Origin of the sequence: Bradyrhizobium macuxiense (genome assembly GCF_001542415.1) — a bacterium.
In the GTDB taxonomy this organism is placed as follows: Bacteria; Pseudomonadota; Alphaproteobacteria; order Rhizobiales; family Xanthobacteraceae; genus Bradyrhizobium; species Bradyrhizobium macuxiense.
The window spans coordinates 97,673-150,682 of record NZ_LNCU01000034.1; the positions used below are offsets into that span (position 1 = coordinate 97,673).

49 protein-coding genes are annotated in these 53,010 nt (G+C 64.7%); 25 read left to right on the forward strand and 24 right to left on the reverse strand.

From position 1 onward, the window contains the following. Both AS156_RS08460 and AS156_RS08465 read right to left on the reverse strand, forming a co-directional pair. Positions 1 to 901: FAD-binding protein (locus AS156_RS08460; RefSeq protein ID WP_245312614.1), on the reverse strand; the 901-nt coding region annotated here is incomplete at its 3' end. A 33-nt stretch (positions 902 to 934) separates the two neighbouring features. Further along, entirely contained in the window at positions 935 to 1,624 is a 690-nt protein-coding gene (locus AS156_RS08465; protein WP_066502558.1) for an ArsR/SmtB family transcription factor, read from the reverse strand. A gap of 177 nt (positions 1,625 to 1,801) precedes the next feature. Here AS156_RS08465 and AS156_RS08470 point away from each other — a divergent pair, with 177 nt between their 5' ends. Beyond that, positions 1,802 to 2,287: a putative quinol monooxygenase gene (locus AS156_RS08470; protein WP_245312616.1), complete on the forward strand. Its 486-nt coding sequence runs from the start codon at positions 1,802 to 1,804 to the stop codon at positions 2,285 to 2,287. A 108-nt stretch (positions 2,288 to 2,395) separates the two neighbouring features. After that, complete coding sequence (locus AS156_RS08475) at positions 2,396 to 3,415, forward strand: alpha/beta hydrolase (protein WP_066502559.1); 1,020 nt, start codon at positions 2,396 to 2,398, stop codon at positions 3,413 to 3,415. A 51-nt stretch (positions 3,416 to 3,466) separates the two neighbouring features. Here the strand turns inward: AS156_RS08475 and AS156_RS08480 are convergent, their stop codons facing one another. After that, positions 3,467 to 4,960, reverse strand: a complete 1,494-nt coding sequence (locus AS156_RS08480) for an FAD-linked oxidase C-terminal domain-containing protein (protein WP_066502562.1) — start codon at positions 4,958 to 4,960, stop codon at positions 3,467 to 3,469. Positions 4,961 to 5,191: 231 nt separating this feature from the next. Here AS156_RS08480 and cycA point away from each other — a divergent pair, with 231 nt between their 5' ends. Next, complete coding sequence (gene cycA, locus AS156_RS08485; RefSeq protein WP_066502564.1) at positions 5,192 to 5,587, forward strand: cytochrome c-550 CycA; 396 nt, start codon at positions 5,192 to 5,194, stop codon at positions 5,585 to 5,587. Between the two features lie 57 nt (positions 5,588 to 5,644). On the opposite strand, the gene poxB is transcribed toward cycA, so the two are convergent. Beyond that, positions 5,645 to 7,381: a ubiquinone-dependent pyruvate dehydrogenase gene (poxB, locus tag AS156_RS08490; RefSeq protein WP_066502572.1), complete on the reverse strand. Its 1,737-nt coding sequence runs from the start codon at positions 7,379 to 7,381 to the stop codon at positions 5,645 to 5,647. A gap of 113 nt (positions 7,382 to 7,494) precedes the next feature. Then, positions 7,495 to 8,460: an alpha/beta fold hydrolase gene (locus AS156_RS08495; protein WP_136626093.1), complete on the reverse strand. Its 966-nt coding sequence runs from the start codon at positions 8,458 to 8,460 to the stop codon at positions 7,495 to 7,497. A 334-nt stretch (positions 8,461 to 8,794) separates the two neighbouring features. On the opposite strand from AS156_RS08495, the gene AS156_RS43255 reads away from it, so the two are divergent. After that, positions 8,795 to 8,971, forward strand: a complete 177-nt coding sequence (locus AS156_RS43255) for a hypothetical protein (RefSeq protein ID WP_201456012.1) — start codon at positions 8,795 to 8,797, stop codon at positions 8,969 to 8,971. Between the two features lie 150 nt (positions 8,972 to 9,121). Here the strand turns inward: AS156_RS43255 and AS156_RS08505 are convergent, their stop codons facing one another. Beyond that, positions 9,122 to 9,781, reverse strand: a complete 660-nt coding sequence (locus AS156_RS08505) for a tetratricopeptide repeat protein (protein WP_066502577.1) — start codon at positions 9,779 to 9,781, stop codon at positions 9,122 to 9,124. 110 nt (positions 9,782 to 9,891) lie between these two features. Further along, a complete protein-coding gene (ykgO, locus tag AS156_RS08510; protein ID WP_002718645.1) occupies positions 9,892 to 10,017 on the reverse strand; it encodes a type B 50S ribosomal protein L36 in 126 nt (41 codons plus the stop codon). Between the two features lie 481 nt (positions 10,018 to 10,498). On the opposite strand from ykgO, the gene AS156_RS08515 reads away from it, so the two are divergent. Genes AS156_RS08515 through AS156_RS08530 form a run of 4 tightly spaced genes read left to right on the forward strand, consistent with a single transcriptional unit; the run spans position 10,499 to position 13,474 of the window. Next, positions 10,499 to 11,383, forward strand: a complete 885-nt coding sequence (locus tag AS156_RS08515) for an amidohydrolase family protein (protein WP_066502578.1) — start codon at positions 10,499 to 10,501, stop codon at positions 11,381 to 11,383. A gap of 35 nt (positions 11,384 to 11,418) precedes the next feature. Continuing rightward, entirely contained in the window at positions 11,419 to 12,261 is an 843-nt protein-coding gene (locus AS156_RS08520) for a dienelactone hydrolase family protein (RefSeq protein ID WP_066502582.1), read from the forward strand. Next, complete coding sequence (locus AS156_RS08525) at positions 12,258 to 13,001, forward strand: haloacid dehalogenase type II (protein WP_066502587.1); 744 nt, start codon at positions 12,258 to 12,260, stop codon at positions 12,999 to 13,001. Before AS156_RS08520 ends, AS156_RS08525 begins: the two co-directional genes overlap by 4 nt. A gap of 5 nt (positions 13,002 to 13,006) precedes the next feature. After that, positions 13,007 to 13,474, forward strand: coding sequence for a YbaK/EbsC family protein (locus AS156_RS08530; protein WP_066502589.1), 468 nt, complete (start codon positions 13,007 to 13,009; stop codon positions 13,472 to 13,474). Positions 13,475 to 13,477: 3 nt separating this feature from the next. Here AS156_RS08530 and AS156_RS08535 read toward each other — a convergent pair whose 3' ends face one another. Together AS156_RS08535 and AS156_RS08540 are read right to left on the reverse strand one after the other, a co-directional pair. Continuing rightward, positions 13,478 to 13,849: a single stranded DNA-binding domain-containing protein gene (locus tag AS156_RS08535; protein WP_136626094.1), complete on the reverse strand. Its 372-nt coding sequence runs from the start codon at positions 13,847 to 13,849 to the stop codon at positions 13,478 to 13,480. A 168-nt stretch (positions 13,850 to 14,017) separates the two neighbouring features. Then, positions 14,018 to 14,926: a LysR family transcriptional regulator gene (locus AS156_RS08540; RefSeq protein ID WP_066502593.1), complete on the reverse strand. Its 909-nt coding sequence runs from the start codon at positions 14,924 to 14,926 to the stop codon at positions 14,018 to 14,020. 117 nt (positions 14,927 to 15,043) lie between these two features. Here AS156_RS08540 and AS156_RS08545 point away from each other — a divergent pair, with 117 nt between their 5' ends. The 3 genes from AS156_RS08545 (at position 15,044) to wrbA (ending at position 17,323) form a co-directional block, all read left to right on the forward strand. Then, the gene (locus AS156_RS08545) at positions 15,044 to 15,796 is read left to right on the forward strand and encodes an SDR family oxidoreductase (protein ID WP_066502595.1); all 753 of its coding nucleotides are present in this window, start codon (positions 15,044 to 15,046) and stop codon (positions 15,794 to 15,796) included. A 69-nt stretch (positions 15,797 to 15,865) separates the two neighbouring features. Beyond that, complete coding sequence (locus tag AS156_RS08550; RefSeq protein ID WP_066502597.1) at positions 15,866 to 16,564, forward strand: pirin family protein; 699 nt, start codon at positions 15,866 to 15,868, stop codon at positions 16,562 to 16,564. A gap of 159 nt (positions 16,565 to 16,723) precedes the next feature. After that, on the forward strand, positions 16,724 to 17,323 hold the full coding sequence (wrbA, locus tag AS156_RS08555) for an NAD(P)H:quinone oxidoreductase (protein WP_066502600.1): 600 nt from the start codon (positions 16,724 to 16,726) through the stop codon (positions 17,321 to 17,323). Between the two features lie 143 nt (positions 17,324 to 17,466). Here wrbA and AS156_RS08560 read toward each other — a convergent pair whose 3' ends face one another. Beyond that, positions 17,467 to 18,648, reverse strand: a complete 1,182-nt coding sequence (locus AS156_RS08560) for an amino acid aminotransferase (RefSeq protein ID WP_066502603.1) — start codon at positions 18,646 to 18,648, stop codon at positions 17,467 to 17,469. Positions 18,649 to 18,773: 125 nt separating this feature from the next. On the opposite strand from AS156_RS08560, the gene AS156_RS08565 reads away from it, so the two are divergent. Further along, entirely contained in the window at positions 18,774 to 19,721 is a 948-nt protein-coding gene (locus AS156_RS08565; RefSeq protein WP_066502606.1) for a DUF5996 family protein, read from the forward strand. Between the two features lie 226 nt (positions 19,722 to 19,947). On the opposite strand, the gene AS156_RS08575 is transcribed toward AS156_RS08565, so the two are convergent. After that, positions 19,948 to 20,955, reverse strand: coding sequence for a cupin domain-containing protein (locus AS156_RS08575; RefSeq protein ID WP_245312618.1), 1,008 nt, complete (start codon positions 20,953 to 20,955; stop codon positions 19,948 to 19,950). A 12-nt stretch (positions 20,956 to 20,967) separates the two neighbouring features. Further along, complete coding sequence (locus AS156_RS08580) at positions 20,968 to 21,915, reverse strand: cupin domain-containing protein (protein ID WP_066502614.1); 948 nt, start codon at positions 21,913 to 21,915, stop codon at positions 20,968 to 20,970. Positions 21,916 to 22,197: 282 nt separating this feature from the next. On the opposite strand from AS156_RS08580, the gene AS156_RS08585 reads away from it, so the two are divergent. The 3 genes from AS156_RS08585 to AS156_RS08595 all read left to right on the forward strand — a co-directional run bounded on the left by AS156_RS08585 (position 22,198) and on the right by AS156_RS08595 (position 26,931). Continuing rightward, positions 22,198 to 24,222, forward strand: a complete 2,025-nt coding sequence (locus AS156_RS08585) for a GumC family protein (RefSeq protein WP_066502617.1) — start codon at positions 22,198 to 22,200, stop codon at positions 24,220 to 24,222. A gap of 6 nt (positions 24,223 to 24,228) precedes the next feature. Further along, positions 24,229 to 25,335, forward strand: coding sequence for a glycoside hydrolase family 5 protein (locus AS156_RS08590; protein WP_066502620.1), 1,107 nt, complete (start codon positions 24,229 to 24,231; stop codon positions 25,333 to 25,335). A 93-nt stretch (positions 25,336 to 25,428) separates the two neighbouring features. Beyond that, positions 25,429 to 26,931 carry a hypothetical protein gene (locus AS156_RS08595; RefSeq protein ID WP_245312620.1) on the forward strand — a complete coding sequence of 501 codons (1,503 nt, stop codon included), beginning with the start codon at positions 25,429 to 25,431 and terminating at the stop codon, positions 26,929 to 26,931. Between the two features lie 73 nt (positions 26,932 to 27,004). On the opposite strand, the gene AS156_RS08600 is transcribed toward AS156_RS08595, so the two are convergent. Then, the gene (locus tag AS156_RS08600; protein ID WP_066502632.1) at positions 27,005 to 27,604 is read right to left on the reverse strand and encodes a 3-keto-disaccharide hydrolase; all 600 of its coding nucleotides are present in this window, start codon (positions 27,602 to 27,604) and stop codon (positions 27,005 to 27,007) included. A gap of 168 nt (positions 27,605 to 27,772) precedes the next feature. Here AS156_RS08600 and AS156_RS08605 point away from each other — a divergent pair, with 168 nt between their 5' ends. Together AS156_RS08605 and AS156_RS08610 are read left to right on the forward strand one after the other, a co-directional pair. After that, positions 27,773 to 28,300 (forward strand): cupin domain-containing protein, encoded by a 528-nt coding sequence (locus AS156_RS08605; RefSeq protein WP_245312622.1) that lies wholly within the window; start codon positions 27,773 to 27,775, stop codon positions 28,298 to 28,300. Between the two features lie 70 nt (positions 28,301 to 28,370). Next, complete coding sequence (locus tag AS156_RS08610) at positions 28,371 to 28,712, forward strand: hypothetical protein (protein ID WP_066502928.1); 342 nt, start codon at positions 28,371 to 28,373, stop codon at positions 28,710 to 28,712. Here the strand turns inward: AS156_RS08610 and AS156_RS08615 are convergent. Next, positions 28,686 to 32,801 carry a GAF domain-containing protein gene (locus tag AS156_RS08615; RefSeq protein ID WP_066502633.1) on the reverse strand — a complete coding sequence of 1,372 codons (4,116 nt, stop codon included), beginning with the start codon at positions 32,799 to 32,801 and terminating at the stop codon, positions 28,686 to 28,688. The two genes, AS156_RS08610 and AS156_RS08615, sit on opposite strands and share 27 nt — an antisense overlap. Positions 32,802 to 33,200: 399 nt before the next feature. Between AS156_RS08615 and AS156_RS08620 the strand changes: the two genes are divergently transcribed. From AS156_RS08620 to AS156_RS08630, 3 genes are read left to right on the forward strand one after another with little or no spacing between them, the layout of a single operon-like run. Then, complete coding sequence (locus tag AS156_RS08620) at positions 33,201 to 34,253, forward strand: Ldh family oxidoreductase (protein WP_066502635.1); 1,053 nt, start codon at positions 33,201 to 33,203, stop codon at positions 34,251 to 34,253. A 23-nt stretch (positions 34,254 to 34,276) separates the two neighbouring features. Beyond that, on the forward strand, positions 34,277 to 35,644 hold the full coding sequence (locus tag AS156_RS08625) for an LLM class flavin-dependent oxidoreductase (RefSeq protein ID WP_066502637.1): 1,368 nt from the start codon (positions 34,277 to 34,279) through the stop codon (positions 35,642 to 35,644). 12 nt (positions 35,645 to 35,656) lie between these two features. Then, complete coding sequence (locus AS156_RS08630; protein WP_066502639.1) at positions 35,657 to 36,442, forward strand: fumarylacetoacetate hydrolase family protein; 786 nt, start codon at positions 35,657 to 35,659, stop codon at positions 36,440 to 36,442. A gap of 473 nt (positions 36,443 to 36,915) precedes the next feature. Here AS156_RS08630 and AS156_RS08635 read toward each other — a convergent pair whose 3' ends face one another. After that, the gene (locus tag AS156_RS08635; protein WP_066502641.1) at positions 36,916 to 37,836 is read right to left on the reverse strand and encodes a LysR family transcriptional regulator; all 921 of its coding nucleotides are present in this window, start codon (positions 37,834 to 37,836) and stop codon (positions 36,916 to 36,918) included. Between the two features lie 103 nt (positions 37,837 to 37,939). On the opposite strand from AS156_RS08635, the gene AS156_RS08640 reads away from it, so the two are divergent. Both AS156_RS08640 and AS156_RS08645 read left to right on the forward strand, forming a co-directional pair. Next, entirely contained in the window at positions 37,940 to 38,374 is a 435-nt protein-coding gene (locus AS156_RS08640) for a hypothetical protein (protein ID WP_245312623.1), read from the forward strand. A 76-nt stretch (positions 38,375 to 38,450) separates the two neighbouring features. Continuing rightward, positions 38,451 to 38,936 (forward strand): hypothetical protein, encoded by a 486-nt coding sequence (locus tag AS156_RS08645; protein WP_066502645.1) that lies wholly within the window; start codon positions 38,451 to 38,453, stop codon positions 38,934 to 38,936. Positions 38,937 to 39,093: 157 nt separating this feature from the next. On the opposite strand, the gene AS156_RS08650 is transcribed toward AS156_RS08645, so the two are convergent. Further along, the gene (locus AS156_RS08650) at positions 39,094 to 39,549 is read right to left on the reverse strand and encodes an Lrp/AsnC family transcriptional regulator (protein ID WP_066502648.1); all 456 of its coding nucleotides are present in this window, start codon (positions 39,547 to 39,549) and stop codon (positions 39,094 to 39,096) included. A gap of 157 nt (positions 39,550 to 39,706) precedes the next feature. Between AS156_RS08650 and AS156_RS08655 the strand changes: the two genes are divergently transcribed. After that, positions 39,707 to 43,189 carry an indolepyruvate ferredoxin oxidoreductase family protein gene (locus AS156_RS08655; RefSeq protein WP_066502651.1) on the forward strand — a complete coding sequence of 1,161 codons (3,483 nt, stop codon included), beginning with the start codon at positions 39,707 to 39,709 and terminating at the stop codon, positions 43,187 to 43,189. On the opposite strand, the gene mctP is transcribed toward AS156_RS08655, so the two are convergent. Both mctP and AS156_RS08665 read right to left on the reverse strand, forming a co-directional pair. Continuing rightward, entirely contained in the window at positions 43,154 to 44,650 is a 1,497-nt protein-coding gene (gene mctP / locus AS156_RS08660; RefSeq protein ID WP_066502655.1) for a monocarboxylate uptake permease MctP, read from the reverse strand. The genes AS156_RS08655 and mctP overlap by 36 nt on opposite strands. Before the next feature lie 9 nt (positions 44,651 to 44,659). Continuing rightward, positions 44,660 to 44,845, reverse strand: coding sequence for a DUF3311 domain-containing protein (locus tag AS156_RS08665; RefSeq protein WP_066502659.1), 186 nt, complete (start codon positions 44,843 to 44,845; stop codon positions 44,660 to 44,662). Between the two features lie 325 nt (positions 44,846 to 45,170). Between AS156_RS08665 and iaaH the strand changes: the two genes are divergently transcribed. Beyond that, a complete protein-coding gene (iaaH, locus tag AS156_RS08670) occupies positions 45,171 to 46,598 on the forward strand; it encodes an indoleacetamide hydrolase (protein ID WP_066502931.1) in 1,428 nt (475 codons plus the stop codon). Positions 46,599 to 46,653: 55 nt separating this feature from the next. On the opposite strand, the gene AS156_RS08675 is transcribed toward iaaH, so the two are convergent. Further along, positions 46,654 to 46,824 carry a response regulator transcription factor gene (locus AS156_RS08675; protein ID WP_160331067.1) on the reverse strand — a complete coding sequence of 57 codons (171 nt, stop codon included), beginning with the start codon at positions 46,822 to 46,824 and terminating at the stop codon, positions 46,654 to 46,656. A gap of 31 nt (positions 46,825 to 46,855) precedes the next feature. Beyond that, a complete protein-coding gene (locus AS156_RS08680) occupies positions 46,856 to 47,827 on the reverse strand; it encodes a Bug family tripartite tricarboxylate transporter substrate binding protein (protein WP_066502665.1) in 972 nt (323 codons plus the stop codon). Positions 47,828 to 47,988: 161 nt separating this feature from the next. Between AS156_RS08680 and AS156_RS08685 the strand changes: the two genes are divergently transcribed. Then, positions 47,989 to 49,074 (forward strand): peptidyl-alpha-hydroxyglycine alpha-amidating lyase family protein, encoded by a 1,086-nt coding sequence (locus AS156_RS08685; protein ID WP_066502668.1) that lies wholly within the window; start codon positions 47,989 to 47,991, stop codon positions 49,072 to 49,074. A gap of 68 nt (positions 49,075 to 49,142) precedes the next feature. On the opposite strand, the gene AS156_RS08690 is transcribed toward AS156_RS08685, so the two are convergent. The 4 genes from AS156_RS08690 to AS156_RS08705 form a co-directional block, all read right to left on the reverse strand. Then, positions 49,143 to 49,709, reverse strand: a complete 567-nt coding sequence (locus AS156_RS08690) for a DsrE family protein (protein WP_245312625.1) — start codon at positions 49,707 to 49,709, stop codon at positions 49,143 to 49,145. Between the two features lie 66 nt (positions 49,710 to 49,775). Continuing rightward, on the reverse strand, positions 49,776 to 50,411 hold the full coding sequence (locus tag AS156_RS08695; protein ID WP_066502678.1) for a hypothetical protein: 636 nt from the start codon (positions 50,409 to 50,411) through the stop codon (positions 49,776 to 49,778). After that, positions 50,408 to 51,475: a TAXI family TRAP transporter solute-binding subunit gene (locus tag AS156_RS08700; RefSeq protein ID WP_066502682.1), complete on the reverse strand. Its 1,068-nt coding sequence runs from the start codon at positions 51,473 to 51,475 to the stop codon at positions 50,408 to 50,410. The genes AS156_RS08695 and AS156_RS08700 overlap by 4 nt, the downstream gene beginning before the upstream one ends. Positions 51,476 to 51,540: 65 nt before the next feature. Beyond that, positions 51,541 to 53,010, reverse strand: a 1,470-nt coding sequence (locus tag AS156_RS08705) for a coiled-coil domain-containing protein (protein ID WP_488226042.1), incomplete at its 5' end; no start/stop codon positions are given.

The following is a 53,010-nucleotide window of genomic DNA, read 5'->3' on the forward strand; positions in this document are numbered from 1 at the left end:
CCGGCCACGCCCCGAGCGGACCATTCGCAGCAAAGGGTGCCACGTCGCGCAGGCCGGCCCAGATCGCGAGCGAGGCCTCGCCTTCGCGTTGATCGACCGTCCCATAGGAGGACAGCGATTGGCTCAGCGAGGCCGCCCGGTGCGCCACGGAGGCTACAATGCCCTCGAGCCGGATCAGCGTCACCGGCTGCCCGGAGGCGGCAAGCTCTGCGAGCGCGCCTGCCCCGCTCCGGAACGCTGACGTCGGCAGGTGTGCCGCACCAGAGACGTCGAAGGGCGAGCCGAGCGCCGCCGTCATTGCCTTGTTGGCGGTGACGTCGTCGAGCCCGCGCAGCACAAGGGTGCGCTCGCTCTCCGGCTTCGGCATCACCTTCAGCGTCACCTCGGTCATGACCGCCAGAGTGCCCCAGGAACCGGTGAGCAGCTTGCAAAGATCGTAGCCGGTGACGTTCTTCACCACCCGGCCGCCGGTCTTGAAGCTGTCGCCGAACCCGGACACCGCATGCGCGCCGAGCAGATGGTCCCGGGCGCCGCCGGCCCTGATGCGGCGCGGACCGGCCAGCCCGGCGCCGATCATGCCGCCGATGGTCCCGGCCGCCGGTGTTCCGAGCAGCAGTGACGTATCCACGGGCTCGAAGGCGAATTGCTGGTTCTTGGCGTCGATGAGCGATTGCACGTCGGCAAGCGGTGCGCCGACCTGCACCGTGATGATCAGTTCGTTCGGCTCGTAGGAGGTGACGGCGTTCAGCGCCGACAGGTCGAGCACGGCATTGGTCGCCATCGGATGGCCGATGGCGCGCTTCGAGCCATGACCGATGATCTCAAGCGGCTGCTCGCTGGCAATAGCCGCGCGCACCACTTCTTCGACGTCTTTGGCGTCTTTTACTTTGAGCGTGTCCACGGTGTTAGCCGGTAGCCAAATTTGGCTCCGAAATCAAATGCGCGCACCAAACAGAGTCCTGAATGCCGCAAGCCCGGCCTCGGTGATCTCGACCGAGCGGCCCTGCGGCCGGCGGCGGATCCAGTCCCGCTGAAACGCCAGCGCGGCGAGCGCGGCGCCTGCCCGCCCGGCGAGGTGCGGACGCCGCTCGCTCCAATCGAGACAGGGCCGGCACAGCACTCGCCGGTGCCGAGGCTGGGAACGCAAGTCGATGCCGAACTCGCCGAGAAACACTGTTCCTGCCGCGGTCAGCGCCCCGGCCTCCCGGTCCAGCTCGAGATAGCCGCGTTCCAGCATCGCCTCGGTGACGGCGACGCCGAGCTCGCCGGCCATGTGGTCGTAGCAGGTCCGGGCCCGCCGCATCTCTGCATCGATCCGCGGCTGCGGCCGGGACGGATGGGGATCGATCGCGGCAACCGTCATCATGCCTTCGAGCATCTGCGCGACCAGCGGAGTAGCCAGCCGATAGAGCCGGCGCGGACCGCGCCGCTCGACCTGGAGCAGCGCGCGCTCGACCAGTTTCGCCAGGTGCCAGCTCGCGGTCTGCGGCGTAATGCCGGCGACCCGTGCGAGCTCGCTCGCCGTCTGCGCGCGCCCGTCCATCAGCCGCGTCAGGATGCCGGCGCGGCCGGGATCGGCGATCAAGGCGGCGAGATCGGCAAGTTCTGGTGCGATGGTCTGCATGGCCGGCTCCGGCGGTTGGCAACCACGACGCTTGTCGCATGACTGCGCGCCATTACGCTTCGATCATGATCGAAATGTTCACGACATCGACAATTCGACCGCTGCCGAACTGAAATCGCAAGCCGGTCGGCTATCTCCGCGTTGCGGTTCGGCACCGCGCGACAGCTGGAGACGATCATGACGCGTTCGCACATCCCAACCACCACGGTGAGGTTCACCCGGCGATCGGCCATCGGCGCGTTCGCGGCGACCATGGCGATCGCCAACATCTCGCCGTGGGCCGTCTCGCAATCCCGATCGGAGCAAGGCAATGGAGGAAGACCAATGAAGCACTATGCGATGAGCACAAGGACGATCAGCGACGCCGTCAACACCGGCGGCCTGCTGGTGGTGGCGGAGTGGGAAGCAAAGGAAGGACAGGCCGACAAGGTCGCCGCGATCCTCGACAGCTTCCTGCCTGAGGCGCAGAAGGACCCCGGCGCCAAGCTGTTCCTGATCGGCCGCGGCAAGGACAACCCCGCGCAATTCCTGTTCTACGAATTGTTCCAGGATGAGGCGGCGCTGAAGGCACACCAGGACAGCGACTACTTCAAGACCTACATCGCGGGGCAAGCGCTGCCGCTGCTCGCGAAGCGCGAGCGCGCCCAATACGTCCTGATCTGAACGGCGCCGGCGTCGGTCGAAATCGCCGCCGGAAGCCACAGCCACACCGGTTGTCGGGATGTCCCGTCCCGACAATCCTCTCAGACAATCCAATCATTTGGTCTTTGCATGACAGATTATTCGGCCGCGACGAGGCTCGATCCTCGCGAACAGCATTTCCGCATCCCGGGACCACGCGACGGCCTGTCGCTCTTCCTGCGCTTCCTCGCCGGGAGCGGCAAGCACGATGCGCCGCGCCAGGCCGTTCTCTACGTCCACGGCGCGACCTTTCCGTCAGCCCTCTCGATCGCACATCGCTTCGACGGCAGGTCGTGGCGCGATGCCCTGAACGAAGCGGGGTTCGACGTCTGGGGATTGGACTTCTACGGCTTTGGTCACTCCGACCGTTATCCCGAGATGTCGCAACCCGCGGCCGACCATCCGCCGCTCTGTGTCGCAGCCGATGCCGCGGCACAACTCGAGGCCGCGGTCTGCTTCATTCTCGGTCACCAGAGCCTCGAAAAACTCTCGCTGATTTCGCACTCCTGGGGTTCGATGCCCGCGGCGAAATTTGCAGGCGCCAACCCTGCCCTGGTCGACCGGCTGGTGCTGTTCGGCCCGATCAGCCGCCGCGAACCGCAGGGCTCGGCGACCGCGCCCACGTTCCCCGCCTGGCGCATCGTCACCATCGAGGATCAATGGAAGCGCTTCATCGAGGACGTGCCGCCGAGCGAGCCGCCGGTCCTCTCCCGCGCGCATTTCGAGGAATGGAGCCGATTCTATCTCGACAGCGATCCGGAGAGCCGCTCGCGCGATCGCGCCGGGGTCAAGACGCCGCTCGGCCCGTTCAGCGAGATCATGCAGGCGTGGCACGGCAAGCTTGCCTACGACCCGGCATTGGTGCGCTGCCCGGTTGCGATCGTCCGGGGCGAATGGGACGGGCTGATGCTCGACGCTGACGCGAGATGGCTGTTCGACGCCTTCTCCAACGCGCCCGAGAAGCGCGACATCAAGATCTCGCGCGGCACTCACCTGATGCATCTGGAGACGATGCGCCACGCGCTCTGGCGCGAGAGCATCGGCTTTCTTCAAGGCGATCAGGTCGCGCCGGCAGCCGCGCGCAGGCGGACCCAGTACGGGCTGCGCTAGCTCTCGCACACAGGAAGGGCTCGCACCGCGAGCCCTTCCTGCCGCGGAAGCCTAGAACCGCGGGATGTCCGGAAACGCCAGCCTGCCCGCATGCACATGCACGCGGCCGAGCTCGGCGCAGCGATGCAGGGTGGGGAACACCTTGCCGGGATTGAGCAGGCCCTGGGCGTCGAAGGCGCATTTCAGGCGCTGCTGCTGGTTGAGGTCGATCTCGGTGAACATCTCCGGCATCAGGTCGCGCTTCTCGATACCGACGCCGTGCTCGCCGGTGAGCACGCCGCCGAGCTCGACGCAGCAGCGCAGGATGTCGGCGCCGAACGCTTCGGCACGCTCGATCTCGCCGGCCTTGTTGGCATCGTAGAGGATCAGCGGATGCAGATTGCCGTCGCCGGCGTGAAACACGTTGGCGACGCCGAGCTGGTATTTCTCGGAGAGCTCGCGGATCCGCGCCAGCGCCTTCGGCAGTGCGCCGCGCGGAATCGTGCCGTCCATGCAGAGGTAGTCCGGCGAGATGCGCCCGACCGCCGGGAAGGCCGCCTTGCGGCCGGCCCAGAACAGATTGCGTTCGGCCTCGGAGGTCGAGATCTGGCAAGACGTCGAGCCACAGCCCTGCGCGATCGCTTCCACCCGCTTGATCAACTCGTCGACCTCGACCGACGGACCGTCGAGCTCGATGATCAGCAGCGCCTCGACGTCAAGCGGATAGCCGGCATGGACGAAGGCTTCCGCCGCGTGGATCGCCGGCTTGTCCATCATCTCCATGCCGCCTGGGATGATGCCGGCGCCGATGATGGCGGCCACGCATTCGCCGGCGGCCTCGACCTCGGCGAAGCCGACCATCAGGGCGCGCGCCGTCTCCGGCTTCTGCAGGATGCGCACCGTGATCTCGGTGATGACGCCGAGCAGCCCCTCGGAGCCGGTGATGATGCCCATCAAATCGTAGCCGGAATTCTCCGCCGACTTGCCACCGATGCGCAGGATCTCGCCGTTCATGAGCACGATCTCGCAGCCCAGCACGTTGTTGGTGGTCATGCCGTATTTCAGGCAGTGCACGCCGCCGGAATTCTCCGCGACATTGCCGCCGATCGAGCAGGCGATCTGCGACGACGGATCGGGCGCGTAATAGAACCCGGCATGGGCCACCGCCTGGCTGATCGCCAGATTGGTGACGCCGGGCTCGGTGACGACGACGCGGTTGTCGAAATCGATCTCGCGGATGCGCTTGAACTTGCCGAGGCCCAACAACACACCGTCGGAGAGCGGCAGCGCGCCGCCGGACAGTGAGGTGCCGGAGCCGCGCGGTACCACCTTGATGTCCTGCGCGTGGCAATATTTGAGCACACGTGCGACCTGCTCGGTGGTATCGGGCAGCACCACGACCATCGGCGGCTGCCGATAGGCGGTAAGCCCGTCCGATTCATAGGCCAGCATTTCAGCGGCGCTGTCGATCACGCCTTCGCCAGGGACGATTGCGCGCAGGGCCGCCACGATTTCGCCGCGACGCTTGAGGACGGCCTCATCGGCCGCCGGCATCATGATGGACATCGATATTCCTCCGGGCCTCGCCCTTTCCCGATTTGTTACGACAAATCAAGCACGTCTGCACCTGTTTCAGCGACCCGGCCTAAGGTCGGATTGCCCTCACCCGCAATCGCGAGTTCTCTCTGAGACAAGCGGGCGGCCACGAAACCTGTCAAAGTTTCGTGGCTTGTCCGACGCAAGGCGGCCATGCCACAAACGATTCACTACCTCCCGGGACGAAACGAAGAGCACCCCATGAAGATACTGACCTTGAGCGCGCTGGCGGTCGTCACATCGCTGGCTTTCGCATCCTCCGCGTCGGCGCAGGATGCCGCTGCCGGCAAGACCTCGTTCAACAAGTGCCTAGCCTGCCATTCGATCGGCGAAGGCGCCAAGAACAAGGTCGGCCCCGAGCTCAACGGCCTGGACGGCCGCCATTCCGGCTCCGCGCCGGACTACAATTATTCGGACGCCAACAAGAATTCCGGCATCACCTGGAACAAGGAACAGTTCCTCGAATACATCAAGGATCCGAAAGCCAAGATCCCCGGCACCAAGATGGCCTTCGCAGGTATCAAGAACGAAACCGAAGCCCAGAACGTCTGGGCCTACATTTCGTCCTTCGACAAGGACGGCAAGCAGAAGAAGTAGCCGCACAACGGCTGCGTCCGCCCCGGCACAGGCGTCGGGGCGGACTTTGCTGCGTGCTCAACGCGGCAACAGGTTGGTCTTGGCCAGATCAACCACCTCGTCGCCACGGCCGCTCATCACAGCGCGCAACACCCACAGGCTGAAGCCCTTGACCTGCTCCAGCGTGATGGTCGGCGGCATCGACAATTCCTGCGTCGCGGTCACGACATCGAGCACGGCCGGGCCGTTATGTGCCAGCACATCGCGGACCGCACCCTCGAGCTCGCCGGGGTCTTCGACCCTAACGCCGTGAATGCCCATGGCGCGGGCCATTGCCGCGAAATCGGGGTTCTTGAGATCGACGCCGGTCTCGATGAATCCGGCGGCCTTCATCTCCAGCGCCACGAAGCCGAGCACGCTGTTGTTGAAGATCACGACCTTCACCGGCAGCTTCATCTGCGTCAGCGTGATGAGATCGCCCATCAGCATCGCGAAGCCGCCGTCGCCGGACATCGACACTACCTGCCGGCCGGGCTGTGCCGCCTGCACGCCGATCGCCTGCGCCATCGCATTGGCCATCGAGCCGTGCACCAGCGAGCCGATCAGGCGGCGCCGGCCGTTCATCTTGAGATAGCGCGCGGACCAGATCGTCGGGGTGCCGACATCGGCGGTGAACACGGCGTCCTCGGAGGCATGCTCGCTGAGCAGGCGCGCAAGGTATTGCGGATGGATCGGTTTCTGGCCCGGCCTGCCGCGGGCGAGATCGTCAAGGCCCGCGCGGACGTCCTTGTAATGCGCCATGGCGGCGTCGAGATGCTTGCGGTCAGTCTTGACGGTGAGCTTCGGCAATAGCGCGGCGATGGTTTCATTGACGTCGCCGACGATGCCGAGATCGAGCTTGCAGCGGCGGCCGAGATTTTCCGGGCGGATATCGACCTGCGCGATGCTGACGTCGGTCGGGAAGAATTGCTTGTAGGGAAAATCGGTCCCAAGCATCAGCAGCACGTCGCAGCCGTGCATGGCGGCATAGCCCGAAGAGAAGCCGATGAAGCCGGTCATGCCGACGTCGTAGGGATTGTCGTATTCGATATATTCCTTGCCGCCGAGCGCGTGCACGATCGGGCTCTTCAGCGCCTCCGCAAGCTTCATCAGATTGTCATGTGCGCCGGCGCAGCCGCGGCCACAGAACAGCGTGACCCGTCTCGCGCCATTGAGAAGATTGACCAGCGCCGTCAATTCGGACTCGGCGGGGCGCACGACCGGCGCCGGCGGCAAGAGGCCGCTGTTCGGCGAGATGTTGCGTTTCGGCGCGGACTTGAATGCAACATCACCCGGCAGCACCAGCACGGCGACGCCACGCTTGCCGACCGCGGCTCGGATCGCGTTCTCCAGCATGTAGGGCAGCTGCGACGGATCGGACACCAGTTCGCAATAATGGCTGCATTCGCGGAATAGATCCTGCGGATGGGTCTCCTGGAAATAGCCGCCGCCGATCTCGGCGGATGGAATCTGCGCGGCCAGCGCCAGCACCGGGGTGCGGCTGCGATGCGCGTCGAACAGGCCGTTGATGAGATGGAGATTGCCCGGGCCACACGAGCCTGCGCAAACCGCGAGCTCGCCGGTGATCTGCGACTCGCCGGCCGCGGCGAAGGCAGCGACCTCCTCATGCCGCACATGCAGCCAGTCGACCGTGCCGCGCTTGCGCAAGGCCTCGGTGAGCCCGTTGAGGCTGTCGCCGACGATGCCGTAAATGCGCTTCACGCCAGCCTGGGCAAGTGTCTCGGCGATGAGGTCGGCGACGTTGTCGATGCGCATGAGATAGGTCCTTTGATGAGATCGCGTCCACCATGATGTTCGGCGCCATGCGGCCGCGCAAGCCTTGCCGGATCACATTCGCGCGGCGCGAAGGTGTAGCCGGCCGCAGGCGGCTATTGTGCCGCCACCGCGTGCTGCGCCATCCGGTCGGCCATCGCCTCGATCTCGGACATCACGAGATCGGTTGCCGCGTGCTGCACCATGTGACCGACGCCCGGCAACACGATCAGCCTGGCGTCAGGCGCCGTGGCCGCGAGCGGGCGCGAGTGGATGTGGGTATAGACAGTCTTGTCGGCATCGCCGGAGATGATGGTGATCGGCGCCTTGATCTCGGCGTAGCGCGGCGCCTGTTCAACAACAGCCGCTTTCAATGTCACGAGGTCGCGCGCATTGGCGATGAACTCGCGCGGACGCAACAGCAACGGCGTCGCGCTGTCGCGGACGAAATGATCGGACATCGCCTGCGGCGCGAAGACGCCGCGCGCGCTGGCTGCAGTTACCACACACCCAAGCGGTAGCGTGATCGTGTGGGCGAGCAGCGGTCCGATCAGCGGCGTCGAGATCACCTCATTGTAGCGTCCGACGCCACCGCGCCACGGATAGGCAACGGGAGCGAGCAGCACGAGACCGGTGACCCGGTCCGGGTGATCCAGCGCCATGCGCAGGCCGAGCGCACCGGCCCAGGAATGCGCCACCACGATCGCGCGGTCGACGCCAAGCTTCGCCAGCGCGTCCATGACCATCCGGCCCTGGATCGCGGGCGTCGAATCCGCGACACGGTCGCGCGTGCTCCAGCCATGACCCGGCCGGTCGATCAGGATCACCCGACGGGTCCTGGCGAGCCTGTCGCCCAGCGGTTGCTGCATCGCGCGAAGATTGGAGCTTGCGCCGTGCAGCATCACCACCGGCGGCCCCGCAGCATCGCGCGGGCCGAGCTCGACGATATGCAGCGCAGCACCCGAAACCGCGATCATGCGGCCGCGAGGCGGAAAGGCGCGCTGGATCAACCGCACGCCAGCTTGCGTCGCCAGCGCCAGCCCGAGCCCTGCCACCGCCAGCACGGCGATCACTGTCAGCATGGAGACGATCCGGAAGCGCGGCCAGGATTTGCGGCGAAGCCACGACCAGACGTCGCAACGCGTCGGGTTCTAATCTTGTGCGCGTATGCTCTTGTTCGGACTGCCAATTGTCGCGTGTTCCGGACCATGCCCGCGCACGGTTGTCCACAATGCGCCCAGCCTGTGGATAGCGGGTTCATACCCGCGTCATTAGTCATTTCATACATTGCCGGTGGCAATTTCGCCACCAGATGCAAGGCTACATCCAAACCGGATCGCTTCCTGGCTTGTGCCCAACATTCACAGGAACCAGCGTCCACACGACGAGTTCAACGGGAATAATCGGAGGAGTATCATGATTTCCGACCCTAGCGATGCGGCCATCGAGCAGATTGTGGCGAGCTGCAATGGCGACCTGCGTGGAGCCCTGAAGGCGTTACTGCTCGTCAATGAGCATCTGGAAGCTGAGCTGCAGCAGTTCTATGCCGCCGCGGCCCAGGACAGTGCGCCCCGCGGCAAGTTCCTGCATTAGCGCCTCAAAGGCGCTTCACCGCGCCTCGCCATTCTCGACTTCCTTGTCGGATAGTTGGTCGTCCCGCGCGGGAATTTATTGCCGGCAAGCCTGCGGACGAACATCACGTTCCCCCGTGATCGGACCGCAAGCGTCATCCATCGCACGCCGTCAGATGTCGCGGCCTTCGACCTTCTCGGACAGCTGCTTGACCGTCTCTGGGATCTTCTCGAGATACGGGTCGATCGCCAGCGCCTTGCGGAAGGCGTCCAGCGCACGCTTGTCGTCGCCGATGTCCTGCATGATCGTGCCGAGGCCGACGAGCGCGCCGAAGTGGCGCGGCTCGCGGAGCAGCACCTGCTGGAAATCTTCCAGCGCATGGACGTAGTCGCTTTTCAGGTAGTAGATCGTCGCACGCCGGTTCCAAGCCTCGACATAGTCGGGCCTGATCTTGACCACCGCATCGAGCAGCTGCATTGCGACATCGACGTTCTGGGCATCGATCGCCGCCTTGGCGCGCACCATCAACAGCGCAGCGGTATCGCTCGGGGTCTGCAGCCACAGCGCCCAGATCCGCGCCTCGACATGACGTGCGCTGTCTTCGTCGGGCGCGGCCTTCAGCGCGCCGAACAGGAAATCCAGCCCGCGGGTGCGGTCGGCCGGAACCCGCGGCAGCTTGCTCGGAGCTTCAGGCAGCTTCTTCTGGGCCTTGGGCGGCGGGATGACCCGCGGATCGCCCTGCGCCGCAGCCCCAACCGGCGCAGCCAAGAGCAGTGTCGCGATCAGGATCGCCAGCCGACGGTTGTTGAGCCCAGATAGTCTTAATCCCATCGCGCAAGTCTAAACGCGCAAAGCCGCACTGCAAAGCAGCGCGGCGTCAAAGACCTGTGAAAGAGAGCGCTGTTCCGGGATTCGGAACCAACCGGCCAATCGGCCGTCAATCAACCCTGGCGCGCCTTGAAGCGGCGCTGGACCTTGTTGATCACGTAGACGCGGCCCTTGCGACGAACCAGACGGTTGTTGCGGTGACGGCCGCGCAGCGACTTCAGCGAGTTACGGACCTTCATGGGACAATCCTGTTACTTCGAAAGGCCCGTGTTGGAGGCCGTACCTGATCAATGCCGCGAAGTGGCAAAATGGGATTTATCCCGACAAACGGCCTGGCCGCCCGGGACGGAGCGGTTTCTAAGCCATCGGGCCGCCAAATGTCAACCGAGACGAGCCGGATTTTCGATCGCTCGGCCCCGCCGGACTCCGGCCCTAGCATTGAAATCGCTCATGAAACGGGCGTCAGCAAGCCGACCAATCGGTCGAGCTTCGCCCCCGCCCGGAGCCGCCTTCCAGGAGTGCAAGGACCCGGCGCCATATCATTGCGGCGGCTGCAACACGGCGAATCGAGCGGGCCTCGCGAGTGGGAGCTTGATCTGGCCGGACGCATACAAGGTCTTGGACCCTGCCCCCGCATCGAAGGGATGCCAGCTTGCGAAAATTATTATATAGTATAATCAATTTGCAGAACCGAACAATCAGACCGGCGGGGAAACCTTTATGCCCAAGCTCAAACTGCCCGACATCGAGAAGGTCGTCGCGATCGACATCCACACCCATGCCGAGGAGCCCTGCGGCATGCATGGCGACGACGGCTATGACGACTTCCAGGCGCAGATGGCTGATTACTTCAAGTCGCCGCACAAGCATCCGCCGACCGTGCCGGAGACCGCGGCCTACTATCGCGCCAAGAACATCGCCGCGGTGATCTTCCCGGTCGACGCCGAACGCGAGACCGGCTTCCGCCGCTACAACAATTACGAAATGCTCGAGGTGGCCTCCGACCATCTCGACGTCCTGATCCCGTTCGTCTCAATCGACCCGCACAAGGGCAAGCTCGGCGTGCGCGAGGCGAGGAAGCTGATCGAGGAGTACGGCGTCCGCGGCTTCAAATTCCATCCGACCATGCAGGGCTTCTACGCCAACGATCGCATGGCCTATCCGCTCTATGAAGCGATCAACGACGGCGGCGCGATCGCGCTGTTCCACACCGGCCAGACCGGCGTCGGCTCGGGCATGCCGGGCGGCATGGGGATGCGGCTGAAATATTCCAACCCGATGTATATGGACGACGTCGCGGCTGACTTTCCCGACCTCAAGATCATTCTCGCGCACCCGTCCTTCCCCTGGCAGGAAGAGGCGCTGTCGGTCGCGACCCACAAGCCGAACGTCTATATCGACCTGTCCGGCTGGTCGCCGAAATATTTCCCGCCGATCCTCGTGCGCTACATCAACTCGATCCTGCAGGACAAGATGCTGTTCGGTTCGGACTGGCCCGTGATCACGCCGGACCGCTGGCTCGCCGATTTTGCCAAGCTCGACATCCGCGAGGAGATCCGGCCAAAAGTGTTGAAGGCCAACGCGCGCAAGATTTTGGGCATCTAACGGAGTATCATCGGCGGCAAGCTTCGGAGGGGTTCATGACCAACTTCGCCGGACTTGCCGCCTTCGTCACCGCGCTCCTGATCGGAAGCGCGGGACTGGACTGTGCCGCGGCGGCCGAGCAGCCACCCGCATTCGTCGAGTTCGAGAGTCCGCTCGCGAGCGCGCAGCCGCTGCAAGGCTACCTGCGATTGCCCGACGGACGGGGCCCCTTCCCCGCCGTGGTGCTGCTGCACGGCTGCGCCGGCTATTTCAGGCAACTCGACGAGCGCTGGGGCAAGCGGCTGGCGGCCCTGGGCTATGTCACGCTCACCGTCGACCGGTTCGGGCCGCGTGGGATCACCAGCGCCTGCACGGGCGGCATACCGCCCGCCACGGTGCATGACGCTTATCGCGCATTGCATTTCCTCACGCAGCAATCGGCGGTCGATCCTGCCCGAGTCGCGGTGGTTGGCTTCTCGCAAGGCGCCTGGCTTGCGCTGTTTTCTGTCGAGCGCGGCGCGCTCGAACGCAACGCGACGGACAAATTTCGCGCCGCGGTCGCCTTCTATCCGCCCTGCCTCGGCATCCAGGGCAATATGACGGTGCCGACCCTGATCCTGGTTGGCGAGCTTGACGACTGGACCCCGGCCAGCGAATGCCGGAATCTCGCTGACGGCCGTGACGATTGGGGGATCTCGCGGACGAAAGGTAAAGGCGTTCGGATCGAACTGATCGTCTATCCCGGCGCCTATCACGATTTCGACGTGCCGAATTACAGCATGCCGGCGCGGCTGCTCGGCCATCGCCTCGAATTCAACGAGGCGGCCCGCGACCAATCCATCGACGCGCTGACGAAATTCCTGTATGCGACGATCGGCGGGCAAGAGAGACCACAATGACCATAAAAGCGATCGTCTTCGATGCCTATGGCACGCTCTACGATGTCCAGTCGGTGGCCGACGTCACCGAGGACGCCTTTCCGGGCTATGGCGATATCATCACCCAGGTCTGGCGCATCAAGCAGCTCGAATATTCCTGGCTGCGCACGCTGATGCGGCGCTATCAGGATTTCTCCGTCGCCACGCGCGACTCGCTTGCCTACACGCTGCGCAGCCTCGGCCTGCAATATGACGAGGCGACCTTCGCGCGCATCATCGATAAATATCAGCACCTCGCGCTCTATCCGGATGCCGTGCCCGCGCTCGAGGCGATGAAGGACAGGAAGCTCGCGATTCTCTCCAACGGCAGCCCCGACATGCTGAACGCACTGGTGCGCAACAGCGGACTCGACCGGCTGCTCGATGCGACCATCAGCGTCGACGGACACAAGGTGTTCAAGCCCGCGCCCGAGGCCTACACGCTGATCGAGGAGGTGCTGAAGGTAAAGCCCGCGGAGGTACTGTTCATCTCCTCCAATCCGTGGGATGCCTGCGGCGCCAAGGCGTTCGGGCTCAACGTCGCATGGATCGAGCGGGTGACGCCGGAAGCCATGGCGCTGGCCTGCGTCGAAAGCGAGACCGTCGCCCCATTGACGATGTTCAAGGCGCTGCGTACCCAGATGGACGAGCTCGGCGTCGTGCCCGATCACCGGATCCACGGTCTCTCCGAGCTTCCCGCACTGGTGTCTGCAAGGTCCTGAACATTATGAGTCTTGAGTCCGTCCGCGCCTTCTTCGCCGAGAAGGCGCCCGATATCTCCGTGATCGAATCCGCCGCGAGCTCCGCGACCGTCGTGCTGGCGGCGGAGGCCTATGGCGTCGAGCCGGCGCGCATTGCCAAGACGCTGAGCCTTCGCGTCGGCGACCGCGTGGTGCTGATCGTGACCAGCGGCACGTCGCGCATGGACAACAAGAAGGTGAAAGCCCAGTTCGGCGGCAAGCCGAAGATGCTCGGTGTCGAAGAGGTCGCCGACATCACGGGCCACGAGGTCGGCGGTGTCTGTCCATTCGGACTGAAGGCGCCGCTGCCGATCTATTGCGACGTGTCGCTGAAGGCGTTCAACATCGTCGTTCCGGCCGCGGGCTCGACCCATAGCGCGGTGCGCATCACGCCCGATCGCATGGCGGAATTGACATCGGCCGAATGGGTCGATGTCTGCGAGGTCAGAGCCTAGGGCCTAATCGTCATCGGCGTCGTATGACTGCCGCGGTGGCGGGGCCGGCTGCACGGGCTGCGTGGCGCGCGGCCGCTGCATCGTCTGCGGCGGCGGTGTCCGCGTCATCGGCTGCTGCCCGGGGTGGCGTTGCGCACTCGCATTCGACTCGAACACAGCGCGACAGGAACTGCCAAGCAACGCCGTGTTCTGCCTGAGACACGCGACGATGCGGGCGGTGTCGGGAATCTGATCGCTGCAGAGGCGCATCACGTCGGGCGTGCACGCCATCTGCTGCTCCCAGGTTCCGCGATACTCTTGTGAGAGCGCAGGCGTCGCGGCGGCCACGCCGCCGACCGCGATCGCAAGACTCAGGACAATCCGCTGCGTCTGCATACCGGATCCCCTCAATTCGATTTTTCGCAAAGCACGCGCGGAGGTTCCGCGCGACGGTTGCTTCGAAACTGGCAAATGAATGCGGCCAAGGATCGTTTCGAACGGACAACTAAATGTGAAGCCGATCGGCTGAGTTCCCAGCGCGAACCTCGCGAACGTACGCTTCTCCTAACGCTTCTTTGCTTTCGCAAAATGCCTGGCGAGGAAATCCGCGAGCACCTCGACGCGGGCGGGGCGCGGGCCGCCGGGCGGGGTCACGAGATGCACGGCGCCCTCGGGCTGCTTCCAGCCTTTCAGGATCACCTCCACCTCGCCGCTCGCGATCGCGTCGCCGACGATAAAGTCGGGAAGATCGGCGATGCCGAGGCCGGCGATCAGCGCCGGCATCACGGCCTCACCATTGTTGACGCGGAGCTGGCCGGCGGGACGAACACTCGCCTGTTCGCCTGCTGCATTGGTGTAGTGCCAGACCCCTTGCGTCGGGAGATAGGCGTAGCCGAAGCATTTGTGCTCGGCGAGGTGCATCGGATGTGTCGGCCGGCCGTAGCGCTTCAGATAGGACGGCGCCGCCACCGTGTAGCGCGGCATCCCGCAGAGCCGGCGCGCGATCAGCGATGAGTCCGGCAACCGCGCGATACGCAGACCCGCGTCGAAGCCCTCGCCGATCAAATCGACCGTCGCATCGCTCAAGTGGAGGTCGATCGAGACCTCCGGATAGGTCTCCAGGAATTCAGGCAGCAGCGGCCCCACCGTCTTGACGCCGAAGGTCATGGGCACCGCGAGCCGCACCAGCCCGCGCGGCGTAGTCGATTGCGCCAACGCCTCGTTCTCGGCAGCCTCGCCATCGGCGAGCAGCCGTGCCGCGCGCTCCGACAATTTCTGGCCGGCATCGGTCAGCGCCAGCCGTCGCGAGGTGCGGTTGAACAGACGGGCACCGAGCCGCTCCTCGAGACGGCTGACCGCCTTTGAGACCGTCGCCTTGGACAGCGAAAGCTCGACCGCGGCAGCCGCAAACGACCGTAATTCCACGACTTTTGCGAAAATCGCGAGCGCCTCGAAGTCCGGCAGTTTCGCCATCGGCCATCATCCCGCTTGCTCAGATTATGAAACAATAAGTTTCAATAGTTTCTATTTCTATACCACAGCCGCAGGCATATCCAAGAGGCATCAGAATTTCACCGATGGAGAAATCCAATGACCAAGAAGCTCTCCGGAAAGGTTGCCCTCGTCACCGGCGGTTCGCGCGGCATTGGAGCCGCCAGCGCCCGCGCTCTCGCCGCTGATGGCGCCAACGTAGCGATCAGCTACGTCGCGTCCCCCGACAAGGCGGAAGCCGTCGTCGACGAGTTGAAGGCCAAGGGCGTCAATGCCCGCGCCTACAAGGCCGACCAGGCGTCTTCGGCCGAGGTCGATCAGCTCGTCAAGACCGTCGCCAAGGATTTCGGCCGGCTCGACATCCTCGTCAACAACGCAGGCGTCGCGACTGGCGGCGCGGTCGATGATCCAAAGACCGACACCACCTCGCTCGCCCGCCAGGAAGCGATCAATATCGACGGCGTCATCACCGCGATCCGCGCCGCCGCGAAGCTGATGGGCGAAGGCGGGCGCATCGTCACGGTAGGCTCGATGCTTGCCGACCGCGCCTCGTTTCCGGGCCTCGCCGATTACGTCGCCAGCAAGGCCGCGGTGGTCGGCTACACAAAGGGCGCGGCGCGCGATCTCGGCCCGCGCGGCATCACCGTCAACGTGGTGCAGCCGGGCTCGATCGATACCGACATGAATCCGAAGGATGGCGGCGCGTTCGCGGAAACCCAGCGGCTCCAGCATGCGTTGCAGCGCTTTGGCAGGCCGGAGGAGGTTGCCGCCGGCGTCGCCTTCCTGGCGAGCCCGGAGGCCTCCTTCGTGACCGGCACGGTGCTTAACGTCGATGGCGGCTTCGGCGCCTGATCGCGATCCCGATAGAGGCCGGACGCCGGACGCCCGGCCCCATTTTTTCGAATTGAACGGAGTATGACAATGATCGAACTGAGACCATTCGCAAAGCTCGGCGGTGCCGACCACGGCTGGCTGAAGGCGAAGCACCACTTCTCCTTCGCGAGCTACTACGATCCCAACAATGTCAGCCACGGCGCGCTGCGGGTGTGGAACGACGACGAGATCGCACCGAACACCGGCTTTCCTGCCCATCCCCATGCCAACATGGAGATCATCACCTATGTCCGCGAAGGCGCGATCACGCACCAGGACTCGCTTGGCAACAAGGGACGCACCGAAGCGGGCGACGTCCAGGTGATGAGCGCAGGCAGCGGCATCCGCCACTCCGAGTACAATCTCGAGCCGACCAAGACCAAGATCTTCCAGATCTGGATCGAGCCGACCACGCGTGGCGGCCACCCGACCTGGGGCTCGAAGCCGTTCCCGAAGGCCGATCGCTCCGGCAAGCTCATCACCATCGCCTCGGGCATCGAGGGCGACAATGATGCGCTGCCGATCCGTGCCAACGCGCGGGTGCTCGCCACCACGCTGAAGGCCGGTGAAAGCGCGGAATACGCCGCCGACAAGGCCCGTCACCTCTATCTGGTGCCGGCGGCCGGCAGCATCGATGTCAACGGCGTGCGCATCAATGCGCGCGACGGTGCCGCAATCCGCGACGAGGCCAAGCTGAAGATCATCGCGCTCGAAGACTCCGAGCTGGTGCTCGTCGACGCGGCCTGACCAAGCCCACCCCTCGTCATGCACGGGCTCGACCCGGGCATCCATCGAACCAAGAAACTTCTCATGCCCGATGGATTGCCGGGGCAAGCCCGGCAATGACGGTTCAAAACCAACTCTCACACCCCCAAGTCAACTTCCACCACCCCAAAGGAGGCCATCATGGCCAAGGTTCTCGTGCTCTATTATTCCGCTTACGGTCACATCGAAGCGATGGCGAATGCCGTCGCACAGGGCGCCCGCGAAGCCGGCGCCACCGTCGACATCAAGCGCGTGCCCGAGCTGGTGCCGGCCGAGGTCGCCAAGGCGTCGCACTACAAGCTCGACCAGGCCGCGCCGGTCGCGAAGATCGACGACCTCACCAACTACGACGCCATCGTCGTCGGCACCGGCACCCGCTTCGGCCGCTTGTCCTCGCAGATGGCCAACTTCCTCGACCAGGCCGGCGGCCTGTGGGCCAAGGGCGCGCTGCACGGCAAGGTCGGCGGCGCATTCACCTCGACCGCGACCCAGCATGGCGGCCAGGAGACCACACTGTTCTCGATCATCACCAACTTGCTGCATTTCGGCATGACCGTCGTCGGCCTCAACTACGGCTTCGCCGGCCAGATGAAGCTCGATGAAGTCACCGGCGGCGCACCCTACGGCGCCACCACGATTACCGGCGGCGACGGCAGCCGCCAGCCCAGCGAGAACGAGCTCGCCGGCGCGCGCTATCAGGGACGCGTAATCGCAGAGACGGCCAGGAAGCTGCATGGCTAAACCCCGAGCCAGCTAGATGGCTTGTCCAACATAGGGGCAATTGCCGGAGCGCGATCACTGATCGCGCTCCTGTCACGAGAGGACACACGAGCGACAGAGCCGGTCGCTCCGCGAACCATGCAGACCCTTCGTCTGAGATCTACTCAAAGCACCGACACGATGGCCTTCGCCAGATCGTCGAGCCGGTCTTCCGGCAGGCCGGCCACATTGATGCGGCTGTCGCCGACCATATAGACGGCGTGCTCGTCGCGAAGACGGCTGATCTGCGCCTCGGTGAGGCCGAGACGCGAGAACATGCCGCGATGCTCGGCGATGAAATCGAAGCGATCGGAATTGGATTGGCGGCGCAACGCGTCGGCAAAGGCGACTCGCAACCGAAGCATGCGCTGACGCATGTCCTCGAGCTCGGCTTCCCACTCGGAACGCAAGGCCGGGTCGTCGAGCACGATGCGGACGGCTGCCGCGCCATGGTCCGGCGGCATCGAATAAAGCGCGCGAGCGGCGGCGAGCATATGGCTCATGGCGATGTCGGCCTGCGTCGCATTCCTGGCCACCACCATCGCGGTACCGACCCGGTCGCGATAGACCGCGAAATTCTTCGAGCAGCTCGACGCCACGACCATTTCCGGCGCGTTGGCTGCAACGATGCGCAGGCCTTCCGCGTCGGCGTCGAGCCCGTCACCGAATCCCTGATAGGCGATATCGATGAAAGGCAGCAAACCTCTTTCAACCAGCAGTGCCGCGACCCGTTGCCACTGCGCAATCGTCAGGTTCGCGCCGGTCGGATTGTGACAGCATCCGTGCAGCAGAACGATGTCGCCCGACTCGGCCTTCGCCAGATCGGCGAGCATACCCTCAAAATTCACCGTTCCGCTGGCCGCGTCGAAATACGCATACTCGGCAGTTTGCATCCCGGCACCGCGCATGGTCGGCACGTGATTGGGCCATGTCGGACGAGAGACCCAGATGGTAGCATCCGGCCTGGTCCGGCGGAGCAGCTCGGCGATCAGCCGCAAGGCACCGGACCCACCCGGCGCCTGCGCGACGCGCACACGCGACGTCTCGACACTGTTACCGAATACCAGCCTGAGCATTGCGGCGTTGAAACCCACGTCGCCGGCAAGACCCAGATACGTCTTGGTGTCCTGCTCGCGCAGCAGACGCTCTTCCGCCTTCCGCACGGCGCGCATCACCGGCGTCTTGCCGTCGCGGTCCTTGTAGACGCCGACGCCGAGATCAACTTTGTTGGCACGCGTATCCGCGCGGTAGAGGTCGATGAGGGCGAGGATCTTGTCGGGCGGAGCAAGGTCGAGCTGTTCGAACATCTCTTCAAATCCAGATTTCCGGGATACTGCAGTCATAGGCAAATGGCGCAGCCAACACCAGCGCTTTCAGCCTCCGCACGGCAATGCTAGGCTGAATCTCCTGTCCAGCGCCCAAGAGGTTTGGCATGAACCACGCTCCCAAGACCCGCTGGCCGGAACTGCCGACCGCTGCATGGCGCGACACCGCCGCCACGCTTCAGCTCTGGACCCAGATCGCCGGCAAGATCCGGCTGGCGAAATCGCCTTGGCTCAATCATTCCTGGCACGTCACGCTCTATGTCACCACGCGCGGACTGACGACCTCGCCGATCCCGGACGGCGACCGCACCTTCCAGATCGACTTCGACTTCATTGATCACGTTCTCCTGATGTCGACCAGCGACGGCACCGAGCGGCAATTCGCGCTGTCCGGGCAGTCGGTCGCGAGCTTCTACGCCGGGATCATGGCGGGGCTGAAGGAGCTCGGCATCGACGTCGCCATCGACGAGATGCCGAATGAAGTGCCCGACCCGATCCGCTTCTCGGAGGACACGCAGCACGCTTCCTACGATGCGGATGCCGTACGCCGCTTTCACCAGATCCTCGTCAACTGCGACCGGGTGTTCAAGCAGTTCCGCACCAGCTTTGTCGGCAAGGCGAGCCCGGTGCATTTCTTCTGGGGCAGCTTCGACCTTGCGGTCACGCGCTTCTCCGGCAGGACAGCGCCGCAGCATCCAGGCGGCGTGCCGCATTTGCCCGACGACGTCGCGCAGGAAGCCTATTCACACGAGGTGAGCAGCGCCGGCTTCTGGCCGGGCGGTGGTGCGATCGACTATCCTGCGTTCTATTCCTACGCCTATCCCGAGCCTGCGGGCTATCGCAGCGCGCAGGTCCGCCCCGACGCGGCGTTCCTCAGCGAGGCGCTCGGCGAGTTCATCCTGCCCTATGACGCCGTGCGCACGGCCGCCGATCCCGACCGGGCGCTGCTCGATTTCCTGCAATCGAGCTATGAGGCCGCGGCAGTCAACGCCAATTGGGACCGCGATGCGCTCGAATGCACACCGGGCCGGCCCGGCACGGTCAGGCCGATCTAGCGCCGGCGTGATGCGACGTCGCGCAGCTCAATCCTCGACGTCGGAAGCCGCAGCGAAAGCGCGATACCACGACGCATACCATCGCGGATGCTGGAACGCGGTCGGCGGATCGAACGGCCCCAGCGGGTCAAAGCCCGCGTCCAATCCGACATCAACTCGACGCGGAAGCCGATTGCGCGAGCGAATGTCCGCACGCCAAGCTTTCCAACCGTCGTTGTCAACATTGTCATTTCCAGAACCTGCTGTCCGACGCGACCTCCGAAGCCGCCTTTGACGTCGCCTTGAGCAGATCGGCGACCGTACCGGTATCGGCCTCGTCGAGACGGAATTCGATCGGACAACGCGCAGCGCGCTCGCGTTTCACCCATTTGCTGTCACGCAGCAGCCTCTGCGTGACGCGCTTTGCGAAGAACGCGGGCCCACGCAGCCTGTCGCTCTTCGGCGTGTAACCGAAGCGATGGCGCAACATCCCATTGGCGAGATGGAGAGCCTGGGCGCGCCTGACGGCATCATTCACGTAGGACACCGTCATCGAGACATTCAGGGTGCAGAGATTCTCGACGCGATGCGGCGCGTTGAGCGGCCAGCTCAGCATCTGGCCAGGCTCGAGATCGATCACCTTGGCATGCTCGTCGTACCAGTCGGCGTAGGGGATATCGACCTCGGACTGGAACAGCGCACAGTCCTCGAGATGCTCCGGGCGGATGAAGGGCGGCGTATTTGGATAGACGTATACACGCTTGCGTCCCGCGATCTGGATCAGCCCCTGCCCCGGCAGATCGACATGGTAGTAGACCTGCGCGTCCGGCGACGAGATCAGGATGCCGGCCTGGTGGGTCGGCGCCTCGAAGCCGGGGACCTTGGCCGCCACCTCGGCGAACATTTGATCGATCATGTCGTGGTAACGGCGATCGATCGAGGAGACCTCGCGCAGGTTCAGCCACAGACCTCCGCGCGAGATCGCCTCGATCACCTCGCGGCCGCTGAGCTTGCCGATGTCGCCGTCGCGCCAGATGCGGCTCGATCCCTGGGCGCCGGTCCTGACCAGGCTGTAATGCTCGCGCGGATAGGTTTCGATCAGCCTGGCGAGATCATCCAGCGAGAACGCCGGCTGCCGATGCAAGCTGTGCTCCAGCCGGATCGTCTGATGGCCCCAGAGCTCGGAATGGGTCTCATCCCAGCTCGTGAAAAGCCTGTCGGTCGTCATTGTCGCGCCCTGTTCACGTTGCGCCATTTCACTTCATTCCTATGCCGGCTCGAACGCCGCCTTGCACAGATCGACGATGCTGCCGAGATCGGACTCGTCGAGACGGAAGTCGATCGGGCTGCGCACCACGCGCTCGTGTTTCACCGACTTGCCGTCGCGCAACAGCTTCTGCATCGCCTGCTTGGCGAAGAAGATCGGACCACGGGTGCTGCGGCTTCGCGGCTTGTAGCCGAAGCGATGACGCAACATGCCGTTGGCGAGGTGCAGGACCTGGGAGCGGCGGATGTCGTCGTTCGCATAGGACACCGTCATCGCGACGTTGACGCTGTCGAGATTCTCGACGCGGTGCGGCGCATTCAGCGGCCAGTTCAGCATCTGGCCGGGCTCGAGATCGATCACCTGCGCGTGCCAGTCGTACCAGGCCTCATAAGGGATATCGATCTCGACATCGAACAGCGCGATGTTTTCCAGATGCTCGGGCCGCAGGAACGGCGCCGTGTTCGGATAGACATAGACACGCTTGCGGCCGGCGATCTGGATCAGGCCCTGCCCCGGCAGATCGGCGCGGTAACGGGCCTGCACGTCCGGCGATGAGATGAGAATGTCGGCAAGGTACGTCGGCACCTCGAACTTTGGAATCCGTGCCGCGATCTCGGCGAACATCCGATCGACCATCTCGCGGTAGCGGTGATCGATCGCGGTCACATTGCGCATGTTCAGCCACAGGCCGCCGCGCGCGATCGCCTCGATCACCTGGGCGCCGCTGAGCCTGCCGATCTCGCCCTCGCGGGAGACGCGGCGCGCCCCATTGGCGCCGGTCTTGACCAGGCTGTAATGCTCGCGCGGATAGGTTTCGATCAACCGGGCGAGGTCGTCGACCTCGAATGCCGGCAGCCTGTGCATGCTGTGCTCCAGCCGGATCGGCCGGTGGCTCCAAAGCTTGCAGTGGCTGTCGTCCCACTCCGTAAAGATACTGCCTGTCGTCATCGTCGCGCTCCTGCGGACTTGCGTCTTTTCGCTTCATCCGATGTCCCGTTCCGGGACGACCGGGCGGCGCTCAACAATGAGTGGCAAGAAAGGTACCGCTCCTACGCCAGATTGTATCGCGGCGGCGTAACCCCGGATTAACTATGAACATTTACGTTGCGGCGGGCCGACATGTGCTTGCCGGTCGGGTCAAGTTCAAAGCGTATGACGGATAGTAACCAGGTAACCCGGTCGGCGACGGATCACGTGGCGAACGCACCCTCATGGGAAGCGCCTGACCGCATGCCGGTCACGGATCGCGGCGGCGCGCGCCCTGAATTCCGCAAAGCCGCGCTCACGATTCCCGGCGCTGTCGCGTTCTTTCGCAACAACGGCCTGCGCGTCGCGCTGCTGTCGCTTGCCTTGTTCGCGGCAGGCGTCGGCCTCCTGATGATGCTGCCGTTGCATTACGCCGCGACCGCGCTGGTCGTCGTCGATCCGCGCGAGCAGCGCGTCACCAACGATCAGGATGTCTTGCCGGGCATCGGCCAGGATGCCGCCGCGTTGCAAAGCCTGATCGAGATCGCCAAGTCGGACGGCTTCCTGCGGTCGGTGGTCGAGCAGCTCAACATCCGGAACGATCCGGATATCGCGGGCTCGGAAACCGATCCGGCCCGCATCCTGGACCGGTTTCGCAAGCGCCTCGACATCTCCCGCCGCGGCCTGACCTACGTCATCGCCATGACGTTCGTCTCCAACTCGCCGGAGAAGTCCGCGCGCTATGCCAACGCGATCGCCCAGGCTTTCGTCGCAAGTCAGGCCAAGGATCGCACCATCGCGACCGACGACGCCGCCGACTGGCTCGGCGACCGCCTCAAGTCCCTGAGCAACAACCTGCGGGCGTCCGAGGATGCGGTGGCGCAGTTCAAGCACGACCACGCGATCGTGGATGCCGGCCGGGAGGGCACGACCCAGCAGCTGCGGATCGTCGAGCTGAACCGGCAGGTGGCAGCCGCGCGCCTGAAGACCGAGGAGGCCAAGACCCGCTACGAGCAGACGCAGCGCGATCTGAAGACCAATGTCGAAGCCCCGGTGAAGCAGGACCTGCTCACCGCGCTCCGCGCGCAGCGCGCCGCGCTCAACGACCAGATCGCGCAGCGGCGCGCGGTGCTGGGTGACCGGCATCCGGAGCTTGTCATTGCGCTCGGTCAGCTCGCCGAGTTGAACAAGCAAATCGAGGTCGAACGTCAACGCAACATCGCGACCGCGAAATCGGAATATGAGACGCTGCAGGACCAGCAGAAAACGCTTGAGGACCAACTCAAGGCAGCGGAAGCGAAGGCCCTGACCGACGCGCAATCCCAGGTCAAGCTGCAGGAACTGCAGCGGAGCGCCGATGCCAACAAGAACATCTACGAGCAGTTCCTGGCGCGATACAAGGCAACGGACGAACAGCGGCTGCTGCAGAGTTCGCAGACCAAGATTGTTTCCGCCGCAAGCGCGCCGACCCGCCCGACTCGCCCACCGCTCACCCTCCTGCTCGTCGCGATCGCCGTCGCCTCGACGCTGACGTCGACGGCCGCGGTTGCGACGCTGGAGGCGCGCAAGACAGTGCCGCCGGAGAAGACGCCGGAGCCGCCGCCCGCGAAGCCCGTCACGCCGCCGCGTGCGACGCTGCGGGACCTTCCGGTCTGGGCTCGCATCCCGGCCGCGACGCCGCGAGACGGCCGCATGACCGTCTGGCAGACGCCGATCGGCGGGCCCACTGACGCCGATATCCGACCCCACATGCAGCAGCTGCTCGAGCGAATCGCCGCGGTGCCCGGGCAGCGCGGCAAGATCGTCCTCGTGACATCGCGCCAACCGGGCGCCGGTGCTGACGCGATTGCACGTTCGCTCAACTTGTGCGCCGTCGACAAGGGAATGATGAGCGCCCTGATCCAGGTCCAGAATGACTCGGGTCTGGCGCGCAGCGCCGACGTGACGATCCAGAGCACCGCTCCGAGCGGCCCCCGTGCCTCGCGTGCAGCGCTGCACGCGGTCGGGCTGCTGCTTGGTGCCGGCCGCGATACGATGCCCGAGGACGAGGATATCCGTACCGAGTTCGCCCTGATCGTGGTCGATGCGCCGTCACTTGCGGAACAGCCTGAAGTCGCCTCGCTAACTCTCCATGCCGATCTGATCGTCCTGGTCGAGCCCGAGGGCGCCAGCGATACCGCGCTCCGTGGCACCATCGCGGCGCTCTCCGAGCGAACCTCGGTTACGATCGGCATCGTGATCAACCAGGCCGCTGCGCGTCCCGTTCCAGCAACAGCCGTCGCGAGTTGATCTCCGGTGGCCCGGCCATCGATCCTTGCCGTCGCCGCCACTGCAGCTCTTCTGCTGTCCGCCGCTGCACGGGCCTGTCCCACCCTGATCGACGGCGTACCCACCGACCGCATCAAGGCCCTGTCACGCGGCGTCAATGCCGATGGCTGGATTGCCGATCCGCGATCTGCACCGCCCCGCAGCCTCCTGCTCGAACTGCGCAAGGCGGGCATGACCCACATCCGGCTGCCGGTGCCCGCAGATGATGTCATGGCGCGTTTCGCGACCAGGCCGGATCGCGACCGGCGCCTGCATACGGTCGATGCCGCACTCAAGACCCTGCTCGCACTCGGCTATGCCGTATCGGTCGATCTGCATTCCGGCGAGCGCTTCAACGCGCTGCATAAGGACGATCCGCCCGCCGCGATGGCGGAAATGAAGGAAGCGTGGACCGGGCTCGCGCAGGTCATTCAGCACTATCCGGCCGATCGGGTGTTTGCCGAACTGCTGAACGAGCCGGAGGTCGGCGCGGCGCAGTGGCAGAGCGAAGTCGAACAGCTGGCCGCATTCGTTCGACGCCTGCTGCCGCAAACCACGCTGATCACGGGTCCGACCAACTGGCAGCGCGCGGATGCGTTGCCTGACTTCAAGCCACTCGGCGATCCGAACGTCGTCTATGCCATTCACTTCTATGATCCGATGGTCTTCACCCATCAGGCACATTGGGATCCGGCCGAGCCGCTCCACGATATCACCGGCTTGCCCTATCCGATGCGCGCCGACGATCCGCGGGTTCAGCGATTGCAGGAGCACCTGGCTGATCTGAACGATCGCAAGGCCCTGGCGATGCTGGACAAGGCCATTCCGGACCGCGGCATCGACAAGTGGCTTGAGCCCGCCGCCGCCTGGCAGCAGCAATTTTCGCGTCCGATCATCATCAATGAATTCGGTGTGCTCAAGGCCGGGGCCCCGCGCGACAGCAGGCTGCGCTGGCTCGCCGGCGTCACGGCCTATGCCCGGCAGCATTGCTGGGGCTGGACCCATTGGGAGATGATGCAGGGCTTTGGCCTCGCCGACGCGATCTCGGGCAAGGCCGACCCCGATGTACTCAGGACGTTGCTGGGAACACGCTAGGCGACATGGTTAACCAATTCTTACACATTGGGCGGCTAGATCGAACGCGCGGGTGTGGCGCGCCACGCCTCCGGTCATTTTAGGTCAAAGCTCGTGCGAGCAGCCATAGCCCAGCGGCCGCTGATGGCCGGCGACGTGATCCCGGCATTCGGCATCGCGGTGGCGTCGATCGCGTTCGTGCCGTTGCTGCAGGCGGCCAATCCCGGGCTCGCAATCGTCGTCGAAAGCCTGGTCGGCTGCGCGATCGTTCTCGCGGCGCCCGCCTATGCGCCCTCGATCGCCATCTTCATCATTCTCTTCCAGAACCTCTTCGTCTCGATTCTGTCGTCTTACATATCGACCGAATCGGAGATGGAATTCATCAAGGGCTACAACTTCCTCGTCTGCGCGGTCATGTGGCTGGTCACGCTCGCACTCTATGCGCTGCGCGAACGCAACCGTTCTCCCGATATCGACCGGATCATGAAATGGGGGTTGATCACGCTCGCGACCGTGACGGCGTATTTCCTGCTTGGCGCCACACAGGACTCGCGCGCGGCCCTCGTCTATCTGCGCAACATTGCGTTGCCGATATTCCTGTTTCAGCTCTCGCTGCTGACGGCTGCAACGTTCGAAATCCGCATCACGCCCTTCCTGGTGATCGTTGCGATGCTGTTGATCGTCTGCGGATACACGGAATTGCTGTTCCGCGACTTCTGGCTCCACATCACCAACGGCTACACGTTCTGGCACTTCGACGAGCTCAAGGCGTCCCGCTCCGGCGCCTGGGAAGCCGAGATGCGCGCAACCGGCAATGTCCCGGTCGATCTGATCGACCGCTTCCGCTTCAGCTTCCTCAACAGCCCGCTGTTCGAGGACCTCGGGCTGTCGAAGCTGCTGCGAATCTTCGGGCCGAACATGAGTCCGATCAGCTTCGCCTATGGCGTAGGCTTCTCCATCCTGTTTCTGTTCGCGGTCGGATATCGCTGGCTGGCCCTGGCCGCGATACCGCTCTTGATCTTCTGCAGCGTCAAGGGCGCGCTCATCCTGGTCGCCTTCGTAGCACTCGCCTGGACGTCGACCTGGCTGCTCGGTCCGGTCATCACCCTCGCCGGCGCGGTGGTTGCACTCATGCTGTACGCCATCGTGGCCATCCGCGTCGGACTGCAGATCGGCGACTTTCACGTCATCGGCTTCATGGGCGGCTGGAACGGCTTCTTGCAGAACCCGATCGGCCGCGGGCTGGGCGTCGGCGGCAATCTGTCGGAAGGCTATTTCTCGATCGACTGGAGCGCTGCGCAGCAGGCCGGCAGCATCGAGGGCGCGGTCGAGAGCGCCGTCGGCGTGTTGCTCTATCAGATGGGCATCGCGTCGCTGGTGCCGCTCGGCTTCTTCCTGGCCATGGCGCTGCGGGCTTGGCGCCTCTACGCCACCTCCGGAATCCTCACCCAAGGGCTCGCCGCCTTCGGCACGTTGGTCATCGTGGTCAACGGCATCTTTCAGGAGGAAGCCCTGTTCGCGCCGCCGGCGCTCGGACTGATGCTGTGCCTGACCGGGCTCGTGATCGGCCATCACTTGCGCACACAAGGCGACGGCCCGAAGACCTACGATCGATAGCGGAGGTTTGCGTCAACAGGCCGGCCCGGTCGCGATGTGCGGCCGGGCTCCCTTCTTTCCGCAAGCCGAAGCTTCAGAGCGCCTTGATCTGCACCTTGCGGAACTTGACCACGCCCGAGCCGTACTGGAGCGCGACATAGCCGCTTGCGTGCTTGGAGTCCTGCGCATCGACGGTCTTCTGGCCGTTGAGCGTCACCACGAAGTGTGGCCCCTGCGCCGTGATCTCATAGACGTTCCATTTGCCCGCCGCCTTCGGCATCGGATCGACCTTGGCCACATCGACGATGGCACCGGTGCCGTAGGTCGGATCCGGCCGCTTGTCGAAGATGTTGACCTCGTAGCAGCCCTTGCCGTCGATCGTCTTGTTGGTCTCGCAGCGGATGAAGATGCCGCTGTTGGCCGCCTCATCGACCCAGAACTCCGCCCTGATCTGGAAATCCTTGTAGGGTGTCTTGGTGACGAGATAGGCGAGATCCTTGCCGTCGAGCTTGTCGGCCACCAGCGCGCCATCCTTCATCGCCCAGTTGGCCTTGCCGACCTCGTCCCAGTCGCCTTTCTTGGAACTGTCGAGCAGCGTCACCCAGCCGTCGCCTTCGCCCAATGCGGTCGTGGAAAATTGTGTTGCGGCAGCAGCGACCAAGAGACCGGCCGCAAGTGCAGGCAAATACTTCATGAGGTGCGTCCTCCCGCTTGTTTTGGTTGGCGCGCAACCTAGCATCACCGCGCGCGGCGTAAATCCTGTTTTTCATGTTGCAGCTGCGTTGCGTGCGGGCCCGTTGTCGCATCCTGAGATCAGACATGCGTGAGCGCGTCTTGTCCGGTCCGAACGAGAGCGTCTAGCATGAGATATACGGCACGGCAGTTGCCGACCGATCTCATACGGCAGGAGGATACGATGACGGCGTCGAACCGATCCTGGCGATACCTGATGATGCTGCTGGTTTTCGCCGGGACGCTGAGCATCAGCTCCGCAGCCGAACTCAATCCCGCCGCCGTCACCTACAAGCTGCCGGACCAGATTCCCTGGGGCCCGGTCGACGCGCGCGGCGGGCAGAGTGCGGTCGTGGTCGGCGATCCCTCGAAGCCCGGGTTCTATATGGTCTACACCAAATGGAGCAAGGGCAATCACTTCAGCCGTCCGCACTTCCATCCGAACGACCGCTACATCGTCGTGCTGCAAGGCACCTGGTGGGTAGGCTCGGGTCCGAAATTCGACCCCGAGCACGGCACCGTGCCGATGCCGGCCGGCAGCTTCGTCACCCATTACGGCAAGCAGGTGCATTGGGACGGCGCCAAGGACGAAGACGCCGTGCTGCTGATCATGGGCGAAGGCCCGGCGACCGCGACCGAGGTGGAGCAGCAGAAGTAGCGTGCCGGCAGGGTCGGCGGATATTGCGTGGATCGAGGAAACCGATATCATCGCGGGCCGAGAGGCTGTGATGCATCCTGCTGCGAAGCTGCAATTTGCCCGGATCGTCGACGAGTTCGCTCGCTGGCGTACGATTCCCGAACTGGAGCGGCCTCCGGCGCCGGCGTGGTGGTGGGGACCGGCGCTCGACCTGCACGAGACCGCGGAGACGCTGCCGTCCAGTTGGTGCCGCCAGCTCCGACTGCCTGACGGCGCGAGCTTTGCGGAAGGCGCCCACGTGCTGCGCCGAACGCTGGCCGGCCAGACCACGCTGCCCTGGCCATATGATTTCTCGCGCAAGGTCGCATCCACCGATTCCGACGTACGCGACCTTCCCGTGCAACCGTCAGACGACAGCGCGTTTCCTCCCTAGCTCGGCTTCGCCGTCGGTCGTCGCTTCATCGTCCAGTGCAGGCTGCAACGACGGCGAGGCGCGCATCGGCGCCGGTCGCAGCAGCTCGGCGAGATCGCGCGGCGGCAGCGGCCTGGAGAACAGGAAGCCCTGCATCTCGTCGCAGGCATGCGCGCGCAGGAACTCCTGCTGCTCTGACGTCTCGACCCCCTCGGCGACGATGGTCATGCCGAGCGCCTTGCCCATGCTGATGATCGCCTGCGCGATCGCCACGTCCTCGGAATCGTTGGGCAGATCGCGCACGAAGGAGCGATCGATCTTGATGGTGTCGATCGGGAATTGCTTCATCAGCGACATCGACGAATAGCCGGTGCCGAAATCGTCGATCGCCAAGCGAATGCCGCGGCACTGGATCGCGTCGAGCACGTGGATCGCCCGCGACACGTTGCGCATCACCATGCTTTCGGTGACCTCGAGCTGCAGCAGCGCGGGCGGCATGCCGCTCCCAGCCAGCGCCTCGTCGATGTCGTTGAGCAGGTGCGGATCGGCGAACTGCCGCGGCGAGAGGTTGACAGCCATGGTCACCGGCATGAGGCCGCGCCGCTGCCACGCCATGTTCTGCGCGCAAGCCTCCTTGAGCACCCAGCGGCCTATCGGCACTATCAGGCCGACTTCCTCGGCGAGCGGAATGAACTGTCCGGGCGCGACCTGACCGAGCTCCGGATGGGTCCAGCGCAGCAGCGCCTCGACGCCGCTGATCTGTCCACTCGCCATGTCGACCTTGGGCTGATAGTGCAGCGAGAACTGGCCGCGCTCAAGCGCGCGGCGCAGCGCGCTCTCCATCGTCAGGCGCTCGATCGACTGCGCCTTGATCTCGTTGGAGAAGAAGCGGAAGCCGTTCTTGCCGTCCTCCTTGGCGAGGTACATCGCCATGTCGGCATTCTTGGTCAGCGTCTGCACGTCGGAGCCGTCGGCGGGATACATCGCAATCCCGATCGAGGCCGTGGTGTGGCACTCATGCCCACTGAGCTGCAGCGGCTGGCTGAGGGAAATCAGGAGCTCGCCAGCGATGCGTTCAACGTCGTCACGCTCGGCGGCATCCTCCAGGATGACGACGAATTCGTCGCCTCCAAGCCGCGCCACCACATCGCTCGCGCGCAGGGATCCACTCAGCCGTCCGGCGATCGCGATCAGCAGCATGTCGCCGGCATCGTGGCCGAGCGAGTCGTTGATCACCTTGAAGCGATCGAGGTCGATGAACAGCACCGCGAACTGCCGCCGCTGGCGGTCCGCCGTCGAGATTGCGTGGCGCAGCAACTCGTTGAACATTTCGCGGTTGGGCAGGTTTGTGAGGCTGTCATGCGAGGCGAGGTACTCGATCCGCTCATCGGCCTTGTTCTTCTCGTCGGCGCGGTCGAAACCCTCGAGCGCGAATGCCAGATTGTCGGCGAGCCGCTGCAGCACCTCGGCGAACTCCGGCGTGAAGGTGTCCCTCTCGACCGCAACGAAGATCATGATGCCGACCACCTCTCCGTCAATGATCAGCGGAAACGAGGCTCCGGATTTCGTTCCGTCGAGACGGGCTCGTTCGTGGAAGGCGGCGGCCTGTGCGTCAGCGAAATAATCGTTGATGATGCAAGCCTTGCGTGACCGGAATGCCCTGCCGCAGGCGCCGCGTCCTTCGGGGTGGGCCTTGTTGGTCGAGAGCGTCACCTGGCGCGCGCCCTCTGCGGTCGGTCCCGCCGTGGCGACGATTTCAAGATAGTCGCTGCCGGGCTGCACCAGCGCGATCGTGGTGGAGGTGAACTTGCCGCCGGTCGCCGCCGCCTCGCAGACCAGCCGATACAGTTCGTCGCGGGACTTCGCCCGCATGATCGCCTCATTGGTCGCGCTCAGCGCCGCGAACATGCGCGACAGCCGTTCGCGCTGCGCGTCGGCGCGGGCTTTCTCATCGGCTCGGTCGAAATTGTCGAGCGCAAACGACACATTCTCGGCCATCCGCTGCAGCAGCGCCATCATCTCCGGGCTGAACGCACCGAACTCGGCGGAGAGAAATACCAGCGCCCCGATCGCCTCGCCGCCCTTGAGCAGCGGCAGGGCCGCACCGGATTTGCTGCCGCTGTCACGGATGACCTGATAAAGATACGAATCGGTTCCGAAATCGCTGAGATAGTCGTTGCTGATGCACGGCCTGCGGGTTCGGATCGCGACGCCCGTCAGGGTCTGTCCCTCCGGACGCGACGCATCGGCCGACAACTGAACGTCGCGGGCACGCACGCGGTCCGGGCCCGAGGCCGCGACGCTCTCGAGGAAAGGCTCGCCCGGGCGCACCAGCCTGATCGTGGTCGAGACGAACTGATCGCCGACCGCCGCCGCATCACAGACCAGCTCGAACATCTCGCTGCGGGATTTCGCCCGCATGATCGCCTCGTTGGTCGCGCTGAGCGTGGCGAACATCCGCGTAAGGCGCTCCTTCTGCTCCTCGGTCCGCGCCTTCTCGTCGGCGCGGTCGAAGCTTCCGAGTGCATAGGACACGTTGTCGGCAAGCCGCTGCAGCAGCTCGGCGAATTCGGACGAGAAGGTGTTGCGCTTGGCGGAGATGAACAGCATCACCCCGACCACCTGGTCGTCGACCAGCAACGGAAACGCCGCCCCCGACCGCGCATCCTCGCCGTCGATGATGTCGCGGAATGCGTTGCTGGCAAGGTCGGTCAATAAGTCGTTGTTGATGCAGGCCCGCCGCGAGCGGAACGCGTTGCCGCAGACGCCGCGCCCTTCCGGAAGCGCCTCGTTGCGCGAGACGGTGAGACGGCGCGCATTCTCCGCAGTGGGGCCCGCGACCGCCATCATCTCCAGGAAGTCGTCGCCCGGCTTCGCCATCAGGATGCTGGTCGAGTTGAAGCCGCCGCCATGCGCCGCTGCCGCACAGACCAGCTCGAACATCTCCCAGCGCGACCTCGCGCGCATGATCGCCTCGTTGGTCGCGCTCAAGGCGGCGAACATCCGCGACAGCCGCTCCCGTTCGGCGTCGGCCCTGGCCTTTTCGGTGGCGCGGCCGAAATTGTCGAGCGCGACCGACACGTTCTCGGCGATCCCTGCGAGCAGCGCGATGATCTCCTCGTCCGCCGCCCAGGAATTGCCGATGAAGAAGATTAGGACGCCGATGCTCTTGCCGAACCGGGTTAGCGGCAGCGCGACGCAGGCCATGAGGCCGCTGCCGCGCACTTGCGGACGCGACGCGCTGGTCGATTTCGGAATGTCGCGCTCGGCGCAGGGCCGCTGGGTACGGAACGCCTCGCCGCAGATGCCCTTGCCATAGACATTGTCCGGGTCGGTCGAGAAGCGCGTCTGCGTGATCAGATCGATCGCCTCGCCGGTGCCGGCGACGGGCTCGAGCCAATGCGTGTCGGGCTCGGCCAGCAGCACCACGGCGGCAAAGGATTTGCCGCTGAACACCGCGGCATCGCAGACCCGTTGATAGAGATCGTGCTCGGTCTTGGCGCGCAGGATCGCTTCGTTGGTCGCGCTGATCGCGCCGAACATGCGGTTCAGCCGTCGCATCGCGCGCTCGCCGCTCTTGCGCGACGCCTCGTGATTGAAGTTGTCGAGCGCAAACGACACGTTGGCCGCCATCCGCTCCAGCAGCGCAACGATCTCCTCGCCGAGCGAGTGCGGTTCGCGCCTCGTCACCATGAAGACGCCGACGCTGCGCCCGTTGCAGACCAGCGGCATCGCTGCCGCGGCGCCGACGCCGCTGCGGGCCGCGCCGCTGCGCCAGGCCGCCGAACGCGGGTCGTTGATGTAGTCGTTGCTGACGCAGGCCGCCTGGTCGCGGAACGCCCGCCCGGCGACGCCCTCGCCTTCCGGGGAATTGGTGATGATCGAGATATCGATGCTGCGCAGCCGCGCGACGTCGTCGCCGAAGCCGGCCGCGAATGTCAGCCGGGTGGTACCCGGCTCTCGCAGAAAGACGGTGACGCCCAGGAAGTCGCCGCCGGAGAACGCGGCCTCGCAGACCTTGGCGTACAACTGTTCTGGTGATTTCGCGTACAGGATCGCTTCGTTGGTGGCATTCAACGCCGCGAATGTCCGTCCGATGCTCGACTGCACGATTCCTGAGGCCCCGGGGCCGCCCTCTTCAATTTGGCCGGGAACATTGCCGCCGGAGGCCTAAGCGATGGTTAGGATCACCGGCAAGTTGCGAGTCAGAGTAAACGCCTGACCAACGGCGAGAGCCGTCTTCCGGGGAATTGCGGACAGTTTTGTGCCAGGCTGAGGCGCCGTTGCCGCCGGCAGCTCCTCGCTGGCTCCCTCGCGCCATCGCACCGGCCAAATTCCGCATCGCGACCGCGCTCGTTCCACGCTGTGAAATCGAGCTGGCGAGCACCCAGTTCCCGGTATGGCGGACCGGATTTTCTGGCCTTGCTCGCTCCCCGGCGCTTTGAGACCATGCGGCCAACATCATCAAAAAGACCCGCGCATCGTGCGGGCCGACCACGAGGAAATCCCATGCCGATCGTCCAGGCCGACCGTCTCACGCGCATCGGCGCGGCGCTCCTGCGAGCCGCCGGCGCATCGGAGGAGGAGGCAACCGCCGTCGCCTCCGGCTGCGTCAATGCCAACCTCGCCGGCCATGACTCCCACGGCATCATCGCGATCCCGACCTATATCGACCGCGTCAAGGCCGGCCACATCGTGCCCGGCGCGAAATGGACCGTCGTGCAGGAGAGCCCGACCACCACCGTGATCGACGGCCACTGGGGCTTCGGCTTCCACGTCAATGCCAAGGCGATGGAGATGACCATCAACAAGGCGAAGACGGCGAATGTCGCGGCCTGCACCGTGTTCCGGCAGAGCCATGTCGGGCGGCTGGCACACTACCCGATGATGGCGATGCGCGAGGGCATGATCGGCATCGCCGCCGCCGATTCCGGCCGCTCGCCGAAGCATGTCGCCCCATTCGGCGGCCGCGAGGCCCGGCTCGGCACCAACCCGATCTCGATCGCGGTGCCGTCCGATCTCGATGCGCCGTTCTATCTGGACATGGCGACCTCGGCGGTCGCAGCCGGCAAGATCCAGCTCGCGGTGGCGCGCGGCGAGCAGATCCCCAAGGGCTGGATCATCGATTCCGAGGGGCGCGACACCACCGACCCGAAGGACTACCGCAAAGGCGGCGCGCTGCTGCCGCTCGGCGGCAGCGAGGGCTACAAGGGAAGCGGCCTCGCCGCGATGGTCGAGGTGCTGTGCGGCCTGCTGACCGGCCTCGGCTTCGGCGTCGAGCCAACCGGCCGGCACAATGACGGTTGCTTCATGGCGGTGTTCAATGTCGCCGCGTTCCGCCCGCTGAAGGATTTCAAGAAAGAGGTCGGCGACTTTGCGCGCTACCTGAAATCGACGCCGCCCTCGGAAGGGAGCCGCGGCGTGTTCTATCCGGGCGAGGTCGAACATCTGCGCGAGGTCGAGCGCCGCAAGAATGGCATCGAGATCGAGGACGCGACCTGGGAGAAGCTGAAGGCGCTGGCCGCCGACTACAAGCTCACTCAAGACCTCGATCTTCGCTGATCGATCGAGCACAGGAGAACGAGATGACACGGCAAATGGCGATGGTTGGCTTCCTGCAGGCGCAGAACTGCACCAACCTGCCGAGCTCATGGCGCCACCCCGAGTCGCGCGACGATTCGATGTCGGCGGACTACTACCAGGAGATCGCGCGCATCCTGGAACGCGGCAAGTTCCACATGGCGTTCTTCGATGACCGGCTGGCGATGCCGGACCGCTATGGCAACGATCACGCCCACACCGTCGAGTACGGCATCCGTTGCGTGAAGATGGACCCGATCGTGGTCCTGACCACGATGGGCATGGTCACCACCAAGCTCGGCCTCGCCTCGACCTGCTCGACCACCTATTTCGAGCCGTTCGACGTCGCCCGCCGCTTTGCTACGCTCGACCTGATGACCAACGGCCGCGCCGCGTGGAACGTGGTCACCTCGGTCAATGACGGCGAAGCGCTCAACATGGGCAAGGAGCAGCATCTCGAGCACGACCACCGCTACGACCGCGCCGACGAGTTCATGGAGGTGGTGCTCGGGCACTGGGACGCCTGGGAAGACGGCTCGCTGATCATCGACAAGACAAGTGGTCGCTTCGCCGATCCGACCAAGGTGAAGCGGCTCGACCACAAGGGCCAGTTCTTCACCTCGCGCGGCCCGTTCACCGTGCCGCGCTCGCCGCAGGGCCATCCCGTCGTCATCCAGGCCGGCTCCTCCGGGCGCGGCCAGCGCTTTGCCGGACGCTGGGGCGAGGTGATCTTCACTGCCGCGCGCAACCTCGCCAACGCAAAGCAGGGCTACGATGCGATCCGCGGCGAAGCCGCCAAGGCCGGACGCGATCCGGACCAGATGTTCCTCTGCAACCTGATCACGCCGGTCACCGGCGCCACCAAGGCGGAGGCCGAGGACCGGATGGCTGTAATCCAGAAGCTGCCGCTCGAGATCGACGCGCTGTCGCTGCTCGCCGAGGGCCTCAACTTCGACTTCGGCGCCAAGCCGATCGACGAGCCGCTGACGACCGAGGAATTGCAGGGCATGCAGGGCATGCTCGGCATCCGCGACGGCGTGCTGCGCACCTCCGGCAAGACCAATCCCTCGACCCGCGACTTCATCACCTTCTCCGGCCGCGGCCAGGTGCAGGACGCGATGGTCGGCGGCCCGAAGGAGATCGCCGACAGGCTGGAAGAGATGTTCGTCGGTCGCGGCTGCGACGGCTTCGTCGTCGCCGCGAGCTACGTGCCGGGCTCCTATGCCGATTTCGTCAACCACGTCGTGCCCGAGCTGCAGCGCCGCGGCCTGTATCACAAGGACTATGCCGGCACGACGCTGCGCGAGAATCTCGGCCTCAAGCGCCCCGCGGCCGGCGCCTGGAAGACCCGCCCGCAGGTCGCGGCGGAATAGAAGGACACCATCATGCGCTGGCTCAAATTCACCGCCGCAGGCAAGACCTCCTGGGGCCTCGTCGAGGGCGACAAGGTCACGACCGTCAACGGCGATCCGTTCGGCGAATGGACCAGGACGCCGCAGACCCATGCCCTGAAGGATGTGAAGATCGAGCTGCCGCTGATCCCGCGCACCTTCTACTGCGTCGGTCTGAACTATCTGAAGCATCTCAAGGAAGCCGCCGACAAGGCCGGCACCGTGCCGAATGTCCCCGATCGTCCCGAGATCGGCTACCGCGCGCAGAACGCGCTGATCGCGCATGACGAGGATGTCGTGATCCCGGCGAGCGCGACTGAGAAGATCCATTACGAGGGCGAGCTCGCCGTCGTGATCGGCAAGAAGGCCAAGCACCTCACCGAAGCCAACGCGATGGATTGCGTGTTCGGCTACACCATCGGCAACGACGTCTCCGAACGCACCTGGCAGAAGGCCGATCGCGGCCTGTGGCGCGCCAAGAACGCCGACACCTTCAAGCCGATGGGCCCGTGGATCGAGACCGAGGTCGATCTCGATACTATGGAGACCGCAATCCGCGTCAACGGCAAGGAAACCGGCCGCTTCCACACCAACGAGATGATCTTCGGCATCGTGCCGTTCATCGTCGAGCTGACGAAATACTTTACGCTGTGGCCCGGCGACGTGATCTGGATGGGCACCGACGGCGCCTCGCCGGACTTGAAGGACGGCGATGTCGTGGAGATTGACATCACCGGCATCGGCACGCTGCGCAACAGGTTCGTGAGGGAGAAGGTGTGAGGGCAGGGACTCGGCCTTCCCGTTTTTTGACACGCGTTCCGCTCACTCGATGTCGTCCCCGCGAAAGCGGGGACCCATACTCCGCGGTGAAGGTTGTTGACGGGGCTCGTCGTCCCAGCATAGCTCAACAATCAACATCTGTGGTTATCGGTCCCCGTTAGACAGCGCACGGTGTCATCACCCGCGCATCGAGCCGGGCGATGACAGAAGTGGGCTCCCTCCAATCGTCGTCCCTGCGAAAGCAGGGCCCCATAAACACCAGTGGTTGTTGTTGAGGGGCGCTGGAATGACGTGTCCCCTTCACAACACGGGCCGCGGAGTATGGGTCCCTGCTTTCGCAGGAACGACGTGTGTGGCGCGGCTTGTGAGTCATCCGTCAGTCTTCGCGCGACCTAATTTGTCCGAGCTTTGTCTTTCGTTTCGCCGCTCTGAGAGCAAGGGCGCAGGGAAAGCCGGGTGACGGCGGTTTCGGACTAGCGCGCGGCTCCCGAATGGCTCTTCACGTAATCGATGAAGGCCCGCAGCTTCGGCATGATCTGCCGCTGGCCGGGATAGTAGAGAAACACACCCGGCGTCATCGGCGCGAACGGATCAAGCACGCGGACGAGCTGTTTCGCCTTCACGGCGAAGGTAACCAGCGGTGCGGGCACTTGCGCCAGCCCCACGCCTTCGACCGCCGCGCCGACCAGGGTGGGGAAGTCGTGCCCGATGAAGGATCCCGATACGGCGATTTCGACTGAACGGCCGTTGTCGTTGAGCGACCATGGCGCGAGCGCGCCGTTCGATCGCCGCAGCCGCAGGCATGCGTGCTCGCGCAAATCGTCCAGGCGCCTGGGGCGGCCGCGGCGGGCGAAGTAATCCGGGCTGCCGACGACGACGAAAGGGAACGGCTTGGTCAGGCGTACGGCGACCATGTCGGGATCGATGAACTGACCCATCCTGATGCCCGCATCAAAACCTTCGGCTGCGAGGTCGACCAGCTCTTCGCTGGCAGCGAGCTCGACCTCGATCTCGGGAAACGCGCGGCAGAATGAGGCGATCAGCGGCTCCAGCAGGATCGGCACCACCGAGCGCGGCACGGTCAGACGCAAGAGGCCGGCCGGCTTCTGCCCGAGCTCACGCGCGGCCCCGCTTGCCGCGATGAGCTCCTCGAACGCAGGCCTTGCACGCGCAAGGAAACGCTCGCCGGCTTCGGTCAGGCCGACGCTACGGGTGGTGCGAATGAAGAGCACGGCGCCGACCCGCGACTCGAGGGCGCGGACCGCCTGACTGATCGCCGACGGCGTCACCCCGAGCTCGGCGGCCGCGCGCCGGAAGCTGCGGTGCTGGGCGACACTGAGGAACGCCTCCACGCCGTCGAGCGCACCATGCCTGACTGTGAAGTTCTGCTTCATGGCCTGTCAACATTATCGCGAATAGTCGCCCGCGAGAAGCGGTCCTAAATCAGAACCTGCAAGCCGGTGGCAAACGCTGGCTGCGCTGAACAGGTGCATCACGATGACCGTCGTGATCGGAGACATCGGATCGATGAAAGCTATCCGTCACGCCATCCTGGCACTCACCCTCACTTTGATAGGCGCCACGTCCATGACCGCTCCATGCCTTGCCCAAACCCAACAAGCTATCTCCCCCACAACGACCGGCGTGATGGTCATCCTGACCGTCAAGGCGGGGGTCACACGCGACCAGGTGATGGCCGTCATGCCGGACGAAATCCGGCAGACCGTACAGCTCTATCTCAATGGCAAAGTCCGTGAATGGTATTCGCGCTCCGACGGACGCGGCGTGATCTTCCTGCTCGACGCCAAGGATACCTCCGAAGCACACGCGATCATGGAAGGCCTGCCGCTCGCCAAGCAAAATCTCATGGACCACGAGTATATCGCGATCGGCCCGCTGCTGCCGCTTCGCTTGCTCATCGCCAAGCCCTGACCGCCCGCGGGGGTCGAACCTGATCGACGGGTCCGACCTTCCCCGACCGGATCGACCAGCACAAGGGAAACCGACCATGCCCGCGAATTTCAACCTTCCATTCGTTCTCAGCGTCGTCGGCGCCTTCCTGACGAGCGCGGTGGTGGCTGCCACCTATGTCTGGCCAGCACTTCGCGCGTTGCCGTATTACGAGGCCCTGAGACTTCTTGCCGCTTTCCATGCGTTCAGATTCCTGGGCATGAACTTCATGGTCGCCGGGTTTGTGTCCCCAAAATTGAGCTCGGATTTCGCCAGCAAGATCGGATGGGGAGATCTTATCGCGGCCGTGCTCGCGCTCCTTTCGATGGCGGCACTGTCCTGGCGCTGGCCGATTGCCATTCCACTGGTCTGGATATTCAACATCTGGGGCACGCTGGATCTTCTGAACGCCTACTACATGGGCGTGAAGCTCGGAGACCCCGGGCAGTTCGGCGCCGGCATCTACATTCCGGCACTCTACGTGCCGCTGCTGCTCGTCAGCCACGTCCTTGTCTTCATGATCCTGCTGAAGCCCGGGCCATAGGCGTAGGACGGCTCGAGCGAAGCTAAACTCGCCAATTCATATCCGCGGCACGATGATGGATATCGCTTTCGCTCCACCCATCCCGCCATCCCTCCGTCGTCGCGGCGAAAGCCGGGACGACGGAGAGTACGCCGTGACACCGCAACAGCCAACTCCGTCAAAACGGCAACGCTACGCCGGTCTTGATCTCCTTCAGGATCACGTTGGTGCGGACGTGGCGGATGCCGGGGATGCGGAACATGAACTCGTCGAGGAATTTGTTGTAGGCGTCCATGTCGCGCACGACGACGCGCAGATGGTAGTCGGCGTCGCCGGTGGTCGCGAAGCACTCCAGCACCTCGCGGCGCTTCATCACGCGCGCGACGAACTCGTCGACGAATTTCACATCGTGCCGTTCCAGCGAGACATGCAGGATTGCCGAGGTCGCAAAGCCAGCCTGCTCGCGCGCCACCAGCGCGGCATAACCTTCGATGACGCCGGACTCTTCCAGCGCGCGAACGCGACGCCAGCACGCCGAGGTCGACATGCCGACGGTCTCGGCGAGTTGCTGGTTGGTGGCGCGGCCGTCTTTCTGCAGTTCGCTGAGGATCTTCTCGTCCTGCTCTTCAACCATGAAGACCTTCCGTTTTGGAATATTCTACCGAATTATCCACTTCATCGCAATATTTTACCGTAATCAGGTTACCAACCGAACAGATAGGTAAGACCTACCAGACCCGCGGGCGTAGCGTTGTCTGCTGAGATCACACTGCGACTCACAGGGGTCAGTCATGGGCCAGATGCCGAAGCTTGACGCCTATCAACTCTCCGACTGCTACAGCCGAGACCGTGGCCGCGTCTTCCTCACCGGTACGCAGGCGATCGTTCGCATCGCGCTCGATCAGGCGCGGCGCGACCGCGCCGCTGGGCTCAACACCGCGGGGTTCATTTCCGGCTATCGCGGCTCGCCGCTCGGCGGGGTCGATCTCGAGCTCTGGAAAATCGGCGAACTCTTGAAAGACAACCGCATCGAATTCCTGCCCGCGGTCAACGAGGACCTCGCTGCCACCGCCGTGCTCGGCTCGCAGCAGGTGGAGACGCAAGCGGACCGCGAGGTCGATGGCGTGTTCGGGCTCTGGTACGGCAAGGGCCCCGGCATCGACCGCTCCGGTGACGCGCTGAAGCACGGCAATGCCTATGGCTCGTCGCCGCATGGCGGCGTGCTGGTGGTTGCCGGCGACGACCACGGCTGCGTGTCGTCGTCGATGCCACACCAGTCCGACGTCGCCTTCATGAGCTGGTTCATGCCGACGCTGCATCCGGCCGATGTCGGCGAATATCTCGCGTTCGGCGAATACGGCTACGCGCTGAGCCGCTTCTCCGGCATGTGGGTGGGCTTCAAGGCGATCTCGGAGATCGTGGAGTCAGGCGCATCGGTCGAGCTGCGCGAGCCGCGCGTCTTCGCGCAGCCGGACTTCGTGCCGCCGCCGAGCGGCCTGCACTATCGCTGGCCGGATCTGCCGGGACCGCAAATCGAGGAGCGGCTGGAGGCGAAGAAGCATGCGGTCTACGCGTTTGCAAAAGCCAATCCGATCGACCGCCGCATCTACGACGTCAGGGACGCGACCTACGGCATCGTCACGACCGGCAAGGCGCATCACGATTTGATGGAGGCGCTGCGGCTGATCGGGCTCGACGAAGCCGCCTGCCGCCGCGTCGGCATCGACATCTACAAGGTCGGCATGGTGTGGCCCTTAGCGCTGCACGACGCGATGGAGTTCGTGAAGGGCAAGCGCGAGATCCTGGTGGTCGAGGAGAAGCGCGGCATCATCGAGAGCCAGTTCAAGGAATATTTCTACGATTACCCCGGCGCGAAGCCGGAGCGCATGGTCGGCAAGCACGACGAGCGAGGGGCGCGGCTGATCTCCTGGACCGGCGAATTGTCGCCGCGCATGCTGGCGGACGTGCTGGCGCGGCGGCTCGACCCGATGTTTCCGGAATTGCAGCTCGCCCGACGCGTCGCCGCGCTCGCGCCCGAGCAGGACCGCACCATCGCGGTGCCGGGCGCGACCCGCACGCCCTATTTCTGCTCCGGCTGCCCGCACAACACCTCCACGAAGGTGCCCGAAGGCTCCAAGGCGCTGGCCGGGATCGGTTGCCATTTCATGGCGAGCTGGATGGATCGCGAGACCTCGTCGCTGATCCAAATGGGCGGCGAAGGCGTCAACTGGGCGGCCTCGGCGCGATTTACCGGCAACAAGCACATCTTTCAGAATCTGGGCGAAGGCACCTATTATCATTCCGGCTCGATGGCGATCCGGCAGGCGATCGCCGCCAAAGCCAACATCACCTACAAGATCCTGTTCAACGACGCCGTGGCGATGACCGGCGGCCAGCCGGTCGACGGCCCGGTCAGCGTGCAGGCGATCGCGCATAGCGTCCGCGCCGAGGGTGTCTCGCGGATCGCGCTGGTTTCCGACGATCCCGCGCATTTCTCGCCCGCGGACCTCCCCGTCGGCGTCACAATTCATCCGCGCGAGGTGATGGACGCGGTGCAGCGCGAGCTGCGTGATATCCCTGGCGTCACCGTGCTGATCTACCAGCAGACCTGCGCGACCGAGAGGCGCCGCCGGCGCAAGCGCGGCCAGATGCCCGACCCGGCGCGCTTTGCCTACATCAACGATCTCGTCTGCGAGGGCTGCGGCGACTGCTCGGTGGAGTCGAATTGTCTCAGCGTCGAGCCGAAGGAGACGCCGTTCGGCCGCAAGCGCAAGATCAACTTCTCGACCTGCAACAAGGATTTCTCCTGCCTCAACGGGTTCTGTCCGAGCTTCGTCACCATCGAAGGCGGCAAGCGGCGGGCGAAGGGCGCCAGCGCAATCGATCCGCTGGTGCGCGCCGCCACGCTGCCGGCGCCGCAGCCTGCGACGCTGGAACGGCCGTATGACCTGCTCGTCACTGGCGTCGGCGGCACCGGAGTGATCACGGTCGGTGCGCTCATCGCGATGGCCGCGCATCTCGAGGGCCACGGCGTCTCGGTGCTCGACTTCACCGGCTTCGCGCAGAAGTTCGGGCCGGTGCTGAGCTATCTGCGGCTGGCGGCGACGCCTGACGCGCTGCATCAGGTGCGGATCGACCAGGGCGCTGCCGATGCGCTGATCGGCTGCGATCTCGTGGTGAGCTCGTCGGCGAAGGCTTCCGGCACCTATCGCAAGGGCATGCGCGCCGCTGTCAACATGGCGGAGATGCCGACCGGCGACGTCGTGCGGTTCCGCGACGCCGATCTCGCCTCGCCGGTCCGGCTCCGCGCGATCGAGCGGGTGATCGGATCGGGCAATCTCGGCACGCTCGACGCCAACGCACTGGCCGAGCGGCTGCTCGGCGACAGCGTGTATGCCAACATCATGATGCTTGGCTTTGCCTGGCAGCAGGGGCTGGTGCCGGTGTCGCTCGACGCATTGCTGCGCGCGATCGAGCTGAACGGGGTGACCGTCGAGCGCAACAAGCAGGCGCTGGCCTGGGGCCGGATCGCGCGTGCCGATCCGGAGTTCCTGCCGAAGGCGGAGAGCGCTGCGGCCAACGCGCCCGAGACGCTGGAGCAGATGATCGCACGGCGCACCGATTTCCTGCGCGATTATCAGGACGCGGCCTACGCTGCGCGCTATCGAGAAGTGGTGGACAACGTGCGGCGTGCCGAAGCCGCGTTCAACAGCACGAGCCTCACCGAGGCCGTCGCGTGGTCGCTGTTCAAACTGATGGCCTACAAGGATGAGTACGAGGTGGCGCGGCTGCATATGCAGACCGGCTTCCTCGACGAGCTCAGCCGCGAATTCGATGGCGATTTTACGGTGCGCTACCATCTCGCGCCGCCCTTCCTCCCCGCACAACGTGATGTGCGGGGGCGGCCGCGCAAGCGCGCGTTCGGGCCATGGATCCGGACGCCGCTACGCTTGCTCGCGCGGCTCAAGGGGGTGCGCGGTACCGCGTTCGACGTGTTCGGCTACACCGCGGAGCGCCGCGCCGAGCGCGAGCTGATCGCCTGGTATGAAGCGCTGATCGACACCATGCTCGGCAACCTCGACCCGGCGCGCCTGCCCGACATCATCGCGATCGCCAAGGCGCCGCTGGAGATCAGGGGCTACGGCCCGGTGAAGGACGCCGCCATCGCCAAGACCAAGGCAGAAGTCGCGCGGCTGACCGCGCGACTTGCCTCAGATCCGGCGCACCACGACGACGGTTCAGGAACCGACCGCCGCGCCGCGCTTGGCGGGTGACATCAAGCCGATCACGATGGTCGCGAGCACGGCCACCACGATGTTGAGCAGCAGCGCGCCAAAGCCGACGTAGAAGGAGTAGCTGGCATCGCCGAGCGAGATGCTGGCGAGCGGCTTCAGCCCGTTGTGCCACGCTGTCCACGTTCCCCAGCCGATGCCGACCGCCCAGCCGAGCAGTAGTCCGCCGCCGCGGAACCAGTTGGTGAACAGGCCGAACACCAGCGCCGGCAGCGTCTGCACGATCCAGAGGCCGCCGAGCAGTTGCAGGTCGAGCGCAAATTGCGTCGGCAGGAACAGGATGAAGGCGAGCGCGCCGACCTTCACCACCAGCGAGGTGATCTTGGCGACCGCCGCCTCGCCGGCATGGGAAATGTCCGGATTGACATAGGACTTCCAGACATTGCGGGTGAACAGATTGGCGGCGCCGATGCTCATCACCGCCGCCGGCACCAGCGCGCCGATCGCGATCGCGGAGAAGGCGAAGCCGGCAAACCATTCAGGGAACAGCTCCTTGAACAGCATCGGCACCACGTCGTTCGGCGACGCCACCTTGATATGGGCGGCATGGGCCATGTAGCCCAGCAGCGCGATCAGCCCGAGCAGAACCGTATAGGCCGGTAACAGGATCGCGTTCTTGCGGATGGTGTCCGCCGACTTCGAGGCGAACACGCCGGTCAGCGTGTGCGGATACATGAAGGCGGCGAGTGCCGATCCCAGCGCCAATGTCGCGTAAGGCAGATACTGCCCGGGCTTCAGGGTCAATCCGGTAGCGCCGCCCTTCGCCGTGAAGGCGTCGTTGGCGGCGGCGAACACTGCGGCGTAGCCGCCGAGCTTGGTCGGCACCACGACCACGGCCGTCAGCACCACGATGTAGATCATGATGTCCTTCACGAAGGCGATCAGCGCCGGAGCGCGCAGGCCGGAGCTATAGGTGTAGAGCGCGAGGATCACGAAAGCCGCGACGATCGGCAGCTCGCCGGAGAGCCCCATCGCCTTGATCACGACCTCCATGCCGATCAGCTGCAGCGCGATATAGGGCATGGTCGCGACGATGCCGGTCAGTGCCACCGCGAGCTCGAGGCTGCGCGAACCATAGGCGCCCTGGACGACGTCGGCGGCGGTGACGTGGCCGGCGGCATGCGCCTTCTTCCACAACAGCGGCATCACCGCGAACACGAAGGGATAGACGATGATGGTGTAGGGCAGCGCAAAGAAGCCGTAGGCGCCGACCGCATAGACCAGCGCCGGCACCGCGATCACGGTGTAGGCGGTGTAGAAATCCCCGCCGACCAGAAACCAGGTGATCCAGGTGCCGAACTGGCGGCCGCCGAGCCCCCATTCGTCGAGATGCTCATTGACCGGCCCGGATTTCCAGCGCGCGGCGACGAAGCCCATCACGGTAACGAGTGCGAAGAAGAAGATGAAAATGGCGAGGGCGACCCACGCGATATGATCGGTCATATCGTCCCCTCACCGCGTCTCGTCGGAATCGGGCGTGCGGCTGCGATAGACCAGCCAGATCAGGAGCGAGGTGATCGGCACCCAGGCAAACTGGTACCAGTAGAAGAAGGGAAAGCCGAGCAGCGACGGCTCGACGAAATTATAGAACGGCACCCATAGCAAGCCGACAAACGGCAGCAGCAACAACATCCACATGACAGGCTCCAGCCTCGGCCGGCTCGATCGGCCGGCACTCCTGATTCTCGATTCTCGGCCGATTTACGAACCTGTTCGATGCAAGGCAATCGGAATTGGCCGTATTGCGTTGCGATACCAGACATTGTGATCGCGTGCGGGCCGATCCTCCTGTCCTCGGAATGAGGACAGCCAACCACTGAACGAGCAGGTACAATTCCACCCGCGCTGCTGCATTTCAGAGGAGACCGTCATGGATCACAGCCCATTATTGCTCGGTTCGGCCATCGTCAATTTCGTGCTGGCGGCAACGCCATTCATCGCGGCGGCGGCCGCGCAACCGGCGATCAATCTCGACCAGCTCACCGCGACGCAGGCCGCGGCCGATGTGTGCGCAGGCAAGATCACCAGCAAGGCCCTCACCGCGGCGGCGCTGGCGCGCGCCAAGGAGCTGAGCAGGCTCAACGCCTTCATCACGCTGGACGAGGCCGGCGCCATGAAGGCCGCGGAGGCGTTCGACGCCGGCCGCAGGGAGGGCGAATGCAAGCCGCTCGGCGGCGTGCCTGTCGTGATCAAGGACAACATCGAAGTGGCCGGCCTGCCCGCGAGCGCAGGCACGCCGGCGCTGAAATCCTACGTGCCAGCCAATGACGCGCCTGTCGCCGCGAAGCTCCGCGAGGCCGGCGCCATCATCATCGGCAAGACCAACATGCACGAGCTCGCGTTCGGCATTTCCGGCTACAACACCGCGTTCAAGACGAGTTCCGAATTCGGCGTGCGCAATGCCTACGATGTCGCGAAGATCGCCGGCGGCTCGTCGTCGGGCACGGGAGCCGCGATCGGCGCGCGGATCGTCACCGCGGGCCTCGGCACCGACACCGGCGGCTCGGTGCGCATCCCCTGCGCGGTGAACGGTTGCGCCTCGCTGCGGCCGACGGTCGGACGCTATCCGCAAGGCGGCATCGCGCCGATCTCGCACACCCGCGACACCGCGGGCCCGATGGCCGCAACGATCGCCGACGTGGCGCTACTCGATCGCGTGCTGGCCGGTGGCAGCCCGGTGGCGCCGGCCAACCTGAAGGAGGTGCGGATCGGCGTCGCCAAGCCGCTGCTCGCCAATCTCGACGGCGACACCGACGCCGCGTTCCGCGCGGCGCTCGACCAGTTGACCGCGCAAGGCGTCACCGTGGTCGAGGTCGAGATGGACAAGCTCGGCGAACTGAACAACCAGGTCGGCTTTCCTCTCGCGCTTTACGAGGCCTATGACGACATGGTCGCCTACCTCAAGCACACCGGCACCGGCATCACGATCGAAGCGCTGGCCAGGGAGATCGCGAGCCCGGACGTCAAGGGCACCTATGACGGGCTGGTGATCCCGCGCAAGCTGCCGGGTCCCGACAACACCGTGGTCGACGCCAAGCCGATCTACGAGGCCGCGATGACAACGGCGCGGCCGGCGCTACAGGCGCTCTATCGCGACACCTTCACCGGCAACAAGCTCGATGCCATCGTCTTCCCGACGGTGCCGAAGGTCGCGATCGACTCCAATCCGGATGCATCGAGCCTCGCCAATTTCGGCCTGTTCATCCAGAACACCGATCCCGGCAGCAATGCCGGCCTGCCCGGCATCCAGCTCCCGATCGCGCTTGGCGCATCGAGCAAGTTGCCGGTCGGCCTCGAGCTGGACGGCCCCGCCGGCAGCGACACGAGGCTGCTCGCGATCGGCATGGCGATGGAAAAGGTGTTCGGCCGGCTGCCCGCGCCGGGGAAGTAGGTCACGCTAACAAGCACGCGTCACCTCGCCCTGCTTGCGGAGAGAAGGAGAGGGGCTAATGCCTCGGAAACAAGCTCGCGACGCCGCTGCGGCGGCGGACGCCGAGTTTCTGGAAGATGCGCGCGATGTGGGTGCGCACGGTCGACGGCTCGACCTGCAAGCGGTGCGCGATCTCCTTGTCGCTGGGATCATCGGCGATCATCCGGGCGATCTCGAATTCACGCACCGAGAGCCTCAAGACCGGCGACGTGCCGCCCCTACTCCGCCTTGATGCCGGCATCCTCGATCACCTTGCGCCAGCGCGCCTCTTCGCCGGAGAAGTAGCGGTCGAGCTGAGCCGGGGGCGCGGCCACCATCACGAGGCCCTCGTTGACGCCAAGCTTCTTGAAGGCGTCCGACTGCACCGCCTTCGCAGCCGATTTGTTCAGGCGATCGATGATATCAGGCGGCGTGTTTGCGGGCGCGTAAAGGCCGTACCAGGATTCCGCGGCGTAGCCCGGGACACCCGCTTCCGACACGGTCGGCAATTGCGCGAACGACGCCGAGCGCTCGGCCGAGGTCACCGCGATCGCGCGCAGCTGCCCGGACTCGACCAGCGACGCGCAGCTTGCCACCGTGGTGAACATCACCTGGATCTGGCAGCCGAGCAGATCGGTGATCGCGGGCGCTGCGCCCTTGTACGGAACGGTGGTCAGGTTGACCCGGGCCAGATGCTTGAACAACTCGCCGGCGAGATGCGCCGAGGTGCCGGTGCCGTAGGTCCCGTAGGAGAGCTTCTCCGGATCGGCCTTCGCCGCCGCGATCAGGTCAGCGATCGACTTGATCGGCGAGGCCGGATTGACCACGACCACGTTGAAGGAGCGCGCGACCAGCGCGACGGGTGTAAAATCCTTATGTGGATCGTAGGGCAGCTTGCTGTAAAGGCTCGGATTGACCGCGTTCGCAAACGTCGCCATCAGCAGCGTGTAACCATCGGGCGCACTGGCCGCGACGCTCTGCGTGCCGATGATGGTGCCCGCCCCCGGCTTGTTCTCGATGATGACGGTGACGCCGAGATCCTTCTGCATCTCCTGCGCCAGCGTGCGGGCGACCACATCGGTGCTGCCGCCCGGCGCGAACGGCACCACGATCTTGACGACGTGGTCGGGATAGGCGGCGAACGCTGGTGATTGCAGCAGCGCATTTGCTGCGATCGCGAACAGGATGAATGTCAGATAGCGCAACATCATCGGGAGGCCCCCGGCTGCAAGTACGCCCTTCACATAGCCGGGCCTTTCATACACGCGTGCGCCATGCAAGGGGCGACGAGCGGTCATGACGCGATACGCACATGCATTGCATCAAGCCATCGACTAGCATTCGCGCCAACAAGACCATTGGGGAGGATCGCATGAGGCACTGGCTCGCCGGATTGATGCTGCTGGTGGCGCCGCAGGTGTTTACGCATCAGGCGTTCGCGCAGCATGCCGTTCCGACCATCGCCTTCGAGTCGGTGCCCAATCCGCTCAAGCTGCCACCGAACATGTATTTCGGCGAGGCCACCGGGGTCTCGGTCAATTCCAAAGGGCATGTCTTCGTGCTGTCGCGCGGCAACACCAGCGGCCCGGCCTACGCCGCGGCGGCTGCGCAACTGCTCGAATTCAACGCGCAGGGCACATTTGTCCGGGAGATCGGCAAGAACCTCTATGCCTGGTCGTTCGGCCATTCCGTGAAGATCGATCCTCATGACAATATCTGGGTGACCGACAAGGGCTCGGACATGGTCATCAAGTTCGATCCCGCCGGCCGCGTCGTCATGGTGTTCGGCCGCAAGCAGGAGGCCTCCGACGAGGACACCGCGCCGCTGAAGCATCCGAAGCCGCCGCTGCCGGCAGAGGACGGCCGCTTCCGCCAGGTCACCGACGTTGCCTGGGACAAGGCCGGCAACACCTATATCAGCGACGGCTACATCAATTCGCGTGTCGCCAAGGTGGACAAGAACGGCAACTGGCTGAAGTCATGGGGCGAGCGGGGCACGGAGCCCGGCCAGTTCAACACGCCGCATTCAATCGCAACCGACGCCGACGGCAATGTCTACGTCGCCGATCGCGGCAACCATCGCATCCAGGTGTTCGACGGCGGCGGCAAGTTCCTGCGCCAGATCGTGATCGACGTGCCGGTGCCGCCCGACGCCAGGCCCGCGATCGGCAAGATCCCTGATGAGGCGATGGTCGCGGGCGGCACGTTCGCGCCGGGATCGCCCTGGGCGATCTGCATCACTCCGCCGCCGCACCAGGTGCTGTACTCATCCGACGCCTGGCCCGGCCGCATCTACAAGCTCTCGCTCGACGGCAAGGTGCTCGGCATGCTCGGACAATCCGGCAAGCAGTTGAAACAGTTCGGCTGGGTCCACGCGATCGCCTGTCCGTCGGAGAACGAGCTCTACGTCGCCGAGCTCCTGAATTGGCGCGTGCAGAAGCTGTTGCTCAAGCCATGAGGCCGTAGAGTGGGAAAAGCCCAAGCGTGCCCACCAGCGCGAGCACGACACTCGATTGTGGAGACGGCTCACGGCTTGACGTAAGTCCAGCCATGCTCCTCCAGTTGCATGATGTGGATGACGCCAGACTTGACCACTTGGGCCTGGGAAATGATCGGAATGTCCTTGTTCTCGGCCTTGTGCATGTTCTCCTGGGTGTTGCCGCAGGCCTTGTAGGAAATCTCCGGTGTGCTCAGCGCCATTGTCTCGATCCGCGCCTTCACGGGCGAGGTGTCATCGCGCAGCATATGCAGGCCCGGCCCGAACGTGACCACCTCGATCTTCACCTGCTCACCGATCTCCTTGTAATATTGCGCAACGTTCATCGCGTTGTTGAGAGCGAGATTCATCGCGGCAGGATCATTGGTATTGACCTGCAGGATCAGCCGGTGCTCCTTTTTCTTTGCAGCAGCCTCTGTCGCGAGCGCAAGGGCGGAACGCTTATTCGTTTGCACGGCGGCCGTGGACTTTGCAGACGGCTTGGCTACCTGCATCCTTATGGTGGTATGAGGCTTCGACGTCAGTATCAACGGCCGCTCGGCATCCTGCGCCGCGGACAAAGCCGTGGAGACCACGAGCGCGATCGCGCCCGTCATTGCTGTTGCCGCGATATGCCCACACTTGCTCATCGTCCACCTCCCTCGAAGTGCGCTACACCTTGATTATCGGTCATTGGGCTTGGCGACGGCGTGCGGCCATTTGCACGTGGCACCGATCCTTGCCCGCAATGTTTCCAGCCCGTGGAGTGAGAAGACTCCGTCCAGCTCGCGTCCCTTCTGCGGCAGCAGCCGCACCGCGAGTTCCCCGTCGGCCGGAAGCGACAGCAGCAGAGCGACGGCGTCACCTTTGAATGCGACGCCGTCGCCAAATGCTGGCACGCCGCCCGCGAGCTGTACCGACTGACCGCCATTGACGCGATAGGAAATCAAGTAGTCGTCGCCACGACCGGCGGTGACGGATCCGGTGACGGCGAGTTCCGTGCGTCCGCCGCGGCAGCGAATCGCAAGCTGCATCGGCGGCCCGCCCGCGTCCCTGCTTGACGAGGTCGTGGCGGTGGCAATCGGCGAATAGTCGATGGGCGACGTCGTCTCTGTGACGACCCAGTTATCGCCCGCCAGCGCCAGCTGCAGCGGAGGCGTTGCGCGACGCGGCAGCTTGTCGAGGCACTCCGACCGGTCTGTCCATTGCATCAGCGAGCAGCCAGGAGACTGCGGCGTCGGTTCGCTCGCTCCTTGCGCTGACGCAATGCAGTTTGCGACCGCGAGTGCAACGGCGAACGGGAAGGTTGCCGCCTTCATTGCGATGCCCGGCTTCCGTGCGCGTGACTATCGAGCCAGGCCTGCGCCGCTGGGAAGCGCGCAAGCCCTGGGACCGATCCGGCGAGATTGATCGACTTCCATTTCGGATCGAAGCCGGGTCCCTGCAGCTTGTCGAGCCGCGAGAACAGATGTTCGACAAAGCGCGCCACGCGCGCATAGCGGTTCGAGCTGGTCGGCCAATTGAAGGCAACCAGCGCGGTGGGCACGGCGATCGTCTCCACGCGTTCGCCCGGCTTGATCAGGTTGGGATAGTCGGCCGCCTCGAGGCTGGAGGGAAGATAGTAGTCTTCCAGCTTGTTGTTGTATGGAACGGGCAGGAACTTGAAGCCCGGCTCGAACCGACCGCGCACGAAGGCACCGACCGGCTTGGATGTGATGAACACCACCGCCGCCATGCCGCCCTCGCCCTTGCGCATCTGCTCCAACGCGATCGGATGCGGGATGAAAGTCTTCTCGACGTCGAGACCGAGACGAGAGAAGATCAGCGGTCCCGAATAGGCTGCGGCGGTGCCGAGCGTATTGAAATTCACCTTCTTGCCTACGAGGTCGTTGAGGCTTTGAATTTCCGGCCGTACGAAGACGTGCAGCTCGGAAGGGAACAGGTTGAGCACGTAGGCGATCTTGTGCTGAATGTTCGGCACCTGGTTTTTGTACTCGTCGAGCGAATCGGAGTTGATGATCGCGGCATCGATGCCGCGCAGGTAGAGGAGCGAATTGACGTTTTCCGTCGGTCCGCGTGTCACGACCGGCAGGACATGCAGATTGTCGCCGTCGTCGACCACGCGAGCCATTTCCGTGGCGAAGCGGATCGGCGCGCCATCCAACAGACCGCCGGCGAGGCCGACCGTCCAGGCGTTGATGGTCTCGATTGGCTTTGCGGTCCCGGTCTGCTGCGATTGTCGTGGCGAACGATGCCGCTGCGCATCGGCACTCTGCGTACGAACGTGCTTCGTTTGCGCACCCACCAGAGCGGGCTGAACGGCAAGGAACGCAGACAGTGCTGCGAACACGAGCAACGTCCGTGATCCTACACATTTGTTCATCGACCAACTCCTACATTCGACGACGCACTCGCGACGCCGCGCATCGTGTCGATCTCCAACCGGCGCTACCGCCGCAGCGCATCGAGGCGCTCCTTTGCTTCCTTGACTCCGCCGGCCTCAGCCTTGACGTAGAGAGCGAGCGCCTTCGTCGCATCGCTGCGCGTCCCCAAGACTCCCCATTTGGAAAGAATAATGGGATCATAGGTTTCAGCGAGCTTGAAACTTGCCTGGGCATTGCCGGCTGCAGCCGCGCGCTCAAGCACGATCCGCGCAGAACCGATATCGCCACGGCCGAGCAGCATGTCCGCGCGGGCGACCAGCCTGGTGAACTCAGCAGTATCGTCGGGGTTGGACGGCAGCTCGGCTTGCGCATCCGCACCGGCGGTCTGCTCTACGGTGACCGGTATCGCCGCCTCCGCCTTGTGTTGCATGCTGATCCGATCCGTGATGCCAGGCTTTGGCGCATTCTGACTGCTTCGCGCCGCCTGCTTGAGCTCTGCCGCCTGATCGCAAGCTTGACGCGCTCGAGCATCGTAGGCGTACATCTTCGTGCGCGTCGCCGAGAGCTCGGCGGTCAACGTCTCGACCTTGTCCTGCTCCTGTCGCAGCGATTGCTTCAGCTCGGTTGATCCCTTCTCCGCCGCCTGTTTCAGCTTCGCGGTTTCCTCGCCCGCCTTGGTCGCCAGCGCGGTCTGCGCCTCGACATCGCGCCGCGCCGCCGCGAGATCCTGTTCCAGTCGGCTCGCGCGGTCGCGTTCCTCCTGCAGCGATTTTCGCAGGTCCGCCGAGCCGGCGTCCGCTGTCTGCTTCAGCTGGCTTGCCTCGGCGCCCGCCTTGGTCGCCAGCGCAGTCTGCGTCTCGACATCGCGTCGCGCCGCCGCGAGATCCTGTTCCAGCCGGTTCGCACGGTCGCGTTCCTGCTGCAGCGATTCTCCGAGATCCGTCGGGCCGCTTTGCGCCGCCTGCTTGAGTTCTGGCGCCTGATCGCTAACCTGACGTGCTTGAGCATCGTAGGCGTACATCTTGGTGCGCATCGCCGTGAGCTCGGCGGTGAGCGTCTCGACCTTGTCCTGCTCTTGGCGCAGCGATTGCCTCAGCTCGGCTGAATCCTTCTCCGCCGCCTGTTTCAGCTTCGCGGATTCCTCGCCCGCCTTGGTCGCCAGCGCGGTCTCCGTCTCGACATCGCGTCGCGACGCCGCGAGAGCCTGTTCCTGTCGGCTCGCGCGGTCGCGTTCCTGTTGCAGCGATTTTCGTAGGTCCGCCGAGCCGGCGTCCGCGGTCTTCTTCAGCTCGCTTGCCTCGGCGCCCGCCTTGGTCGCCAGCGCGGTCTGCGTCTCGACATCGCGCCGCGCTGCCGCGAGATCCTGTTCCAGCCGGCTCGCACGGTCGCGTTCCTGCTGCAGCGATTTTCGCAGGTCCGCCGAGCCGGCGTCCGCTGTCTTCTTCAGCTGGCTTGCCTCGGCGCCCGCCTTGGTCGCCAGCGCGGTCTGCGTCTCGACATCGCGTCGCGACGCCGCGAGATCCTGTTCCAGCCG

Excerpts from the sequence above, each read along its gene's own strand:
- AS156_RS08700 (WP_066502682.1), bottom strand. The coding sequence starts at position 51,475 with ATGAACAAATGTGTAGGATCACGGACGTTGCTCGTGTTCGCAGCACTG.
- cycA (WP_066502564.1), top strand. The coding sequence starts at position 5,192 with ATGAAGATACTGACCTTGAGCGCGCTGGCGGTCGTCACATCGCTGGCT.
- mctP (WP_066502655.1), bottom strand. The coding sequence starts at position 44,650 with ATGACCGATCATATCGCGTGGGTCGCCCTCGCCATTTTCATCTTCTTC.
- AS156_RS08585 (WP_066502617.1), top strand. The coding sequence starts at position 22,198 with ATGCCGGTCACGGATCGCGGCGGCGCGCGCCCTGAATTCCGCAAAGCC.
- AS156_RS08680 (WP_066502665.1), bottom strand. The coding sequence starts at position 47,827 with ATGATGTTGCGCTATCTGACATTCATCCTGTTCGCGATCGCAGCAAAT.
- AS156_RS08625 (WP_066502637.1), top strand. The coding sequence starts at position 34,277 with ATGACACGGCAAATGGCGATGGTTGGCTTCCTGCAGGCGCAGAACTGC.
- AS156_RS08685 (WP_066502668.1), top strand. The coding sequence starts at position 47,989 with ATGAGGCACTGGCTCGCCGGATTGATGCTGCTGGTGGCGCCGCAGGTG.
- AS156_RS08560 (WP_066502603.1), bottom strand. The coding sequence starts at position 18,648 with ATGTTCGAACAGCTCGACCTTGCTCCGCCCGACAAGATCCTCGCCCTC.
- AS156_RS08565 (WP_066502606.1), top strand. The coding sequence starts at position 18,774 with ATGAACCACGCTCCCAAGACCCGCTGGCCGGAACTGCCGACCGCTGCA.
- AS156_RS08580 (WP_066502614.1), bottom strand. The coding sequence starts at position 21,915 with ATGACGACAGGCAGTATCTTTACGGAGTGGGACGACAGCCACTGCAAG.
- AS156_RS08690 (WP_245312625.1), bottom strand. The coding sequence starts at position 49,709 with ATGACGGGCGCGATCGCGCTCGTGGTCTCCACGGCTTTGTCCGCGGCG.
- AS156_RS08545 (WP_066502595.1), top strand. The coding sequence starts at position 15,044 with ATGACCAAGAAGCTCTCCGGAAAGGTTGCCCTCGTCACCGGCGGTTCG.
- AS156_RS08530 (WP_066502589.1), top strand. The coding sequence starts at position 13,007 with ATGAGTCTTGAGTCCGTCCGCGCCTTCTTCGCCGAGAAGGCGCCCGAT.
- AS156_RS08620 (WP_066502635.1), top strand. The coding sequence starts at position 33,201 with ATGCCGATCGTCCAGGCCGACCGTCTCACGCGCATCGGCGCGGCGCTC.
- AS156_RS43255 (WP_201456012.1), top strand. The coding sequence starts at position 8,795 with ATGATTTCCGACCCTAGCGATGCGGCCATCGAGCAGATTGTGGCGAGC.
- AS156_RS08575 (WP_245312618.1), bottom strand. The coding sequence starts at position 20,955 with ATGGCGCAACGTGAACAGGGCGCGACAATGACGACCGACAGGCTTTTC.
- AS156_RS08505 (WP_066502577.1), bottom strand. The coding sequence starts at position 9,781 with ATGGGATTAAGACTATCTGGGCTCAACAACCGTCGGCTGGCGATCCTG.
- AS156_RS08695 (WP_066502678.1), bottom strand. The coding sequence starts at position 50,411 with ATGAAGGCGGCAACCTTCCCGTTCGCCGTTGCACTCGCGGTCGCAAAC.
- AS156_RS08470 (WP_245312616.1), top strand. The coding sequence starts at position 1,802 with ATGACGCGTTCGCACATCCCAACCACCACGGTGAGGTTCACCCGGCGA.
- AS156_RS08635 (WP_066502641.1), bottom strand. The coding sequence starts at position 37,836 with ATGAAGCAGAACTTCACAGTCAGGCATGGTGCGCTCGACGGCGTGGAG.
- AS156_RS08465 (WP_066502558.1), bottom strand. The coding sequence starts at position 1,624 with ATGCAGACCATCGCACCAGAACTTGCCGATCTCGCCGCCTTGATCGCC.
- AS156_RS08605 (WP_245312622.1), top strand. The coding sequence starts at position 27,773 with ATGAGATATACGGCACGGCAGTTGCCGACCGATCTCATACGGCAGGAG.
- AS156_RS08520 (WP_066502582.1), top strand. The coding sequence starts at position 11,419 with ATGACCAACTTCGCCGGACTTGCCGCCTTCGTCACCGCGCTCCTGATC.
- wrbA (WP_066502600.1), top strand. The coding sequence starts at position 16,724 with ATGGCCAAGGTTCTCGTGCTCTATTATTCCGCTTACGGTCACATCGAA.
- AS156_RS08495 (WP_136626093.1), bottom strand. The coding sequence starts at position 8,460 with ATGCTGACAGTGATCGCCGTGCTGGCGGTGGCAGGGCTCGGGCTGGCG.
- AS156_RS08640 (WP_245312623.1), top strand. The coding sequence starts at position 37,940 with ATGACCGTCGTGATCGGAGACATCGGATCGATGAAAGCTATCCGTCAC.
- AS156_RS08525 (WP_066502587.1), top strand. The coding sequence starts at position 12,258 with ATGACCATAAAAGCGATCGTCTTCGATGCCTATGGCACGCTCTACGAT.
- AS156_RS08600 (WP_066502632.1), bottom strand. The coding sequence starts at position 27,604 with ATGAAGTATTTGCCTGCACTTGCGGCCGGTCTCTTGGTCGCTGCTGCC.
- AS156_RS08515 (WP_066502578.1), top strand. The coding sequence starts at position 10,499 with ATGCCCAAGCTCAAACTGCCCGACATCGAGAAGGTCGTCGCGATCGAC.
- poxB (WP_066502572.1), bottom strand. The coding sequence starts at position 7,381 with ATGCGCATCGACAACGTCGCCGACCTCATCGCCGAGACACTTGCCCAG.
- AS156_RS08630 (WP_066502639.1), top strand. The coding sequence starts at position 35,657 with ATGCGCTGGCTCAAATTCACCGCCGCAGGCAAGACCTCCTGGGGCCTC.
- AS156_RS08535 (WP_136626094.1), bottom strand. The coding sequence starts at position 13,849 with ATGCAGACGCAGCGGATTGTCCTGAGTCTTGCGATCGCGGTCGGCGGC.
- AS156_RS08540 (WP_066502593.1), bottom strand. The coding sequence starts at position 14,926 with ATGGCGAAACTGCCGGACTTCGAGGCGCTCGCGATTTTCGCAAAAGTC.
- AS156_RS08650 (WP_066502648.1), bottom strand. The coding sequence starts at position 39,549 with ATGGTTGAAGAGCAGGACGAGAAGATCCTCAGCGAACTGCAGAAAGAC.
- AS156_RS08480 (WP_066502562.1), bottom strand. The coding sequence starts at position 4,960 with ATGTCCATCATGATGCCGGCGGCCGATGAGGCCGTCCTCAAGCGTCGC.
- AS156_RS08610 (WP_066502928.1), top strand. The coding sequence starts at position 28,371 with ATGCATCCTGCTGCGAAGCTGCAATTTGCCCGGATCGTCGACGAGTTC.
- ykgO (WP_002718645.1), bottom strand. The coding sequence starts at position 10,017 with ATGAAGGTCCGTAACTCGCTGAAGTCGCTGCGCGGCCGTCACCGCAAC.
- AS156_RS08655 (WP_066502651.1), top strand. The coding sequence starts at position 39,707 with ATGGGCCAGATGCCGAAGCTTGACGCCTATCAACTCTCCGACTGCTAC.
- AS156_RS08645 (WP_066502645.1), top strand. The coding sequence starts at position 38,451 with ATGCCCGCGAATTTCAACCTTCCATTCGTTCTCAGCGTCGTCGGCGCC.
- AS156_RS08550 (WP_066502597.1), top strand. The coding sequence starts at position 15,866 with ATGATCGAACTGAGACCATTCGCAAAGCTCGGCGGTGCCGACCACGGC.
- AS156_RS08475 (WP_066502559.1), top strand. The coding sequence starts at position 2,396 with ATGACAGATTATTCGGCCGCGACGAGGCTCGATCCTCGCGAACAGCAT.
- AS156_RS08665 (WP_066502659.1), bottom strand. The coding sequence starts at position 44,845 with ATGTGGATGTTGTTGCTGCTGCCGTTTGTCGGCTTGCTATGGGTGCCG.